Origin of the sequence: Shewanella sp. MF05960 (genome assembly GCF_050849305.1) — a bacterium.
In the GTDB taxonomy this organism is placed as follows: Bacteria; Pseudomonadota; Gammaproteobacteria; order Enterobacterales; family Shewanellaceae; genus Shewanella.
On the sequence record NZ_JBOZPS010000009.1, the window covers coordinates 57,672 to 115,342 of the forward strand.

Genomic DNA, 57,671 nt, shown 5'->3' on the forward strand with positions numbered 1-57,671 from the left:
ACTTGCCTGGTGGACATCATGTAATTGAGCAAAATGTGGAATATTGGGTTGTATGGTGTTTAATTTTTCAAGGCATATGACTAATGCATCATAAATATCGTCGGCATGGCGTTGTTGATTAAAGTAGCATGCTAGTTGCCCTGAACGGATCATAAAGACTTCAGTGTTGAGGTGCTGGCTCATTTGCACAATCAATTTTTGCATTAATGCGCGTGATTCAGTTAAGCCAAGCTGTATATCAAGGTTATTCAGCTCACCGATATTAATCATTGCCAATGTTTGAGGTTCAGCTGGGTCTATTGTGTCTAACTTTTCAATAAATGCTCGATATCCTGCTATTTGTGACATCGGCTCAATATGATTCATCACCTTAGCATCAAGATATAAGGTATTTTTATGGGCCAATTTTCGCCAAATAAAAATCACCATAATCACAGCAATACTTAATCCAAATGCCAATAAGATGATAATGAATTGATGATGTTTGTTTTTTGCGGTTTGCAGCTCAAGTTTATTACTGACCAGCGTTAATTCAAATTTTAACTTTTGCTCAGTGAGTTCAGAGTAGCCTTTTTCGTCTTTTGGGTCATCGTCATGGTTATTGGTTAATGTAATGATATTTTCAACGGTATCGATAGCGGCATTGAGGTCATTGGTTTTGCGGTATGCATTTGATAAATAACCAAGCGTTTCAATTTCAATGTCTGTTTGTTTGAGTTTTTTTGCCAGTTCAAGTGTTTTTTTAGCGTGGTCGATTGTTTCTGTCCAATTACCTTGCTGTGAATTGATTTGGGTGAATAACAACTCATTGTGGACTAAATAATGGTCGGTTTTTAGCGATCTAAAAATATCATTTGCACGTTGTAGTGCATTGAGCGCGGCTGGAATATTATTGAGTTTTGAGTAAATGCCACCAATATTATGAAAGTTAATCCCGACGGCAATAACATTACCGACACGCTCGTTAACTTGTTGTGCATTTAAATAATAATCGACTGCTTTACTCCATTTCTCTTGGCCTTCATACACCATTGCGATGACATTGAGCGTTTCGGCAAGGTAGGTTTCAAAGCCGAGTTGTTGCTGGATTTCAGCGGCTTCATGGGCATATTTTAAAGCATCTTCCCATTGTTCTAAATCTCGATAGGTACGCGCTAGATTGATCATTGCTTGCGATTTTAACATAGGGTAATTAACCCCATTAGCTAATCTAAATGCTTCGCTAAAATGCTGTAGTGATTTTGCCTTGTCGCCATTACGATTGTAATATTTACCCAGTGCGGTTTCTGCTTCTGCAATAAAGTAGTCATTGTGAAGCTGGTAAGCAATTTCTCGATAGCGATTATAATGTGATAGTGACGGAGTGGCTTGTAGCAACATCATATTTAATCCACCTAAATGTTCGTGGAGAATATATTTAAACAATGTTGCTTGTAGGCTCATGTCTGTGTTGACTTTGTTTAATGCATCCATGTATTGAGCAACAATCGGTTGATATTCTTTATTTTCGCGTGCTCTTAACCTCGCTTTTAGCATAATGACCATTGCTTCATCGAAGGCGTTAGATGCAATTGAGTCTAGTTGCCCAATTAATATTTTGGCATCGTCGTATTTAGTCGGCGAGCTCAAATTGGTTTCAAGATTGACTCTAGCTAAGACTTCTAAATCTCGCTGTAACTCAACCGGATCAAACCCTAACTCGTTGGCAATTTGAGAAAACTCTTCTTTATTGGTGAACTGTAACGGAAACTCAGTCGATTTTGAGAGTTTAATTAACAGCTTATTGGGGTTTTCTTTGAATTCAATTTCTTGTTGTTCAAGATCTTTTGCGTCCGCGACTGAGCAGAGAAATAGGGAAATGAATAAGGCAAGGTGAGCGAGTCGCAGCATAGCAGTTAAACCCTTTTGTGTGTTGCTTAAAATAACGCTGGGCAGACGAGAATGGCGAGTAACCCCCATCCATATTTACCGACTTAATCATACATTTTGTAATGAGTCGTAAATGGCCACTTTGTAAATTAGCGTAGATTGTTATAATTGTTCATAATTTAAAATAAAAATAAATAGAATCATACCAGAAGGAACCTAGAGTGAAACCTACTAATCTTGCATTTTTAACCACAAGCGCGTTTTTGTCGATGTGCTTTACAACGTCGGCTTTGGCAGATGTTGATTACCATATTGATATTAACCAACCCATACACCATTTAGCGCAAGTTAGCGTTTCTTTTCCTAAAACCGAATCTGCACAATTAATTGTCAATTTACCCGTGTGGCGCACAGGCCGTTATCAAGTATTGCCGGTAGCTGATGGGGTAAGATTATTTGAAGCCACCGACAGCAAGGGTAAGGTATTACCTTGGCAGCGTACGGCAAGCGGTGAGTGGACCATTAGCTTAGCTCAGCCTACAGCGGTAAAAGTGAGCTATCAGTTACACGCCAATGAATTAGGCGACCGTTTGCGCCATATCGATGAAAGCCATGCTTATTTAGATGCCTGTGGCGTATTTATGTATAGCCCTGAATTTCGTCAGCAACCAATCACGGTTGATATGAAAGTGCCTAAGGGCTGGAAGAGCTTTTCTGGCATGGATAAAGGCCGTAGTTCACATTCATTCAAAGCCGCTAATTATGATGTGCTCGCTGACTCACCGATTGAAACGGGCATTAACCAGTCATTTAGTTTTGCCGCTGATGGTCGTGAATATGAGGTAGTCTTTTGGGGCGAGGGCAATTACGACACTGAGCAAATTGTGACAGATTTACGTAAAATCAGTGGCCAGGCGTCAATGATTTGGGATGATTACCCGTTTGAGCGTTATGTGTATATGGTGCATGCCACAAGCGGAGCCCGTGGTGCTACCGAACATCTTAATTCTACTGTGATTCAGTTGCCGCGCTTTAATTTTCGTGAACGTGAAGATTATTTGCGTTTTATTAGCACGGCATCTCACGAGTTTATTCATACCTGGAATGTGAAATCATATCGTCCGCAAGGTTTGGTACCTTATGATTATCAGTCCGAAAACATGACTAATTTACTTTGGGTTGCTGAAGGTTCAACCAGTTACTTCCAAAATCAATTATTACTGCGAGCAGGTGTGATAACCGCAAAAGAGTTTTTTGACGATTTAAGTTTGCGAATTGTGCTTAATGAGCATAACCCGGGTCGTGACACTCAATCTGTTGCTGAGGCGAGTTTAGGTCAGTGGAGTAGCACTTGGGGAGATTATGCGATTAATCACAGCGTGAATATCTATTCTGAGGGCTATCTTGCCTCCATGGCGTTGGATTTTAGTGTTATCCAGGACAGTGAGTTAGCGCATTCATATCGCGATGTGCATAAAGCGTTATACCAGCATTTTAAAATCCCTATGGGTTATAACGTCGCAGACGTGCAAAATATTCTCACCACGTTAACGGGTAAAGATTATCAACCATGGTGGCAGAAGTTTGTTAACCAACCGTTTAGCTTAGAGTTTGATACGTTATTAGCCCAAGCCGGTTTAGTGACAACCTATGGCGATAAGCCAAAAACTCAAGTTAATACCGGCATTGGCTTATCTGGTCTGCACGGCGATTTGGTATTAGCCACAGTGGCGAAAAACAGCCCAGCGTGGAAAGCAGGTCTGACGGCGGGTGATGAGTTACTTGCGGTTAATGACTTAAAAGTGACTGCCGACGCATTTGCTAAACGATTTGATGACTTTAAACCGGGTGATAAGGTTAAATTAACGGTATTTAGTAACGATCGTTTAAAAGAGGTCAGCATGGTTTTAGGGGAGCAACCTAAAGGCGAGTTAAGTATACAAGCGCTTGAATCTGTTACCGCAGAACAAAAAGCATTCTTTAAAGCATGGCTTGGCATTGACTGGCCATTTGATGCCGACGGTGAATGGATTAAGACTGACGACGAGGCATAGCCCTTATTGTTAACAACAAAAAGCCCTGAAATATCAGGGCTTTTTTATTGATCAAGATTTAGTTTATACCATTCCGCATTAATAATTCTCGCTGAGAGATCACTTACTAACGCGGAATGGTATTACTTAAGCTGGTGGCGCGGTTTCAGTAAAAAACGGTTCTCGCTCTATTGCTGCTAAAAACAGTTTCATTCTAGGATAACGGTCGATATTAATCTGTTGACGAAATACTGCCCAACTTAAAAAGCACGCTAGTCTAATCTGAACATCATCAAAAGGGCCATGAAGTGGCCATTTATGTTGTTCTAATTCAGTGAGAATTGACTCAACTCGCTGTGCTTGTCTGAGCGTATAATCAAAGCGTTCAATATCGACACCGTCTCTCGCCAAAAAAAACAAATTAATGGTGCTGTCGAGTGCCGTGTTGATCATGCAATATTGATCAAATTGAGTGGCACTTTCAATAAATGGTGTCGCTGATTTATTGCGAATGTAACGTAATATGGCACTCGAATCGGTGAGTGTTAACTCGCCATCTTGCAAAAACGGAACGCGCTTTGTGGGCGACAATGTCGCACTCGCCGCTTGATCCGTTTCAATAAATTCGTAATCAAGTGTCGTCTCTAACAGTGCAATTCGACAATGACGAACAAAAGGCGAGGTAAAACTGCCGTAAAGTTTCATATTATGTCCTTAGTATTATACGCTTTGCTCGAGTGGGCCGAAGGCTTGATTAAGCGCATTGATAAAGGCGACTAATTCACTGCCCATTAAGGCAAAGTCAGCATCAAGACGTGCTATTGGATCTTCTGTGCCGACTTCATCATTACCTGCTCTAAACTCTTCTGAAAACTTAATGCGTTTTACGCTCGCATCAGATTGCATTAAAAAGGCAATAGATTGGCCAAAATGTAGTGCTAATTTATGAACCTGTTTGCCCGTTGCAATATGAGCCAGTACTTCATCTTCTTGCAGTACCTGTTGTTTAAAGCGAACAATTCCACCTTCATCAGAATCAGACTTCAATTCAGCTTCATCTTGCATCTCAAAAGGAGCAGGCGCTTCGCCAGCTTGCAGCCACTGCGTTAGCGTTGCTTCAATTGGCGTTGCAAAACTTAATGGGATCACCGGTAAACTGCCAACCGCTTTACGTAATAATGCCAGTAACTCTTCTGCTTTTGTGGCGCTTGAGCTGTCCACTAAAATCATTTCTAGTTCAGGCATGATCAATGCGTGAGTTTGGCTACGACGTGAAAATGCACGGGGTAATAAGGTGGTGGTGATCTCGTCTTTTATGGTGTCTTTTTCTTTTTTAGTGACTTTACGGTTTTCTTGATCTTCTATTTCAGCCACTTTTTCATCTAGCGCTTCTTTAATCACCTGACCGGGTAGGATCTTTTCTTCTTTGGTTACACAGATCAAATGACGGTTTTCTGCACTATGGACTAATGCATTGCCTTTTTTACCCAATGCATTTGAAAATCCAAACTTACTGATGTCTTGGCTAGAGCAAGGAGAGAAGGTGAAATCGGCTAGGGCCGTTTCTAATGTTTCGGTATCAGTCGTAAACGGTTTGTTGAAACGATACAAGGTGAGATTTTTAAACCACATAGAATGCTCTCATTAATTAACAGGAAAAATCAGATAACGCAGTTTACGGGATAGATGCAAAGCGGTAAACCTACAAAAAAATGCCCTTTGTACGATAGCGAATAGAGTTGGAATGATAATTCATCAAATTGTCACATTTCTCTTATCGGCCTTGAAACCACTGTTGTAGCTATGTTTGAGGATTTGCTAGTGGGTTTAACCCCGCGAATATCAGCAATTAATGAACCAGTGAAATATTTTTGAAACATTCACAAGGCAGAATTCCGCTCGTTCCGATACAACTAACCCAGAATAACCATGACGAAATATGCGTCAAAAGGATGAAATGATGAACGTTTTTTGTAAAACTCTATTAGCTTCTGCAATGGCCGCCTCTGTAGTTTCAAGTGCATATGCAGCAGACCCTCTAACAGTGTATGGCAAATTAAATGTTACAGCACAGTCAAATGATGTTGCAGACGAAACTGAAACAACTATTCAAAGTAATGCATCACGTTTTGGTGTAACCGGTGATTTTGAGTTAAGCAATTCATTAGAAGCTTTCTACACAATCGAATACGAAGTCAACACGGGTGATGACGACAAAGAAAACTTTTTAGCACGCAACCAGTTTGTCGGCTTAAAAGGTAACTTTGGTGCGGTATCTGTAGGTCGTAACGACACTATTCTGAAAGTCTCTCAAGGTAAAGTGGATCAGTTCAATGACCTTTCTGGCGATGTGAAAACCTTATTTAAAGGTGAAAACCGCATGGCTCAAACGGCCACTTACTACACGCCAATGTTTGGTGATTTCCAAGTGGGTGTGACTTATGTCGCTTCTGGCGACTCAGACCAAGTGGTCGGTGATAACACTACCGGCGAAGATGGCGTGAGCATGGCATTGATGTATGGCGACTCTGGTTTAAAGACGTCTGCTATTTATGCGGCAATAGCATATGATTCAAAAGTAAAAGGTTATGACACTGCACGCGCTACTGTACAAGGTAAAGTGGCTGGTGTGGTGATTGGTGGTATGTACCAGCAACAAGAAGCCATAGACAGTGATGTTACCGATAATGGTTTCTTACTGAGCGCGGCGTATGATATTAATGATGTAACGCTTAAAGCGCAGTTTGCTGACATGGAAAATAAAGGTGATTCATGGTCGGTTGGTGCAGATTATAAATTAGGTAAGCCGACTAAACTGTTTGCTTTTTATACCGACAATTCGTTTGATTCAAACGATCAAGATGACAGCTATGTGGGTGTCGGTATTGAACATAAGTTCTAAGCTAAATTGCATACAATAAAAAAGGGCTTCGGCCCTTTTTTCGTTACTGTGTGTTAACCGCAATTAAGTTTTTATGACAAAAAACGGTTTTTAATGGCAATATCGACATCAGGGTCATGAAAGTGTAACAAAAGTGTCCAATAATACCCTTGTGGCAAATTAATGTAGAAACCCAATATGACAGCTAGGATATTAATAGTAGAAGATGAATCAGCAATTCGTGAGATGCTGACATTTGTGATGGATCAACATGGTTTTACGACGGCTGCAGCTGAAGATTTCGATTCAGCAATTGAGTTGCTTCAAGAGCCTTATCCAGATTTAATTTTGTTGGATTGGATGTTCCCTGGTGGCAGCGGTATTCAATTAGCAAAACGCTTAAAGCAAGATGAATTTACGCGCCAAATCCCCATTATTATGCTGACCGCTCGCGGTGAAGAGGAAGATAAAGTCAAAGGCCTGGAAGTGGGTGCAGATGACTATATTACCAAACCTTTTTCGCCTAAAGAGTTGGTTGCCAGAATAAAAGCCGTATTACGTAGAAGTGCGCCAACGCGTTTAGAAGAAACCATAGACGTGCAAGGGCTGCAGCTTGACCCTGTGAGTCATCGAGTTACGGTCGGTGACGATGTGCTTGATATGGGACCAACAGAGTTTAGGTTGTTGCATTTCTTCATGACACATCCTGAGCGAGTTTACAGCCGTGAACAATTGCTCGATAACGTCTGGGGAACCAACGTGTATGTAGAAGACCGTACTGTTGATGTACACATTCGCCGACTGCGTAAAGCTGTAGAGCAAGGTGGACATGACAAGTTGATTCAAACTGTTCGTGGTGCTGGTTATCGTTTTTCAACCAGAATGTAATGCGTATGCAGCAAATGAAGCACTGTGATAATCCACAGCGCTTCTTTGTTTGCTGTCTAGCCACAATGGTCTATTTAGGCTATCTTGTGGTTCCTCGTTAATCCTAATAATCAGTAACGACACTAAAAAATTGAAAGTGTTGGCTGCGTTACTTTAGCCATTAGGTTACCTATGCTTAACTCGTATTCTGGATTTCGATTATTTTCTCGTTTAGCCCTGCTACTGATACTGTTTATCTGTGTTGGTGCTTTTGTTGATCAGATAGCGTTGGTCACATTATTGGGGACCATAGGTTTACTCGTATGGCATTATCGGCAAATTACCCGACTTAACTTTTGGTTATGGAAAGATAAAAAATTAACCCCGCCCCAAGGGCAAGGAAGTTGGGAAGGGGTATTTAATGGTATATATCGACTTCAAGGTAAAAATCGTCGTCGCGTTGGGCAATTAGCAACATTACTTGCTCGTTTTCGTCAAGGCGCAGAAGCACTACCTGATGCCACAGTCGTGCTCGATGCAGAACATAATATTTTGTGGTGTAACAAACTTGCGCAATTAGTCTTAGGCTTTGTCTGGCCGCAAGACAGTGGCCAGCGAATTGATAACCTTATACGCCATCCTGATTTCTCCGCCTATCTTAGAAAAGCCGAATTTAAAGAACCACTTGAAATACCTTCGCCAGTGTCTGATAAACGTTTACTTGAAATCCGTTTAATGAGTTATGGTGATAGGCAGTTGCTGCTGATGGCTCGCGATATCACCCGTATTCACCAACTTGAAGGTATGCGTAAAGACTTTGTTGCTAACGTGTCGCATGAGCTAAAAACCCCGCTTACGGTTTTGCAAGGCTATTTAGAGATAATGCAAGGAATGGAAGAGGATAATTCTCCAAACCAAAAGCCGTTATCGCTGATGCAACAACAAACCTCTCGGATGCAATCGATGGTTGAACAGCTATTAGCCTTGTCGCGGATTGAAGATGCTACTGACATCGACTTATCAAAAACGGTCAACATGAAAGTGATGATGGACGTGCTTCGAGAAGAAGCAAAAGCGCTTGCTGGCGACGAATATACCTTAGAGTTTCATTGCGAGGCAGGATTAAACACCCACGGTAATGAAATCCAACTTCGCAGCGCCTGTTCAAATCTTATCTCCAACGCGATTCGTTATACCGCGCCGGGAGGCATAATCTCTGTCACCTGGAGAAGTGTTGCTACTGGGGGATTATTTTCGGTCAAAGACACGGGTGAGGGCATCGCTCCACAGCATATTAATCGCTTAACTGAGCGCTTTTATCGCGTTGATAATGCACGCTCAAGTAAAACCGGTGGAACAGGTTTAGGACTCGCCATCGCAAAGCATGCATTGAGCCATCACCACAGTGAGCTTAATGTCACCAGCGAATACGGCAAAGGCAGTACATTTAGCTTTATTATTCCGACACACTTATTAGAAAGACACTAAATAATCGCGTTACCTCAAATCTAAAAAGCAGCATTTATGTTGCTTTTTTTATTGTCGAAAAATGGGCATATCATTGTCATAAAACCACATTGCAGGTAACGAAATCAGCTTAATGGATAGCATTAAGGCGGTGCGATTAACAATGAGTGGCTTAGCAGACTTGATTGGTCGCAGTTTAAGTTGTTGATATACATAAACAGTTGGCAGGATTTGACAAATAAAACAGTTTTAAGACGGATGTCATACAACTGTCACATCAAAGTCATAGACTTGTCATCAATGAGGTCGATACTGACTACGTTTTAAAAACCTAGTACGCTTAATTCTGGAGCAATACAATGAAACTGAACAAACTTGTCGGCGCAATTACCCTTACAGCCGCTGGTGTATTCTCAGCAGCATCTATGGCTGCTATTGACCCAACGTTACCTGTATATGAAAAAACGAGTGGCGTATCTGGTAACTTGTCTTCTGTCGGTTCTGATACTTTAGCGAATATGATGACGTTATGGGCTGAAGAGTTTAAACATATTTATCCAAACGTAAACATCCAAATTCAAGCTGCTGGTTCTTCTACTGCGCCACCAGCACTGACTGAAGGGACTTCACAGTTCGGCCCAATGAGCCGTAAGATGAAGCCTAATGAAGTTGAAGCTTTTGAAAAGCATTATGGTTATCAACCAACAGCGGTACGTGTAGCCATTGACGCCTTAGCGGTATTCGTACATAAAGATAACCCAATCACGGGATTAAGCATTGAGCAAATCGACAGTATTTTTTCGTCAACACACAAGTGTGGCGGTAAAGAGATTAATCGTTGGGGTGATGCCGGTTTAGAAGGTAATTGGAGCGCGAAAGACGTTCAGCTTTATGGTCGTAACTCAGTGTCTGGTACTTATGGTTACTTCAAAGAAAAAGCCTTATGTAAAGGCGATTTCCGTCCAAACGTGAACGAGCAACCGGGTTCTGCTTCTGTAGTACAGTCTGTATCACAGTCGCTAAATGCAATTGGTTATTCAGGTATTGGTTATAAAACGGCGGGCGTTAAAGCCGTGGCAATATCAAAGAAAGGCGATAAGTTTATCGAAGCGACAGCTGCCAATGCTGCCAACGGTACTTACCCATTATCACGTTACTTATATGTTTATGTGAATAAGCATCCAAATAAAGACCTTTCGCCAATGGATCGTGAATTCTTACGCTTTGTATTGTCTAAGCAAGGTCAGCAAATTGTTGAGAAAGATGGCTATGTTCCTGTTCCAACGGCAGTAGTGACTAAAGATTTAGAAAAAGTGGGTATCAAGCTTTAATCGCTTAACCCTCCAAGACTAAAAGGCCTCATTTGAGGCCTTTTTTGTTTTTATGAATCTGAAAAGCTCAAAAAAATGACAAAAAAAAGCAACCTGACTAAGAGGTTGCTGCTATTGCTAAGGGCAATACTGTTGATAGCGTAAAACAACTATCTAATTAGGAGAATGATGATGAACAAAAAAACGCTACTAGCTACAAAAAATAAGTAATGCAAATTCGGTTCATATAATCAGACTGGGTTATTTCAATTTAGTTCCGCATTTTTTTAAAAAAGATTATTTATTTTTGAGCTGAAGTTATAAAAATTAAATATGCTACCTGAGTAATCTGACTATTTACTTAAAATGCTATGATATTGTCATGATCTAAAATGATAACGAAAGCGCAGAGGTTTATGTGACAACAGTGTTGAAAAGTACCGAAACAACCTTCGATGTAAACAAGGATTACCATTCAAGTGCGAATACAGATGCTTTATGCGTGCATCATCTTGATATTGCACTTAACGTGGATTTTGTTGCGCAGCAACTAAGCGGAACGGTAACGTTATTTTTTAATCGTAAACTGGCTCAATCGGTACTGATCATTGATGGTCGTGATTTATTGATTGATATGGTCACCGACTTAAATGGCCAGCCATTAACCTATGAATGTGAAGACGTTAATCCGATTTTAGGACAGCGATGGTTGATTGATGTCGGTTTACTGATCACACAAGTGGTTGTGCATTATCATACCTCTCCTAAGGCGCAAGGGCTGCAATGGCTCAATGCAGAACAAACCTTAGGCAAGCAGTTACCTTATTTGTTTAGTCAGTCACAACCTATCAATGCACGCAGCTGGCTGCCTTTACAAGATAGCCCTAAAGCGAGAGTGACGTTTAATGCCACAGTCAAAGTCCCTTTAGGGCTTCGCGCGGTAATGAGCGCTAATAATAATCCCGTCATGCCAGAAGATGGCATATTTACCTTTAGCATGGATAAGCCCATTCCCACTCATTTATTAGCCATAGCCGTAGGCGACTTAGCGTTTAAAGCTACAGGTCTTCGAAGTGGTATTTATACCGAACCAGGCATGCTTGAGGCTGCGGCGAATGAATTTGAAGATACTGAGTCGATGATTCAGGTGGCAGAATCGTTGCTTGGACCTTATGCATGGGGGCGCTACGACATGATAGTGCTGCCGCCAAGCTTTCCCTTTGGTGGTATGGAAAACCCGATGCTGGCATTTATGACCCCCACATTGATTGCTGGCGATAAAAGTTTAGTTTCAACGGTTGCTCATGAATTAGCTCATTCCTGGACTGGCAATTTAGTCAGTAATGCGACTTGGCGTGATTTATGGCTCAACGAAGGTTTTACCACTTATTTTACTAATCGAATTGTTGAAGCCGTGTATGGCACCGAGCAAGCCCAATTAGAGTGGGTCATTGAGTTTGGTCGCTTACAAGAAGAAATTCAATCAATGCCTTTAGTCGATCAAACATTGCCAGCCAATGTGCAATATCGCGATCCTAATTTGGCATTTAATCGTTTTACTTATGACAAAGCATCGATGTTTGTACATGAACTTGAATCTCGATTAGGGCGTGCCGCGTTTGATGCGTTTTTACTTCAGTACGTTAATCACTTTGCTTTTAGTGCCATTACGACAGAAACCTTCGTTGACTATGCGAAACAAACCATACTCGTTGATCATGACGATAAGTTATCTGTAGATGAATTAAACGAGTGGGTTTATGGACAGGGATTACCTGCTTGGTTTGAGGAGCCGACATCTACGAGCTTTGACAAGGTTGACTTCGCGATAGCGCAATTCATTAGCGGCACTGCTGCAAGTGATTTGTGCGTAACACAATGGCGTGTTCATCACTGGCAATATTTTTTAAGTAAATTACCGTTAATGGTTAGCCAGGCGATGCTATTGGATTTAGATGAGGTATTTAAATTTACCGGGCATCACAATGCTGAAATCGCCTGTGATTGGTATCGGGTCGCGATTCGCAATCTATTTGATCCAGTATTGCCCGCATTAACGGAGTATTTGTGCCAAATAGGCAGAGGTAAATTTGTGAGACCGTTATTCATTGAACTCCAGATTGCGGGTTATCACCAAGAGCTTAATGATATTTATGCCAGAGCTCGACTTGGCTATCACCCTTCATTACAAGTGCAATTAGATACCCTACTGCAGGTTGAACCTTCTCACGAAAAGACATAAAAAAATGGCAGCCTATTGGCTGCCAAAATAAATCTTTGCGGGTTGTCATTAACAGTGCGCTAGCGTGTTAATACTGCCCAATGGGGATGATGATGAACAATAAACATTAAAACCTGTAGCAATAACTCAATCCTAACCGAGGCTGAGGTGAGTAGGATAAACCACTTTGTCGTGTTTGATTTAACCTCGGGGGAGAAGGCTAAATCCTGACACTGCAACTCACATCAACCACATCTTATTCGTTACATATAATCAGACTGGGCGTTATTAAAAAAGTTCACAGAAATAATGAAATTGTTTAAATTTATTTTATAGGCATTATTTAGCACCACTTTAACCAACAAAAAATGATTATCTTAAGGCAAATTCCAAGCAAAAAAATGGCAACCAATAAGGTTGCCTAAGTCGTTCTTTGTGAGGTGTCATTAACGGTGCGCTAGCGTGTTAATGCTCCCCAAATAGGGATGATGATGAACAATGAACATAAATCTGTAGCAGTAACTCAATCCTAACTGAGGCTGAGGTGAGTAGGGTAAACCACTTTGCTGTGTTTGATTTAACCCCGGGGGAGAAGGCTAAATTCAGACACTGCAACTCACATCAACTACATCTTATTCGTTACATATAATCAGACTGGACGTTATTAAAAAAGTTCACAGAAATAATCAAATTGTTTAAATTTATTTTATAGGCATTATTTAACACCACTTTAATCCAATGAAAGCTAACATCTGGAAAGAAATAGCAGGCAAAAAAATGGCAACCAATAAGGTTGCCTAAGTCGTTCTTTGTGGGGGGGCATTAACGGTGCGCTAGCGTGTTAATGCTCCCCAAATAGGGATGATGATGAACAATGAACATAAATCTGTAGCAGTAACTCAATCCTAACTGAGGCTGAGGTGAGTAGGGTAAACCACTTTGCTGTGTTTGATTTAACGCCGGGGGAGAAGGCTAAATCCTGACACTGCAACTCACATCAACCACATCTTATTCGTTACATATAATCAGACTGGGCGTTATTAAAAAAGTTCACAGAAATAATGAAATTGTTTAAATTTATTTTACAGGCATTATTTAGCACCACTTTAATCCAATGAAAGCTAACATCTGGAAAGAAATAGCAGGCAAAAAAATGGCAACCAATAAGGTTGCCTAAGTCGTTCTTTGTGGGGTGTCATTAACGGTGCGCTAGCGTGTTAATGCTCCCCCAATAGGGATGATGATGAACAATGAACATAAATCTGTTGTGGCAAGTCAGTTCAAAGCGTTGATGTTCACTTTGGTACAAACCAGAAAAGTTGGAGGTGGACATTTTCTCGTTTGCGCTCTACTTGCTACTTATATTCAGACTGAGCGAACGATACAAAGTTCATTAAATTTTGCAGTTTTACTAAATATTTAATTTTTTATAATTAAAATAGATACTTAGTTTGATATGGTCCGCGGGTTGTCGATCCTGTGGCAAGATAGACTCCAGTGTCAGGATAGTTGTCGGTAATACTTAGACGAAGCAAACCTTAGACGAAGCAAACCTGTAAAGTATAAGTGCAGCCTCATTTTCACTGATTGGTTGTACGGTGAGACGGATTCCTGTGAATAGGCGAGGCAAATGATGTGACTTACTTTACTCAATTTATTTTATAAAGTGAGTTTTATTGCCCTTGGCAAGCTTGTTGAACGTCAGACATAAAAAAAGGCAATCAACTGATTGCCTATCGATCGATTTTTCGATCAAGGGGACCGCGCTAGAAGTCCCAGGGAGATGATGAACAATAGATGAAAAAAATAAATCTAACTGTTACTTATTTTGAGTAGCAAAGAGATAAAAAGTTCAAAAATGAGTGTATATTTTACGCTAAAAAAAACGATATTTTTGATACTTGATAATAATCATATGTTTAGATGAATATTTATTTGTCCATTATTGTGCTTTCTTACAATGTAAACAATATTGGCGATGTCATGCTCAATGGTTAAGTGCACAGTGGTTAAGTAGACTGTGGTTAAGTGCTCAGTGGTTAAGTCGGTAATGGTTAAGAGTTCAGTGTTTAAGCTAAAAGCTTTTCAATGACTTCTTTTAGCTCTTCAGGTTTGGTCGTAGGAGCATAACGGTTAACGACATTGCCATTTTTATCAACTAAAAATTTAGTAAAATTCCATTTGATAGACTCGCTACCAAGCAAACCTTTTGCTGACTTTTTAAGCTGTTGATACAGTGGGTGAGCGTTAGCACCATTGACTTCAACTTTACTGAACAATGGGAATGACACTCCAAAGTTAAGTTCGCAGAACTGGCTTATTTCTTCTTCATTACCTTGTTCTTGCTTGCCAAACTGGTTGCATGGAAAACCTAAAATCACTAAACCTTTATCTTTATATTCTTGATTTAATGCTTCAAGTGATTGGTATTGTGGAGTAAACCCACATTTGCTCGCGGTATTAACGATCAGTAATACTTTATCTTTAAAGGTCTCCATGACGATATCATTGCCTTTAATGTCTTTTACGGTGATAGGGTAAATAGTGCTGCTCATCAGGGAACTCCAAATTGTCAAAAATTAACTATAATATATAGCCTATTCGTTAGCAATTAAATTGCGCGCAATCCAATATATCTATTTGCTTATCAATGACAATTTCAATATAGTTTGCGCTTATTTAACAAGTAGAATTAGGGGCGTGCTTATGAGTGATTTAAAGAACGAACTTAACTCTGAAGATGAAATCGAAACGAGCTCATCCCCTCAGGCTGATGTTAGCCAAGTCGTGCTTCAATTAACCGAAGCCGAAGGGGACGAGCAAGCCGAAGTGTTCAGTGAAATCTTGATTGATGCTGAACCCGGTACCATTGCATTATTACTCGAATCGTTACCGCTTGATGAACGTTATGAACGTTGGCAGCAAGTTGACGTAGAAGAACGTGTCGATGTCCTTAACTTAATGCGTGCAGATCCTCGTTTAGGCATTTTAAAGAAAATGCCAGATGAGGAGCTTGATTTACTCTTTTCGCAATTAAGTCCTGAAGATCTCATTGAATGGAGTGACTCGCTTCCCGACAACATCACTGATCGTGCATTGGCACAGATGGGTGAGCGTCAGCGTAAGCATTATGAGCTTTATAACCAATATACTGAAAATGAAATTGGTCGTTATGCCGATCACCAAATGTTGGCATTAAGTCCTGCATCAACGGTTGCCCAAGGTCAGCGTTTTTTTAGACGTATCGACTTAGACTGTAATGATCATTTATTTTTAGTTGATGTGAACGATAAATATCTTGGTACAGTTCGTCGCTACGATGTATTCAAAACGGTGGATACCGATACCACGCTGCAATCGTTGAAGTGGGACGATAGTCGTGTAATTTCTGCTGATTCATCGTTAATTGAGGCTGCTGAAGCGATTGAGCATAGTCGTGAACTTGAACTGCCAGTGGTCGATGAAGACGGTATATTGATTGGTCGTATGACCTTGCGAACCGCAACGGCTTTAGTGCGTGAGCATTATGAAGCGCAGTTAATGGCAACGGCAGGTATGGATGAGCATGACGATTTGTTCGCACCGATTTTTGTTGGTGCTAAACGCCGTGCTGTATGGCTAGGAATTAACTTACTGACTGCATTTTTAGCTTCTGCCACCATTGGAATGTTTGAAAATGTATTATCCCAGGTGGTTGCGTTAGCAGTATTAATGCCAATTGTCGCCTCTATGGGCGGTATTGCCGGGAGTCAGTCATTAACACTGATGATCCGTGGTATGGCAATGGGACAGATAACAGCCGGTAACGTCATGTCGTTAATGAAAAACGAACTTGGTATTGGCGCGTTAAATGGTACGTTATGGGCTATTGTCATCGGCATCATTGCCGGCTGGTGGTTTGATGATAATGTCATGGGGATTGTTATTGCCTGTGCGATTTTGATCAACATGGCGGTCGCGGCTATCGCGGGAGTCATGGTACCCATGATTTTGCAGCGCTTTAACCAAGATGCGGCATTATCGGGGTCTGTTATTTTAACGACAGTGACCGATGTAGTAGGATTTTTTACCTTTTTAGGTTTAGCTTCAATACTGTACCTGTAAAAAGGAAAATTACCGTATCAATATCGCTCAACGTTAATCGTATTATGAAGATGGTCTTGAATATTCAAGGCCATTTTTTGGCAACAAAAAAGCAAGTTGCAGGCAACTTGCTTTTTAAACTTGATGAGAAAATCCTGTTAAACTACTTCCACTTAGCAGGTGCGAACTCCATTTCAGCATTATCGTCAAAGTAACGACGTTTGGTATCACGACGACGTTGTTTTACCTTTTTCGATTTCGGTTTTCCCTTGATGTTATCGCCCCATGGCGCATCATCTTCATCAAATTCAAATGAGTGTGACATTTTCAACATTCCAGATAACTGTACCGCTGTTGGTACAGCCCCTTTTTACCTAAAGTTAATAATAAGCTAAAGCGAAATATTTCATTCTTGACGGTAAAAATTATTGCACGTAAAGATGACAACAAAATGACAGTGTAATTTTTACTTTAGTGTCTCAATCTTTGTTGAGTGAGCGCGCATAAAGACATTGGGCTAATTGTTGCTGCCAGGTTTTTGATTTTAAGATTGACTGCGAACGTGAGGTGTCTAACACACTGAAAGTAGGGCGCTTAACGCGAGAGTTATATTGTTCAGATGTCACAGGTGTTAATGTAATGGTTGCGGGGATTAACCCTAATGCTTCGGCTTGTGACTGTATCTCTTTAGCAAACTCATACCAAGTACACATGCCTGCATCACTCCAATGGTAAATTGGGAGCCATTGCTTTTGTAAACACAGTTTCCATAAAAAGTGAGCAAGATCATCAACCATCGTCGGGCTACCTGTTTGGTCATTTACCACATTAATATTGGAAATAAGACCTTGGGTTAACATTGCGCTATGGTGTGCTTGCGACATAAGTTTCAACATCGTGGTGACAAAGTTTTTGCCGCTATGATGATAGAGCCAAGAAGTGCGAACAATGCAAAACTGACTCGATTGCTGTTGTAAAATAATGTTTTCGGCAAGTAATTTTGATTGACCATATACATTAATGGCAGATGGCGTTTGGTGAACGGTATAAGGAAGTGATGACAGTCCATCAAATACATAATCTGTAGATAATTGGATGAACCTAATACCATATTGACGAGCCGCTTTAGCCATAAACCTAACGGCATCAACATTAGTTTGCATGACTTGCGTGGCGTTTGATTCAGCACGTTCTACATCAGTATAGGCTGCGCAATTGATAATAATGTCTGGCTGATAACGGGCTAACGCTTCATTAATGAGTTGAGGTTGAGTGATATTAACTTGCTGATGAGTTAATTGAATCAGCTCAAAATATCCCGGTTGGGTGCGTTTTAACGCTTTAGCCAACTGACCTGTTTGGCCAAATGTAAGTATTCTCATTAGCTATTAGCCAAATACCATTGCACGGTGTTACGTAAACCATCCTCAAAAGATTGTTTCGGTGTCCAGTTGAGTTCAGTTGTTATTTTACTCGCATCGATAGCATAACGTTGATCATGTCCTAATCTATCCTCTACATGACGGATTAATAGCTCGAATCCGTTATTGGTAGCGAGATGATGCTCAGGCATTAAGATACTCAAATGTTTGCAAATTGACTGAACAACTTGAAGGTTAGTGTGTTCATTATTGCCACCAATAGTGTAGGTCTCACCGATACGCCCTCGGGTTAATACTGCTAATAGCGCGTCGACATGGTCTTCAACATGCAACCAATCACGGATTTGTTGACCATGACCGTAAATCGGTATGTGTTCACCTAATATTGCACGATTAATGGTTAACGGGATCAGTTTTTCTGGGTGTTGATACGGCCCATAATTATTTGAACAATAACTGATTAACGTAGGGAGTCCATATGTTCTATGCCAAGCTTTTACGAGGTGATCGCTCGACGCTTTACTCGCAGAATAAGGCGAGCTTGGTGCATAAGCACTTTGTTCATTAAAGTAACCGGTTTGAGGTAAGTCGCCAAAGACTTCGTCTGTGGAAATATGATGAAATCGAAAACGTTTTGCTTTATGTGATGGTAAATCATTAAAAAAGGTTCGACTCGCTTCGAGCAAGTTGAACGTGCCAACAATATTCGTTTTGATAAAGGATGCTGGGCCTGCTATTGACCTATCAACATGACTTTCAGCCGCTAAATGCATTACGACATCGGGTTGATATCGTTCAAACACGGATTGAACTAACTTATCATCGCAGATGTCACCTTTAATAAAATGATATCGTTGGCTATCTTTGATTAAAGATAAGCTCAGAGGATTGGCTGCATAGGTGAGTTTATCGAGATTGATAACACTGTGCGGTGTTTGGGCCATGATATGGCGTACCAACGCCGAACCAATAAAACCACTTCCTCCTGAAATGAGTATTTTTAATGCGTGTCCGTTTTGTTCTGTCATTACGTTAAGCACCAAATGCAATAATGTGAGGGTTTATTTCAGGGTTATCTTTATTGGACATAATGGGAGCAATATGAGTCTTTATTGGCCATTGAATATTCAGTGTTGGGTCATTCCATGCCATGGTGTGCTCGTCATCCGCTCGGTAATATTCTGAACATTTATAGATAATGTCAGCGACCTCTGATAATACGTAAAAGCCATGTGCAAACCCCGCAGGGATCCACATTTGATAACCATTTTCATCTGAGAGTTGTTGACCTATCCATTTGCCATAGGTGGACGATCCTAGTCTTAAATCTACCGCAACATCGAATATGCAGCCGCTCGATACTCGGATTAACTTACCTTGAGGGAAACGTTGTTGAAAATGAAGCCCTCTTAATACATTGTTCATTGAGCGAGACTGATTTTCTTGTACTAATTGAGGAATTTTCAGATTTCTTTGAGTGAAGGCATCATCAAACACATTTTGACGTAATGTCTCCATAAAAAATCCACGTTCATCGACGAACTTTTGTGGGTTAAACAAGAAGACTTCATCAAGCTCGGTATTAATGCATTTCATTGGGAAAATTCTTATTGAGTAATGACAGTAAATACTGGCCATAGCCACTTTTGATGAGTTGGTTCGCAAGTAAAGTTAATTGTTGTTGATCGATTAACCCCATTGAAAAAGCCACTTCCTCTGGGCAAGAAATTTTTAATCCCTGTCGCTTTTCAATTGCAGCGATATATTGAGTTGCTTCAGCCATCGCATCAGGTGTACCTGTATCTAACCATGCTGTGCCACGGCCTAAAATACTCACATTAAGGTCGTTATTGTCTAAATATTGCTGAATAACATCGACAATCTCAAGTTCACCTCTTTGTGATGGCAATACCTTTTTAGCGTATTGACATGCTTTATGATCAAAAAAGTATAATCCAGGCATGGCGAAATTTGATTTTGGTATTGCGGGCTTTTCTGTAATGGATATGACTTTGCTTTGTTGATCAAACTCAATAACCCCATAGGCTTGCGGATTAGCAACATGATAACCAAATATGGCTGCGCCAGTCATGTTATTCGCTGCTTGTAATGTTGCTTGCAGCTGATGACCATAAAAAAGGTTATCCCCTAAAATCAGAGCGCTAGGACTACCATCAAGAAAAGGTTCAGCAAGAATGAGTGCTTGAGCTAAGCCTTCTGGTTTAGCTTGAATGGTATAATCAATACTGATGCCCCATTGATGACCATTTTTTAAGAGTGATTTAAAAAGAGGTAAATCTGTTTCAGTACAAATAACCAAAATTTCAGTGATACCTGCTTGCATTAAGGTGCAAAGAGGATAATAAATCATCGGCTTGTCGTATATGGGTAATAACTGTTTACAGACAACTTGTGTGATGGGATAAAGTCGTGTGCCTGAACCACCCGCTAATAAAATACCTTTTCTCATTTAACTGTCTTCAAGTGTCTAATCTGATAATTTTAACACAGCTAAACTCAATAAAGCATGGCACATTCGTGCAATAAACCTGTGTTCGGGGTAATTAACTGCCGATGAGGTGATCTAAGCCTTTTATTTTATCAACCCGATAGCGTTCTGAATCTGGCCCAGTAATTCTTTTATGTTCTACGTCCAGTAGATAGAGATGCTCTGGCAATACCTGATAAATATGGCCACGGTCTAATATGATAATGTTACCCGTTTTATCCCACTCAAATGTACCGCGACCTTGGAATGGATAAGGGTCACTGCCTAATCTTACAGTATGTATAATGTAATAATTGGGGGGAAGCAGTTCGATGGTGGTATCCATGCCGTCACAGCTAGGGCAAGGAAAAACGCCATGATAAACCCCTTGCCATTGGATTGTATTCATACTGCTGTTTGCTAAATCGTCAACGGTGGGAGTTTGTTGACCACATCCAAACAATACTAAGCTAAGTATTAACCATGCATTTTTCATCTAAAGTCCTTTTAGACATTGTATTGACGCGTTGCTATTACTGTCGGGATGAATTTTTAATGATTTTAGTTAACAACGCACCAGTGTTCTATTGTGTATCGTTCCGAGATAGGTTGTTTTAATATCCCTTAATCCTGAACTAGGCGAATAAACTACACTTTTTATACCATAGTTTTTAATTTTACAGCCTTATACTTTAGTTGTGATTTCAAAAAACTGTTTTATCTCATCAATTTGATCCATAGCATCTTGATACCCTAAATCGATTAACGTGGTTGTGTAGCTTTTTTCGAATAATAAATAAGACACAATACTCGAGTCTGATTGCCGATTAATCCCAAAAAACTTTAACAGCGTCCTAATGGCGAATGGCATGTCATCATAAAAACGCGCCGCTATTCGACTGAGATCTTGACTTGGCTTTATCACTAATGTGTCAATATGCCGAAGATTCAATACCTCTTTGTCTTGTGGCGATATCATCGCTAATGTGTTGTTAACTCGCTGTAAGCGTTCTAAATCACTGTTGAGTGTATCGGAGAAAATCGTATCTAATAAATGGCCGGCGATAGTGGCTGTTTTGGGGTGGTATTCAAACTCGATAGGAAAATGTTTGTGCGGGCTGTCTAGATTAATCACAAATATTTTATTGGCGCCTAGATGGATTGGGCTTGAAAGAGGGGATAATTGGTGTACCGAGCCATCGCCATAATAAGCCTGATTAAGTTTAATTGATGGGAATACCATAGGAATGGCTGAACTTGCCAATAAATGTTCCGTATTCAATAAACTGCGTAATCCTATCCGCCTTGCTCGTTGCCAATCTTCAATGTTGTCGTTACCTTGATAAAAACTGTACGAGCGCGAGTTGTTATAGCAAGAGGCATCGACACTAATCGCTGTTAGCGCTTTATTACTTATATTTCGGTCTATGCGTTTAAAGTCGATAAGATTATTGAGGAGTTCACGCAGTGGTTGGTTATCTAATAAACTGCCGGCGTCAGTGTTAACTTTGTCGTCTTGTAACCCTTTAATGGCCATTCGCCCTAAATGCCGGAGCACTTGTGCAACACTGGTGCGATAGACTTGTTTTGTTTCAAAGTGACGCCAAACCCAGTCGAGTTTTTTGACCGCAAGATGAAAGCAAGATGCATGCGTGGCTAAAGAGATGGCGTTAATGGCGCCAGCAGAGGTACCGCAAATAATATCAAATGGCACATGATGATTACGCGGATAAAATTGCACTAACGCTTTAAGCACACCAATTTGATATGCCGCTCTAGCGCCACCGCCACCTAAAACTATCGCTGTAGAGACTGCCAATCGATATCCTTAATAGAGTAATAAGAGAAGATATTAGTATGAATTCTTTTGTTATTACATACCAGCAAGCAAAGTACAATACGGTATTCCATCGAAAGTTTATATCAAGCCCAATAAAAAAACGCACTAAAAAGTGCGTTTTTTTGAGTTTGATAATGAGGCTAGCGGCGATTAACCTTTAGCAGCATTTGTCAAAAATTCAACAATTTGGTCGAATGGAATATCTTGTTTCTCACCGGTGCGACGGTTTTTGTATTCAAATACACCCGCATCGATATTGCGATCACCAATTACGACAACATGAGGTAAGCCTATTAATTCCATATCAGCAAACATCACGCCTGGACGTTCCTTACGGTCATCCATTAATACTTCAACACCCGCGTCTGCTAGGTCTTGGTAAAGTTTTTCTGCAATGTCAGCTACGCGATGAGACTTATGCATGTTCATCGGTAAGATACCCACGGTGAACGGGGCAAGGGCTTCTGGCCAAATGATGCCGCGGTCATCGTAATTTTGCTCAATGGCAGCAGCGACTATACGGCTTACGCCAACGCCGTAACAACCCATCAATAACACCTGTGCCTTACCATTTTCATCTAACACTGTGGCATTCATGGCTTTAGAGTAGTTAGTACCAAGCTGGAAAATATGGCCCACTTCAATACCACGAGCCATCGCATAAGTGCCAAGGCCATCTGGTGTCGGTTCACCTTCAACAACATTGCGGATATCGGCAACCGTTGCGAGCGGTAAGTCACGCTCCCAGTTAATACCAAAATAATGCTTATCTTCTGCATTAGCGCCAGCAGCAAAGTCGCTCATGATGGTGACACTATGGTCAATAATAATTGGCATCGTTAACCCAACAGGTCCGATAGAACCTGGGCCTGCGCCAACGGCATCACGAATTTCAGCTTCTGATGCGAACTCAAATGGTGAAGCAACTAACTCAAGTTTGTCCGCTTTGATTTCGTTCAGTTCGTGATCGCCACGAATAACCAATGCGACTAACGGTGCTTCTTCTGTTGCACCTTTAACGATTAATGTTTTGACTGTCTTGGTAATAGCTAAACTGAATTGTTCAACAAGCTCAGCGATAGTTTTAGCATTAGGCGTATCCACTAATGTCATTGCTTGAGTTGGTTCTGGACGAGCTTCAGTTGGGAGTGGCGATTCAGCCTTTTCAATATTAGCCGCGTAATCGCTACCCGTTGAGTAAGCAATTAAGTCTTCGCCGCTGTTTGCAAGCACATGGAACTCATGGGACATGCTGCCACCGATAGAGCCTGTGTCAGCTAATACTGGACGGAACTCTAAGCCCATGCGGGTAAGGATATTGCAATATGCGGTATGCATTGCATGGTACGTGCTGTCCATGGTTTCTTGATCTAAATGGAAAGAATAAGCATCTTTCATTAAGAACTCACGAGCACGCATCACACCAAAACGTGGACGAACTTCATCACGGAATTTAGTTTGTACTTGATAAAGCGTCAGCGGTAATTGTTTATATGAACTGAGTTCTTTGCGCACTAAGTCAGTGATCACTTCTTCGTGTGTTGGCCCCAGTACGAAATCACGGTTGTGACGGTCTTGAAAGCGCAGTAATTCTGGGCCAAACTTTTCCCAGCGACCGGTTTCAACCCATAAGTCAGCTGGTTGAACTAGCGGCATTAAGATTTCAATGGCACCTGTTTTGTTCATTTCTTCACGAACAATGGCTTCTACTTTACGCAAAACACGTAAACCAGAGGGTAACCAGCTGTAAAGACCTGATGCGTTACGACGGATCATACCGGCGCGAAGCATTAACTGATGACTAATCACCTCTGCATTAGCAGGGGTTTCTTTTTGTGTTGAAAGCAGGTACTTACTAACTCGCATTACCGATGTCCAAAATAGTAGCTATGAATGATCGTCATTTTAGCACCTGCATCAATGATGTCACCTGCTAATTCGACTCAAAATAAGGCTTTATGGTGCTTTATGAGTATTAGGTGATTATTTATCTCGCCTATCACCAATCACTCGAGCGGGATTGCCGGCCACAATGGCGTAGTCTGCTACATTTTTTGTGACAATACTGCCCATACCTATTACGGCATGATGACCAATGGTTACACCATCGACAATGCCTGCTTGGGCACCAATCCAAACATCTTCGCCGATAATCACACCTTTAGAGTTTGCGGGTTGTTGATATATTGGAGTATCAGGAGACATGCCATGATTGAATGCATAAACAGTGACATTATTGGCAATACGCGTTTGATGACCTATTTTAATGCCATTTCGCCCGCCATCTAAGCTACAACCATGATTAATCGCTACTTCATTACCTAGGACTATTGGCCCGTGCATGAACACATCTGCTGCAATCATGCATCGATTACCAATGGTGATATCACGACCAGGCTCAGCAAAAAGTTGTGCCTGTGGTGCGATAAAACAATGTTCACCGATATGAACGGTTTCGAGTTGACTCAGTTGCTGTTGAATTTCATCTTGCCAGGGCTTGGCCCACAACAAGTGTTTAGGTTTTAATGAAAAATACAGCCAAGGCATCCAAGATAAACGCTTTTTGTGCTGAGTTTGATAGTCAATCTCTGCCATGACGTTAATCCTTAAGCAGTTCAACTTGAGTCGGTTTCAGCTCTAACACTTCAATTCCATGAGGTGTGATATGCCAAAAAATATCTAAATCATATAAAGCCACTTGGTATAACTTAGGGTCGTCTTTAGCTTTTTTGTAGGCAGGGCGAGGATCTTGAGACAACACACCTTCAATGAGCTCATGTAAGCCCTGGTATTGCTCTTGCGCTGCATAGTGCGCAATTTGTGTCGTTGCAATATCGGTATAGCTGACCGGTATCAGTAACGGTGCGTCCTGGGCTATCCCGCCTTTGGCATCTAAAATGGCATCAGAAAAAGGGATGTAGGGCTTAATGTCAATAATGGGGGTGCCGTCTAATAAGTCCATGCCAGAGATAGCCAAACACACTTTGCCCTTGCGAGTGACGATGCCGTGAAGCTTTACCACAGATTGCCCTATGCCATTAGGTCTAAATGTAGAGCGTGTAGCAAATACGCCTAGTTTTTCATTACCGCCAAGGCGAGGAGGGCGTACTGTGGTTTTCCAGCCTTGAGCTAAATTCTCATGAAAGCAAAACAATAACCACAAATGAGAATATTGCTCTATTCCTCGAACCGCATCGACATGATTAAACGCGGGTTCAAACTCAATGTACCCTGTCGCATTAACTAAACCGGGTTGACGTGGAATTCCAAACTTTTGTTTATATGGCGTCCGGCAAATAGCAACAGCATTGATTTGGTTGCTAAAAGAAGCATTGGTTTGAGATTTATCTTTATGAGTGCGTTCGGCATCTTGGGTCATGCAATACCTGAAATAAGCTGATGTAGGAGTAAAGTCCATAAATAACATGATGAGTAATATTGTGATAAATCATGTCATCTATGGTCTAGCGGCTAGGTGATATTACCCTGTCGTGGGTTATTTAACGTCAGCTGTTTTGATTGCCTGGCCAACACAAAGCGCGCGACTGTAGCAGCTATTATCAGGTTCGTTGATCACAAAGCAGCTTTTAACCACAAAACCATTGGCTCCTAAGTCAGCCGCCGCTCGTCTTGCGTTACTGCGTGCATCAGAAATCTGTGGTGGAGTATCTTTGGCGGTTTCTTGGCAAGCTTCGCCTTCAACTAAACCTAATACTTCAAAATGACCTTTAGGTTGAACTTCACCGTCATATAAAACTACATCACCCACTTTAAAATATTCGTTAATAGCCTTACCGTCTAAATTACTTTTGAATACATAATCACTTGCACAGGCAGTCAATAAAAGTGCGAAGCCCGAAAAAAACAATGCGTGTTTAACAGAAAAATTCATAGCCGTAGCCTTTAATGAAAGAGTAGGAATCAACTACTAAGTTTACCTTGTCTTCTGGTGATGATAAAGCTGTCAAATAAAAAGGGCTTACCTAAGTAAGCCCTTTTTATGGTTAATCAATAAATAGCTTATTGAAAAACTTATTCCATACCAGGAATTAAGAATTCTTTGATATCTTTACCGCTTTCAATTTGTGTTTTGAACACGGTTGGCATACGGCCTTGACCAGTCCATTGAACTAATTCACCGTCAACAGTGATTTGATATTTTGCTGGACGTGGAGCGCGTTTCGCTTTTGCCGCTTTAGGTGCAGAAGTCACATCACCTAAGTCTTCAATTGATAAACCGCTGTTTTCAATTTGCGCTAAAATTTCAGCAATGCGTGCATTACGTTCTGCATTGGCTTCAAGTTCTAATTTCTCTTCATCTTCGCGGTCAGCAATAATTTTTTCTAACTTAACTGCAGTGTCACGTAAATCATCAAGAGACAATTCTTTTACTGCTGCTTTAAAACGACGACCGTGGGTTAAAATATCTAGAAAGTCACTCATGTTGTTTAGTTTCCTAATGATTTATTATTAAAAATAAAATGTTTAAAAGACAAATTGTTCAACTTACAAGGTAAATTTCAGTATCGCATATGGTTTATTTAGGCCGTTTTTATTAATATTGACGAGATTAAATCCCACAACGTTACCGATACACTGTTTAATAATACTGAATATTAGCGTAATAATAGAAACTATTCGTTATAGGATCAAATTAAATTACCTTTAATGTCTAATATTTTTTATTTAATCTTAATTGTTAACCCTCTATTGTTTAAATGTTGTTTAGTTTGGTTGCCAGCTTGAAGGTAAATAAATCTAAACAAGCGTTTGACTTTTGTTGACGTTAACGTTAACAGGACGTAAAGTAATCCCATCTTGCATTGGCAAACGCCAGTGTGTTGTCCACATACATTGAAGGTGTAGTAAGGAAAACCTATGAAAATATTGGTGCCTGTTAAACGCGTAGTCGATGCCAATGTGAAAGTCAGGGTAAAAGCTGACAACACAAATGTTGATACGACCAACCTTAAAATGGCGTTAAACCCATTTTGCGAAATTGCAGTAGAAGAAGCCGTTCGTTTAAAAGAAGCTGGCATTGCCACTGAAGTGATTGTGGTAAGTGTAGGAGCCAAAGTGGTTCAAGAGCAGTTAAGAACGGCAATGGCACTGGGCGCAGACAGAGCGATTCATATTGAAACTGATGAAGAGCTGGTGCCATTATCAATTGCTAAGCTGTTAAAAGCGGTACAAGAAAAAGAACAAGCTCAATTGATCATATTTGGTAAGCAGTCTATCGATGGCGACAACAACCAAACCGGTCAAATGCTTGCTGCATTAACGGACATGCCTCAAGCAACATTTGCGTCTGAAGTTAAGCTTGATGGCGACATGGTTACAGTAACCCGTGAAATTGATGGCGGCTTACAAACCTTAAAAATGCCTTTGCCCGCTATTGTCACCGTTGACCTTCGTTTAAATGAACCTCGTTATGCTTCATTGCCTAACATCATGAAAGCTAAACGTAAGCCATTAGAAACCTTATCGGTTGCTGATTTGGGTGTTAGCCTCAAAGCTCATCAAACTGTCATTAAAGTGACCCCGCCGGTGGACCGTAAAGCCGGAATTATGGTGTCTTCAGTTGAAGAGTTAGTCGAAAAGTTAAAAAACGAAGCGAAGGTGATCTAACATGGCCATTTTAGTATTAGCGGAACACGATAACGTCAGTTTAAAATCAGATACGGCAAAAGTAGTGAGTGCTGCAGCTGCCATTGGTGGTGATATTCATGTGCTTGTTGCTGGCGCAGATTGTGGCGCAGCGGTTACTGCAGCACAAAGCCTTGCTGGTGTGAGTAAAGTATTGGTTGCAGACAGCGTTGAATATAGCGCGCAACTGGCAGAAAACGTATCGAAACTCGTGGTTGAACTTGCTGCGGATTACGAACATGTTTTAGCTGCGGCAACCAGTATCGGTAAAGATACTTTACCTCGCGTTGCGGCGCTGTTAGATGTGGCACAAATTTCTGAAGTGATAGAAGTGGTTAGTAGTGACACGTTTGTCCGTCCAATTTATGCCGGTAATGCATTGGCGACAGTACAAAGTTTAGATGCTAAGAAGGTCATGACAGTGCGTTCAAGTGCGTTTGATGCCGTTGCTGCTACTGGCAGTGCTGATACCGTCAACGTAAGCCAAGTGATTGCCGCTCGGACTGAATTTGTATCGCAAGCCCTAACAGAATCTGCTCGTCCAGAGCTAGGTAATGCTGGCATTATCGTTTCTGGCGGTCGTGGTATGGGCAGTGGCGAAAACTTTGGTATTCTTGAACAACTTGCCGATAAGTTAGGCGCTGCTGTTGGTGCATCACGTGCCGCAGTCGATGCTGGTTTTGTTCCTAACGATTTACAGGTAGGTCAAACGGGTAAAATTGTGGCACCTGACTTGTACATTGCTGTTGGTATTTCTGGCGCGATTCAACATCTTGCCGGTATGAAAGATTCAAAAGTGATTGTGGCCATTAACAAAGATCCTGAAGCACCGATATTCCAGGTGGCTGACTATGGTCTAGTGGCTGACTTATTTGAGGCTGTGCCTGCATTAAACAATTTAGTTTAATCAGGGCAGTTTGCTCCAGTTAGAGTCACTTATCGCTTGGATAGTGTGCTTTCGATAATAAAAGGTTTCTACTTAATCGGTAGAAACCTTTTTTATTGACCGTTTTATGCTGCCATGGAGTTGGTATTAATAAAGAATGCCCCATCAGCTTTTGTTCTGCGGTCTCGCTATTTAAAAGGGGACAACCGTGACGCCATAGCGACGCCTTAATCTAAAACCGCTTGACGTATTCTGAGTGGTCACTTATTTAATGCGGATTGGTATTGCTTGCTGTTTTTGTACCCAGTTCACTAGTGTGCATTTGATTTAAAAACGTTAAACTAATGATGTTAGATTGTAGGAAAAGTTAACGTTATTGTTGCTTATGCTGCAGTTTAGCGCTTATTGCTGGCGCACAATGTGCCATTTATGATTGTATGTCGGCGCTATTTGTAATGTGTGTTTTTACAATCAGCAAAAGTAGAGGTGCATTGCATAAGAGTCATGTTGAATTGGGTGATGCCAATAATTCAGCATAAAAGGATGCAATGCCGAAATAAATGAGTTGATCGCCCTCATTTGTTGGTGCCGTTCTCGAAAGGGGCTGCACTGTCATAGTGTTTTTATCGACATGATAAAAAAATGATATTCATATTAAATGGGTATGACTGTGGAGTGCTACTAGTAACGTTAACGCATATACTTTCTGTGTATGTTTAACCTTATTTCTAGTTTTTCCTTATTCGTATTCAACGAAGAAATAATTAAATTATGATAATAAGTTATGCCGATTCGGCACTGTCAGTTTTGCCTCCACTTGTGGCAATTACCTTGGCTATTTTTACCCGTAAAGTGCTGCTGTCATTAGGGGTAGGTATTCTCTTAGGTGCGCTATTGCTAACCGATTTTTCCATGATTGGCAGTGGTGAATATCTTGCCAATACCGTCAGTCAGTTAGTGTGGAAAGACGCAGCCCTAAATAGTTGGAATGTGTATATCCTTGGTTTCTTAATTGTATTGGGGATGATCACAGCATTAATCACGGTAAGTGGTTCAGCGAGGGCGTTTGCTGATTGGGCTAAACGGCACATTCGTAATAAGCGTGACGCCAAGTTAATGACCATGTTTTTGGGCTGCGTGGTGTTTATTGACGATTACTTTAACAGCTTGGTGGTCGGTTCTATTTCACGTCCTATTACTGACCGTTATCATATTTCGCGCGCTAAACTGGCCTATATTCTTGATTCTACTGCCGCGCCTGTTTGTGTGATTTCACCGGTCTCAAGCTGGGGCGCATACATTATTGCACTCATTGGCGGTATTTTAACGGCGCACGGTTTTGCAGATGCGGGTCATTTAAGTGTTTTTGTGCAAATGATCCCAATGAACTTTTATGCGGTATTCTCGTTGCTATTATTGCTATGCGTTGCCGCTTTTAGTCTAGATGTTGGCCCGATGCGCCAGCATGAGCTTAATGCGCTTCGTGGTAACTTATTTGACGAAACTAAAGGCCAGCCTCCTGGCGCGGCAACGGATTTACCTGAAGCCGATACCGGTAAAGTGATTGGCCTATTTTTACCGATTGCTATCTTAGTGTTTGCGACCGTGTATTTTATGGTATCAAGTGGCGCAGACTCACTCGCCGCAAGCGAGTTACCCTTTAGCGTATTAGGTGCATTTGAAAATACCGATGTCAGTTCATCACTATTCTTTGGCTCACTTGTTGGCTTTATTGCTACCGTAGGACTTGCCATTCAGCAGAAAGTCGAATGGTCGATGTTAGTCAAAGGCATGACAGTGGGCGCACGCTCAATGTTGCCGGCTATTTATATCTTACTGTTTGCATGGACGATTGCGAGTGTGATTGGTCAGCTTGAAACTGGTAAATACATGGCAAGTTTAGCCACTGACAATATTCCATTTGCCTTACTTCCAGCAGTGTTATTCTTGTTAGCGGGTATTACTGCATTTTCGACGGGTACAAGTTGGGGTACGTTTGGCATTATGTTGCCTATTGCCGCAGACATGGCAATGGGAAGTGACAGTACCATGATGTTGCCAATGTTGGCTGCGGTGTTGTCTGGCGCGGTATTTGGCGATCATTGCTCACCGATATCGGATACCACTATATTGTCATCGACAGGCGCCAGTTGCCATCATATTGACCATGTGGTGACTCAATTACCTTACGCACTCATCACTGCGTTTATTAGCTTAGTCGGTTATACCGTTTTAGGTTTTACGGGCTCATTGGTGGCAGGTTTAATTAGTTGTAGTGTGTTGTTTGTTATTAGCATCGTGATATTGCATTTTTGGGCAAAAAAATAATCGTTAGTCTTAAGATTAATCGATAAATACAGCCTGTGTTGCTGTCGTTAAAAATGCCGTACTCATAACGAATACGGCATTTTTGTTTGTCGTTGTCATGTTAAAACAGTTACTATATGCAACATAAACAGACCAACTATTAGGACGCATAATTTTGGCGCAACTGTACTTTTATTATTCGGCAATGAATGCCGGTAAATCGACTTCATTACTACAGTCTTCTTATAATTACCGCGAGCGCGGGATGCATACTTTAGTGATGACGGCATCGATAGACAATCGTTATGGTGTTGGTAAAGTATCATCACGTATTGGTATCGAAACAGATGCGCAGGTATTTGGTAGTACTGATAATTTAATAGAGTTAATTTCGACGTCTCATAATGAACAAAAAATTCATTGCGTATTGATTGATGAAAGCCAGTTTTTGAGTAAAGAACAGGTGAGGCAGATTACCCATGTGGTCGATAACATGGATATTCCTGTATTGTGCTACGGTCTTCGTAATGACTTCCAAGGAGAATTATTTCCTGGTAGCCAATATTTATTAGCCTGGGCCGACAAATTAGTTGAGCTTAAAACGATTTGTCATTGTGGCCGTAAAGCTAACATGGTGGTGCGTCTTGATCACGACGGTAAACCAATGCGTGAAGGCGAGCAAGTTGCCATTGGCGGTAACGAGAGTTACGAGTCGGTTTGTCGCAAGCATTTTCGTGAGTTTTTGTGGGATTAAATTAAACCTAACTTGACCGAATAAAAAAGCCGCTTCAAGTTAATTGATGCGGCTTTTTTATTCGGTCACTATTTATTAAAATCGGCTTAGGCGAATATTAAAAATCGGCTTCTGCGAAATCAACAATATCAGCACTGCTTGATTCAATTTGTTTACGTAAACTGCGGGTTTGGCTACCCCAATAGCTCATAAAGAATTGTGCCGTTTTAAGTTTAGCTTGGTAAAAGCTAGCCTCTTCCGTACCCGCTTCTAATGCGGCTAATGATGTTGCTGCAATGCGAGTCCACATCCACGCTAGCGCTGCAATACCAAACAACTGCATATAAGCCATTGATGCCGCGCCAATTAAATCAGGGTTCTTGCTGGCTGACTGCACAATAAAGCCGGTGGCTTTTTCAAGATCGCCTGCCGCATCCATTAACCCTGCAAGATAAGGTTTCATTGCATCATTAGTGGCATGTTGCTGCACGAGCTCTTTGACCATGCCAGACCATAGCGTTAATGCCGCGCCTTTGTCTGCCAATAATTTACGACCGACTAAATCAAGCGCCTGTACACCGTTAGTGCCTTCATAAATCATCGCGATACGGATATCTCGGACAAACTGTTCCATGCCCCATTCATTAATATAGCCATGGCCGCCATAAACTTGCTGGGCATCAACACAAGCTTTAAAGCCTTGATCGGTGACAAACCCTTTAACAATGGGAGTGAATAGTGCGGCAAGGGCCGAGGCTTGTTTTGCTTGTGCAGGATCGGTATGACGCTCAGCTTGGTCCAGCCATAATGCTTGTTGGCCCATTAACGCGCGTGTACCTTCATTGAACGACTTTTGTGATAACAGCATGCGGCGAACATCACCGTGTACGAGTAATGAATCAGCAGCTTGCTCAGGCTGCTTAACACCGCTTAATGCTCGGCCTTGAATACGCTCTTTGGCATAAACAAGAGCATTTTGGTACGCAATATCTGATACGCCTAAACCTTGAATCCCCACGCCTAAACGTGCCTGGTTCATCATGGTAAACATGGCTTTTAGACCTTGATGTGGCGCGCCAACTAGCTCACCGATTGCGCCGTCAAAATGCATCACACACGTTGAATTACCGTGAATGCCCATTTTATGTTCTAAACCGGTAGCACTTAATGTGTTTGCTGCGCCTAGGCTGCCATCTGCATTGACTAAAAATTTAGGCACTGCAAACAACGAAATGCCTTTAACGCCCTCTGGCGCATCGGGTAGGCGAGCTAATACTAAATGAATAATATTGTCTGCAAGATCGTGATCGCCCGATGAAATAAAGATTTTCTCACCGCTAATGGCAAATAACTCATCACCCGCAGGAACCGCTTTAGTGCGTAATAATGCTAAATCTGTACCGGCATGAGACTCGGTTAAGTTCATGGTGCCAGTCCATTCGCCGCTGACCAATTTGGCTAAGTACTTTTGTTTCAGCGCATCGCTACCGTGCACATGAATCGCCGAATAAGCGCCATGGGTTAACCCTGGATACATAGCAAAGGCCATATTCGTCGCGGTTTTCATTTCAGTAGCAAAGGTGCCAATCACTTCAGGTAAGCCCTGACCGCCAAATTCAGGATCGCAAGTTAACGTCGCCCAACCATCCTCTACATATTGTTTGTAAGCTTGCTTAAACCCTTTTGGTGTAATGACCTTGCCGTCAACCAGTTTACAGCCTTCTAAGTCACCGCTGGCATTGAGTGGCAGCATAATGTCGGTGGTAAAGTCGGCAACACCTTGCAAAATCGCATCAGTGAGATCCGCATCTATTTCATCAAAACCGCGTAAATCAGTTTGTTGATAGATATTCAGCAATTCAGACAATATGAATTGATAATCACGCAGAGGAGCTTGGTAAATAGGCATAAGATCATTCCTTGGTTATGGTGAACGCAATGTTGCCAGCAACTAACTTGTTAATTGTTACTGGTCCAATCAGATGGTGTCAGTGTATATAACATACCCAATTTCGAGTAAAAACTCAGTATTATTTTTACGTAAGCGTAAACTTATTTGTTGGGTGTTGACGTCACGATTTGTTGACTGTGAATATTAATACCCATATTCATCTGTAAAAGATCATATGTTAGCGAATACAAAATGGCTTAAGTCGGGTCTATTGATGTAATCAATAAATAACTTGAATACGACATAAAGTCAGTGTGCAAGTTAACGCATAACACAGGGCGAGATATGAAGGTATTTGGGTCAATATTGGGGATGTTAATCTTGTTAATGTTGCCGTTGCATGTTACTCATGCCGCGGCGCAGCTTAATGAGTCGGTTGCCGCTAACTTTACGTTATCGACCGCCGATGGCGAGCACGTCAGTTTGAGTGACTATGCTGGCAAGCCTGTCGTCATTCACTTTTGGGCCACTTGGTGCCCTTATTGTAAAAAATTACAGCCCGGTTTAGAAAAACTTCGACTTAAATATCAACATACCGATTTACAGATGATAGGCATCAGTTTTAACGAAGATGCTGATGCAAATCCAGCCCAAAGTTTGCTTGACCGTGGTGTCGGGATGATAACGTTAGTCAAGGGCGATAAAGTGACCGAGCTATACGAGGTCAAAGGTACGCCCACTACAGTGTTTATCGATCGTAGTGGCCATATTGTATGGATTACGCATACCGCCGATCCAAACGATGTGAATTTAGACAAAGCACTGCAATATATACTGCAATAACGGCGCGGTTTATTTGGCTTTTCGACGTAACGTCAATTTTAACATTAGCGGTCCAATAAGGGTCGTTAAGGCAATCACCATTACTAAAATCGCGAATTCTTTAGCGTGAATGACCCCTAGCTGTCGGCCCATTTCAGCAAACACTAACCCGACTTCACCACGGGGAACCATCGCCGAGCCGACAATACACCGTTCTCGCCAATCGGAACTCGCAGTTAGACCTGCAACAAACTTGGCTGCGACTGCAATTAATGTTAATCCAAGTAACAACAGTATTCCCATTAAGCTCAAATCAAGCTGACTAAGATCAAGGCTAATCCCTACGTATACAAAAAAGACCGGGCTAAATAATTGCACCAATGGTTTGGCAGACTCTTCGAGTTTATGAGTAAAAGCAAATGGGTTTTTAAGATACCGATTAAAGGGGGAGGTGAATTGTCTTGATAAACCCATACCTACGGCAAAGCCGCCCAAAATGGCAGGTGTGCCAAACCAATGGGCTAACCAAGCGAAGAGACAAATTAATGCCATAACGACCATGACTTCATACCCCGGAATACTGGCTTTAAGATGCAACCAGCGGGTTAAATAAATGATGGTTCTCACTAACGGTGGGCTAAGAATAATAAACGCTGCAATCATTGCAAATAGCACTAGAGTTGAGCCAATAGCAAACTCGCCTGATGAGGCAAAGTTAAACAATACGCTTAATAAAATCACCCCAACGATATCGTCGATAACCGCCGCGCCAAGAATAATATGCCCTGCCTGACTTTGAGTTTGATTATTTAAGCTTAATACCCGCATTGAAATACCAATGCTGGTGGCTGTGAGGGCGCAACCAAAAAATAATGCGGTAAAAGGAGGAATAGAAAGCCAATACATGCTGGCAATACCACAAGCCAATAACGGCATCGCAATGCCGAGTAGCGCGACACGCATTGCTTTGTGGCCAGAATTAGCCAGATGTTTGATTGAGGTTTCGCAGCCGATATCAAATAACAGCAATATCACACCTAACTCGGCAATGATGGCTAAAGTGCTGTGTGGGGTAACCCAATTGAGCAGTGACGGGCCAATAATGATCCCAGCGGTGACTTCTCCCACCACGCTAGGAAACCCAAATAGTGCACTCAACTCACCAAATAAGCGGCCGCCAACTAGAATGAGAAAAAGTGCCATTACAAAGCTGTCTATTGCCATCTCATTTTCCTTAAGTTGGGCAATATGTATTTGATAGTTTTGGTCTAACAAAGTTGATGTTGATCAATTTTTACACCGATACTTATGCACAAACTTACGCTATTAGCTAAGCTAAAGATAGTTACTAGCTCACGTTTATTGAGAATGTTTTTTGTCTATGTAGCCGCTATTTTTACTTGGCTTTTGATTCAGTGATTGAACAATTGAGCCGGTCAGATTTTGATTAGATGATGAGCAGACTTTTATTGAGATAGCACCGCAGCGATATCAGTATCTGCCAATGTGTTTAGGATGCAAATGAATCATTAACACGTCCCATAAAGGAGATTTAAATGAACAAAATGTTTGTGATTGCTCAAATGGAAAGCGCGCACACAGATGCTGTTGCGCATGGGTTGGCGTTAGCGAAACAATTAAATAAACAAGCCGAAGTGTTTGCTTATACTTATGCTTATTTAAGTGGTGCCGACCGTGACAACCCAAGGTTGGCCGGAGTGGCTCAAAAAGCCTTGATGACTCAACGAGAAAAACAATTACAAACCCATTTAGATACGCTTGATGCTGAAGATGTGCCATTACATGTGATTTGGAGTAAATACCTTTTTGAACATGCTTGCAGCCATGCTCAGCGTCATGGTTTTGATTTAATGGTTAAAGCAGTTCACCATGCCGACCATTATTTACCTACCGACTGGCAGCTTATTCGCCATACAACAATGCCTTTATTATTGCTCACCAACAATCCACTCAATAATGGACAAACGACCTTAATCTCAATCGACTTAGGCACCAGTAACCCTGCGAAACAACGCCTTAATGATGCCGTGATTGCCCATGGAAAACAGTTTGCTAAAGCGACGGGGACAACGCTACATGTCGCTTACGTACTCAGAATTCCGCAAATTGTGCGCGATATGGATTTGCTTGATATTAATGCATTGGTGAAAAAAGCGTATGCCGAGCATAAACAAAAAATTGCCGAGATAGGCGTTGATGCCGATTGCATGCACATTATTACCGGTGAGCCAGAATTGTGTTTATTTGAATTAGCCTGCCGCTTAAAAAGCCAATATTTTGTAGTAGGAGCAAGGCAGCGCCAAGGGTTGTTAGGACGAATTATTGGCAATACAGCAGAAGAGATTTTAAGTCGTATGCGCAGCAATGTATTGGTTATCCCAACCGAAGAATAATGCAAATACCATTGCGCATTAATAAATGACCACTCAGAATGCGTCCAGCGGTTTTTGATTAAGGCGTCGCTATGTAGTAATGGTTGTTCCCTTTCAAATAGCGAGAACGCAGAGCAAAAGCCGCTGGGGCATTCCTTTCAGGCGAGTTTTAAAAGGGCTTACACTGCGTTGCATGACTTCGAAAGAGAACAACTATTCATTCAGTCATACGCCTTGTTTAAGCCCTTTTAAATTCTCGCTGAGAGAGCATTTACTAACGCGCAATGGTATAAAAACCGATAACAAAAAGCCCGGTAAAAACCGGGCTTATTGCAAATAACACTTAAATCTTAAAACATCATTTCAGGCACATGATCTGGTACCACGAGCTTACCCGCAGTTTTTGTGACAATTTCTTCAACAGACACGCCTGGTGCGCGCTCTAAAAGATGGAATGCACCGTCTTTAATTTCCATAAAGGCTAAATCGGTAATGACGCGTTTAATGCAACCGTAGCCCGTTAATGGCAATTCACATGTAGACAATAATTTTGAATTACCGTGCTTGTCGGCGTGCATCATGGTGACAATAATATTATCAGCACCAGCGACTAAATCCATTGCGCCGCCCATGCCTTTAATCAGCTTGCCTGGGATCATCCATGAGGCGATAGAGCCATTAACATCCACTTCAAATGCGCCTAATACCGTTAAGTCAACGTGACCGCCACGGATCATTGCAAAGCTTTCTGCTGATGAAAAGAATGACGCCCCAGCAACTGCGGTGACTGTTTGTTTTCCTGCGTTGATAAGGTCGGCATCAATGTTTTCTTCAGTTGGAAACTCGCCCATGCCGAGTAAACCATTTTCAGATTGCAGCATTACTTGCATGCCTTGCGGAATATAGTTAGCCACAAGGGTCGGGATCCCAATACCTAAATTAACGTAAAAGCCGTCTTGTAATTCTTTTGCTACGCGCTGGGCGAGTTGTTCTCTGGTCAGTGCCATGGTGTTGTCTCCCTTATTTCGCAGCTTTGACGGTACGTTGCTCAATCCGTTTTTCAAAGCTGGCTTTGATTACGCGGTCAACATAAATACCGGGTGTATGGATGTGGTCTGGATCGAGCTCGCCTGGTTCAACAATCTCTTCCGCTTCGACGACGGTAATTTTGCCTGCGGTAGCCATCATTGGATTAAAGTTAGCGGCGGTTTTACGAAACACTAAATTACCCATAGTGTCGGCTTTCCACGCGCGAACTAAGGCGAAATCTGCCGTTAATGATTCTTCTAATACGTAATGACGGCCTTTAATTTCGCGAGTTTCTTTGCCGTCAGCTATTGGTGTGCCGTAACCTGTGGCGGTGAAAAATGCCGGAATACCCGCGCCGCCAGCACGAATTTTCTCAGCCAATGTGCCTTGTGGCGTGAGTATCACATTAAGCTCACCAGACAACATTTGTTGTTCAAAAGTGGCATTTTCGCCAACATAAGAGGCTATCATGGTTGAAATTTGATGTTGTTTAAGCAATAAACCTAAACCAAAATCATCAACCCCAGCATTGTTTGAAATGGCGGTTAAGCCTTTTACACCCAATTTAACCATGTGGTTAATTAAGCCTTCTGGAATACCACACAAACCAAACCCGCCGACCATAATAGTCATGTCGTCATTAAGTCCTGCTAGTGCTTCGTCATAGCTGTGGACGACTTTATTGAATCCTGCCATCTTGTTGTCCTTATTGTTATGTTCACAACGGTGAGTATTTTTCTGCTAACCAGTGTGAGTATATGTGATTATGTTCTGATTGCATTTGCCACTTTAGACCCATTAGCACGCCCTAATGCGCGGCTAATGTTGTCGCCCGCCAGCGCAAGCTTAGCGAGATCAATGCCGGTATCGATCCCCATGCCATGGAGCATGTAGACTAAATCTTCAGTGGCTAAATTGCCCGATGCGCCTTTTGCGTATGGACAACCACCAAGGCCGGCAACCGAGGCATCAAACACGCTGACACCGGTTTCAAGGCAGGCAAGTATGTTGGCTAACGCTTGACCATAGGTGTCATGAAAGTGCAGAGCTAATTTGTCAATTGGCATCACTTTGGTGACCGCTTCTACCATTTGTCGCGCTTTAGTGGGCGTACCCACGCCAATAGTGTCGCCTAATGAGATTTCGTAACAACCCATTTGGTAAAGGATCTCAGAGACTCTCGCGACTTCACTAACTGCAATGTCGCCCTCGTATGGGCAACCCAGCACACAAGATACATAACCACGAACCCGGATGTTGTGCTTTTGTGCTGCTTCGATAAGTGGTGCAAAGCGCGCAATTGACTCATCGATAGAGCAATTGATATTTTTCTGACTAAAACTTTCTGATGCAGCGCCAAAAATAGCCACTTCATCCGCACCTGCAGCAAGGGCTAATTCAAACCCTTTTAGATTAGGTGTTAATGCACTGTAAACCACACCTGGTTTACGCTTTATTTGACGCAATACATCATTTGAGTCTGCCATTTGTGGCACCCATTTAGGTGACACAAAACTGCCTGCTTCAATACGTTTAACACCGGCATCGGCAAGTTGTGTGATTAGCGTGAGTTTGTCTGCAGTGGTCACTGGCACTTCGTTTTGTAAACCGTCACGCGCGCCGACCTCAAAAATGCTCACTTTAGTCGGTAACATTTATGCTTCCTCGACGTTAGCTTCAGAGGCTAATGGTTCTACATTCAATAATTGTGCGCCATCGCTAACAAGCTCACCGCTTTGGAAATAAAACTCACTGACCACGCCATCAAATGGCGCCTCGATGGTGTATTCCATTTTCATCGCTTCCATCACTAATAAGCCTTGGCCTGCTTTAACTTGCTCGCCAACTTCTACTAAGTGCGTCACAACCGTGCCATTCATTGGTGCTTTAAGCTTATCTGCATGGTTTACCACTTCCTCGACCACTTGAGCCAAAATGGCTTTAAAGTGATAACTGCCAGAAGGTAAAAATAACGTAAAGTCATCGCCTTGATGGCTCACAGGGATTTTGCTTTTATGACCGTTTATTTCTGCAAGCAGTAAATCGGCTTTTAGCTCTCCCGCTAAGCTCAACACTTGGTCGTGTAAACACAAATGATATTGCTCACCAACGGCGGTCAGTAGCAAATCATGTTGTTGAACATCGCTAGCAGCGTCTGTTAATAACGACACATGATGTACGCTTGAACTGTTGAGTCTAAAACCGCTCACCAAACCCCAAGGTGAATACGGGTCGGCGCTATTTATGGCCAACGCTTTTGCCGCTTGTTTGCGTGACAGCACTTGAAAAAGTCCTGCTAGTGCTAACGCGGTATCTGCTTCAATAGCCGCGTCACCAATTAAGGTGTCGCCATAACGCTCAATAAAGTCAGTACAGAAGTCTGCCGCAGCAAAGGCTGGGTGCTCTGCAATGTTGGCTAAAAATTCGATATTATGTTTAAGGCCGCTGATTTGGTATGACTCAAGCGCATGCACTAAACGTTGCAGCGCGCGCGGGCGTGACTCGTCCCATACAATCAACTTGGCGATCATCGGGTCGTAAAAGTTACTGATGACATCGTTTTCACGAATACCGGAATCAATCCGTACATGGCGGTTTTGTTCTGGTTCACGTAAAAAGTTGAGCTTGCCGCTGGCAGGTAAAAATTCGTTTTGCGGATCTTCTGCGTAAATACGGACTTCAAATGAATGCCCATGTATACGCACTTCATCCTGGCGCAGCGGTAATTGACCACCACTGGCGACAACGAGCTGCCATTTTACTAAGTCTTGGCCGGTCACCATTTCGGTAACCGGATGCTCTACTTGCAAACGGGTGTTCATTTCCATGAAATAAAAGCTGTTGTCGGTATCGAGTAAAAACTCAACGGTGCCCGCGCCGACATAATCAATGGCTTTAGCTGCAGCCACTGCAGCATTACCCATTTGCGCACGAAGCTCATCAGACAAACCTGGAGCAGGCGCTTCTTCAACCACTTTTTGATGGCGACGTTGAATAGAGCAATCACGGTCTGATAAATAAATGGCATTGCCTTGAGTGTCAGCAAACACTTGCACTTCAACATGACGAGGTTGACGTAAGTAGCGCTCCATTAACAGTTTGTCATTACCAAATGACGAGCGGGCTTCACGGCGTGCAGATTTTATGGCTTCAAGAATTTCACCGTCGTTTTCAACGATGCGCATTCCTTTACCACCGCCGCCGTAGGCCGCTTTAATCAGTAACGGGAAGCCAATAGCTTTTGCTTCGGCGATTAAGGTGGTATCGGTTTGATCATCGCCATGATAACCCGGCACTAAGGGCACATTGGCTTTTGACATGATGTCTTTGGCGGCACTTTTGCTGCCCATGGCATCAATGGCATCGCTACCTGGGCCAACAAAAGCAATACCGTTTTGCTCGCATTTACGGGCGAATTCGGCATTTTCTGATAAAAAACCGTAACCAGGATGAATCGCTTCTGCACCTGACTTTTTGGCTATCTCAATAATTAAATCAGCTTTTAAATATGAGTCGGCAGGCGCACTGCCACCTAAGTAAAACGATTCATCTGCCATGGCCACATGGCGGGCATCTTTGTCGGCATCGGAATAAAGGGCAATGGTGCGAACACCCATGGTTTGCGCGGTTTTAATAATACGGCAAGCAATTTCACCACGGTTAGCAATCAGTAATTTGGTAAACATTATTAGGCTCCTAGTGGATCAGATTTAGCGGCTTGCCATGTAGGCGTGCGTTTTTCAAAGAAAGCATTAAGGCCTTCTTGACCTTCATCTGATACACGAATACGAGCAATTTGCTCGCTGGTAAAATTGAGCGTAGCGTCGTCAATCACGCCGTTTTCTAAATGCGATACGAGATTTTTTGCCCATGCCATACCCTGAGGGCTATTGGCATTAAATGCGGCGATAAAAGGGGACGCCGCAGCATCTAAGTCATCGTTAACTTCGTGAATAACTTGATGTGTTAAAGCAACATCAGCACTAAAGCGTTCAGCGGTCAGCATAAAGCGGCGTGATTGGCGATTACCCATAGCACGAACCACATACGGGCTAATTACCGCAGGGATAAGACCCAATTTCACTTCGCTTAAGCAAAAACTGGCGCGAGTGTTAGCAATGGCAATATCGCAGCAACAAATTAAGCCCAATGCACCACCAAAGGCTGCACCTTGTACCAAGGCAATGGTCGGTTTTGGGAATTTGTCGAGTACATGCATTAACTTGGCAAGCTCGTGGGCATCCGTCAGGTTTTGCTCAAAGTCCATCTGTGCTTGTTTGCGCATCCAATTAAGGTCGGCGCCAGCACTGAAATTTTTGCCATTTGCACGCAATATCAACATATTGCATTGACTGTCTTTGGCAAAGTGTTCGATAGCCTGGATCATCTCGCTGATCATCACTTCATCAAAGGCATTATGCACTTCAACTCGGTTTAAAATGAGCTCTGCCACCCCTTGTTCTAGGCGGCATTCAATGAACTTATATTGGTTTGATAACATTATTTATTACTCCTTATTAGCAGAATTAACCGCACAATTACATGCGGAACACCCCAAAGCGGGTGTCTTCAATAGGAGCATTTAATGCTGCTGATAAGGCTAAGCCGACCACGTCACGCGTTTGTGCTGGATCAATAATGCCATCATCCCAAAGTCGCGCACTGGCATGATACGGATGACCTTCTTTTTCGTATTGATCAACAATGGGTTTACGGAAGGCTTGCTCATCTTCTGCCGACCATTCAACCCCTTTGCGGGCTAAACCATCACGGCGCACTGTGGCTAATACGCCAGCAGCTTGTTCGCCACCCATAACCGAAATACGCGCGTTTGGCCACATCCACATCATGGTCGGTTCAAATGCGCGTCCACACATACCGTAGTTACCCGCGCCATAACTGCCACCGATAATCACGGTAAATTTAGGCACATTAGCACAAGACACTGCAGTCACCATTTTGGCGCCATGTTTGGCAATGCCTTCGTGTTCGTACTTTTTACCCACCATAAAGCCGGTAATATTTTGCAGGAATAACAGCGGGATTTTACGTTGGCAACACAGTTCTATGAAGTGAGCGCCTTTTTGCGCTGACTCAGAAAACAAAATGCCGTTATTGGCGACAATACCAACTGGGTAACCGTGAATACGCGCAAAACCACATACTAGGGTTGCGCCGTAGTTGGCTTTAAATTCGTCAAAGTCAGAGTCATCAACCACGCGGGCAATCACTTCTTTTACATCAAACGGCTTTTTAAGATCGGTACCGACAATGCCGTACAATTCATGGATGTCGAATTGTGGTGGTTTGACTGGACTTAATAAGCTTTTGATTTCTTTTTGATGATTAAGACGCAGTACTGCACGGCGAGCAAGCTCAAGCGCGTGGTCGTCATTTTGTGCTAAATGATCGGCAACACCGGATATTTTGGTGTGAACTTCTGCACCGCCAAGTTCTTCTGCACTGACTTCTTCACCTGTCGCGGCTTTCACTAAAGGAGGACCAGCTAAAAAGATGGTGCCTTGATCTTTAACAATAATAGACTCATCGGCCATTGCAGGCACATAAGCACCGCCTGCGGTACATAAGCCCATCACCACGGCAATTTGTGGAATGCCTTTGGCTGACATTTGCGCTTGGTTATAGAAAATTCGGCCGAAATGATCGCGGTCTGGAAACACTTCATCTTGGCGGGGTAAATTCGCGCCGCCTGAATCGACTAGGTAGATACACGGTAAGTGGCAACGGCTAGCAATATCTTGCGCACGCAAATGCTTTTTAACCGTAATAGGGTAGTAAGTGCCGCCTTTTACGGTGGCATCGTTAGCGATAATCATGCACTCAACACCGCTGACGCGGCCAATACCTGCAATGACGCCAGCGGCTGGAACTTCTTCGTCATAAACTTCGTAAGCTGCAAATTGCGATATTTCTAAGAAAGGTGAACCAGGGTCGAGTAGTTTTTCAACCCGCTGGCGTGGCAATAATTTACCACGAGATAAATGGCGTTCTAATGCCACAGGGCCGCCACCTTGTTCGATTTTTTTTAGTTTTTGTTGAAGATCATCGACCAATAACGCCATGCTGTCTGACTTGGCTTTAAATTCGTCACTGCGAGGATTGATACGGCTGCTCAGTTGCGTCATTTCTATATCCTTAATGAAGCAAAAAATAGGGGGGCTTGATTAAGGCGACATGACACGCTTGATATGCCGCCTTTGTACTGAAATGTTGGTTACTTTGACTCGTTAAACAATTCGCGACCAATTAACATGCGGCGAATTTCTGAGGTGCCGGCACCAATTTCGTAAAGCTTAGCATCACGTAATAAACGGCCTGTGGCGTATTCGTTGACATAGCCATTACCGCCCAGTAATTGAATCGCATCTAAAGCCATTTTAGTGGCCAGTTCTGCACTGTATAAAATCGCGCCAGCGGCATCTTTGCGAGTGGTTTCACCACGGTCACAAGATTTAGCCACACTGTAAACATATGAGCGTGCAGCATTCATACCTGTGTACATATCGGCTAACTTGCCTTGCACTAGTTGAAATTGACCAATGGATTGACCAAACTGTTCACGTTCATGAACGTAAGGCACCACGATGTCCATACAGGCAGACATAATGCCTAATGGACCGCCAGATAAGACGACGCGTTCATAATCAAGGCCGCTCATTAACACTTTTACGCCATTGTTTAGGCCGCCTAAGATGTTTTCTTCTGGTACTTCACAGTCTTCAAATACTAATTCACAAGTGTTCGATCCGCGCATACCTAGCTTGTCGAGTTTTTGCGCCTGGCTAAATCCTTTCGATCCACGCTCAACGATAAATGCGGTAATGCCATGAGCACCTTTTTCTATGTCGGTTTTGGCGTAAATCACATAAGTGTGGGCATCAGGGCCGTTAGTGATCCACATTTTATTGCCGTTAAGGATGTAACGATCGCCTTCTTTGCGTGCGTTTAGCTTCATTGACACTACATCCGAACCCGCGTTGGGTTCGCTCATGGCAAGGGCACCAATGTGTTCGCCACTGACTAGCTTTGGTAAGTATTTAGCTTTTTGCGCATCATTACCGTTACGGTTAATTTGGTTGACACATAAGTTTGAGTGAGCACCATAACTTAACCCAATAGAGGCTGATGCGCGGGAGATTTCTTCCATTGCGACAACGTGAGCAAGATAGCCCATGTTGGCCCCGCCATATTGCTCATCAACAGTGACACCTAATAAACCCATATCGCCAAGTACTGGCCACAATTGATTAGGAAAGGCATTGTCGATATCGACTTGGGCAGCCATAGGGGCAATTTCGTTAGCGGCAAAACCACGCACTGCATCACGTAACATATCTACATCTTCACCTAAACCGAAATTTAAACTGGTATATAAATCGCTCATTTGTATGTGTCCTGTTGAATTTTATTATCGTCTGGCAAAATATTGGCTGCCAACGCGTTATGGATGCGTTTTTGGCAGTGGGTTAAATGTTGGCCGAATTGAGTCAGCCATTTGTTATTGTTTGATTATTTGTTTTTCTTAGCTGAATTATCTTCTAATGCCGCTTTACATTGCTGTTCAGCTGAATTGAGCTCCATTAACACGACTTTAATGTCGTCCATTTGCTGCTGTAGAGACGATTTTTTCTCGTTAACCAAATCAAGCATAGTTTGTAGTTGAGTTGAGCTGCTTTTATCGGCGTCGTAAAGTTCAAATAAACGTCGTGTTTCTGCTAACGAAAATCCAAGGCGTTTGCCGCGTAAAATAAGTTTTAAACGAACTCGGTCTTTCAGGCTATAAATTCGGGTTTGCCCGCGACGCTTAGGTTTAATCAAGCCTTGGTCTTCGTAAAAACGAATACTGCGGGTGGTGATATCAAATTCTTTTGATAAGTCACTGATTGAATATGTTGATTGAGGAATGTGGGTTGTGCTCATCATGTCACCAAAAGTGTTTCTTTTGATGCAAGATATATGAAGTTTACGTAAAGGTAAAGTTTGCGGGGTGTTTTTTGGCTGTTTGTGGCGTTCAATAGTGTTAAATTTGCTTGCCAGTTACGAACGTATTATACATTAAGTATCTGTTATATTGTGGTTTTTATCTCGGGGTGAAGTTTGCTGTTGAATGTTAAACACTTGATTGAAACTAAAGGTTTTTTCAAGGATTGACTTGGCTATTATCCCTTTGTCTAATAGGGCTATTTAATGAATTCTGCTCATAATCATTACAATACAAGCTAATTAATGGAGAGCAATATGGCTGATTTAGGACTATCAATGCACGCACAATCGATAGCCGAGCCCGATGTCTTTTGGCAACAAGCTGCAGAGGCTATTAGTTGGGACGTCGCACCCAAGACAGTGTTAGACGACAGTAACAAGCCTTTTTATCGCTGGTTTGCTGATGGCAAAATGAATACCTGTTTTAATGCCGTTGACCGCCATGTACTTGCTGGCCGAGGTGAACAAACAGCGATTCATTATATTAGCCCTGTTACCCAAAACGAATATTCTATTAGCTATGACTCTGTATTAGCTCAAGTTAAACGCCTTGCAGGATTAATGACATCATTGGGTGTGACCAAGGGCGATCGCGTTGTCATTTACATGCCTATGGTGCCAGAAACCGCTTATGCCATGCTGGCGTGTGCGCGAATAGGTGCGATTCACTCTGTGGTGTTTGGTGGTTTTGCCGCCAATGAATTATCGACTCGTATTAACGATGCTAAACCGACATTAATTTTATCTGCCTCGTGCGGTATTGAGCCTTCAGGCGTAGTGCCTTATAAGCCTTTATTAGATGACGCTTTGTCTCAAGCAAAGCATAAAGTAGAACATTGCATTATTTTAAATCGAACTGAATATCAGGCTGAGCTACACGCACCCCGTGATGTCGATTGGTATGAAGCATTAATAGATGCGCCAGATGCCGATTGTGTTGCCCTTGATGCTACAGACCCTCTGTACGTGCTCTATACCTCGGGAACAACAGGGCAACCTAAAGGCGTTGTTCGTGATAATGGTGGTCATGCTGTTGCCTTAGCATGGTCAATGAAGCACATCTATGATGTTGGTGTCGGTGATGTGTTTTGGGCTGCATCGGATGTGGGTTGGGTGGTAGGGCATTCATATATTGTTTATGGGCCATTGCTGGTGGGTGCGACGACCATAATGTACGAAGGGAAGCCTATTGGTACTCCCGATGCCGGTGCTTTTTGGCGTATTATCGAACAAAAGCAAGTGCGAAGCTTTTTTACCGCGCCGACGGCTATTCGTGCAATTAAGCGAGAAGATCCAGACGGTGAATTTATTAAACAGTTTGACTTATCTTGCCTGAAGCAGATGTACTTAGCTGGCGAGCGCTGCGATCCTGAAACTTTAAATTGGAGTCAGCAACATTTGGGCAAACCTGTTGTTGACCATTGGTGGCAAACAGAAACTGGCTGGCCAGTTGCCGCCAACTTAATGGGTACCGATCCCATTGAGATTAAAGCGGGATCACCCGCTAGAGCGGTTCCTGGGTATCAAGTAGAAATTCTTGATGCAATGGGAGAACAAGTGGCCACTAACGAAAGCGGAAATGTTGTGATTAAACAGCCCCTACCACCGGGTACGCTCACGACATTATGGCAAAATGATAAACGTTATATTGACAGTTACTTGTCGATGTACCCAGGTTATTACTTAACTGGAGATGCGGGTTATATTGATGAAGATGGCTATTTATACATTATGAGCCGTATTGATGATATTATTAATGTTGCCGGACACCGTTTATCAACGGGTCGTTTTGAAGAAGTATTGTGTCAACATCCTGCCGTTGCTGAGGCAGCGGTAATTGGCGTGCAAGATAAGCTTAAAGGCCAAGTGCCTCTGGGTTTAGTGGTGCTTAAAAATGGCGTGACGTTATCCGATGATATGCTTTATAAAGAGTTGCTTGCATTAGTACGTCATGAAATTGGCCCCGTCGCGTCGTTTAGATTAGTCAGTGCAGTACAAAAGCTGCCTAAAACGCGTTCGGGTAAAATTTTGCGAGCGACCATGCGTAAGATTGCTGATAACCAAGAATACACCATGCCAGCCACGATTGAAGATCCGCAAACCTTGGATATTGTTCGCAATGCGCTGACAAAAATGGGCTATGCCAATGCGTTAACGTCTGAGTTAACCAAGGTATAAATCATTTTGTAACACAAAAAAGCCATTTTTCACGCTAAAAGTAAAACCATAAAAGCCGAGTGTTTTTATGGTTTTTTCTATTGTGACAAGATGTTACCTTCAATTAAACAGATTGGGCTTACTTTGTAAAAAACAGCGTTTCCGCGTTTTGTGACTGGTAATTTAGTTACAAGAATCGCTATAATTGCCACCCAAATGGATTCGCACTACGCGATTAATCTCTGTGACCTGTGGAAACATACACTATGAATAACCACACCCAACAATCTCACGTCGGCGTTATTGGCCTTGGTGTGATGGGCAAGAACCTTGCACTAAACATCGCGGATAACGGCTATCATGTTGCTGTTTTTGATTTAGATACCCAAAAAGTCAATGCCGCAATCTCACAAGAAGAAAGTGAACGAAAAGCGGGCGTCGCGGTACGTATGCAAGCCTGTAATAATCTTTCAGAAATGCTCGAAAATCTGGTTGAACCACGCGTTATCGTCTTATCTGTTCCAGCTGGCGCGCCAGTTGATGGTGTCTGTAAATCATTAATTGAAGCGGGTATTGAAGCGAAAGATATTGTAATTGATACGGGTAACAGTTTATGGACTGATACTGTTGCGCGTGAAGCGCAGTATAAAGGTCAGTTTACCTTTTTTAGTTCAGCTGTTTCTGGTGGTGAAGTTGGCGCACGTTTTGGGCCTTCATTAATGCCAAGTGGTGATGAAAATGCCTGGCGTTATGTTGAGCCCATTTGGAAAGCCATTGCCGCTAAAGTGGATCCTGAAACGGGTTTGCCTATTGAGCGTTTTGAGCCTGGTAATCCGGTCACTGAAGGTGAGCCTTGCACCACCTATATCGGCCCTGCGGGCTCAGGCCATTACGTTAAAATGGTTCATAACGGCATTGAATATGCGGATATGCAGCTTATTTGTGAAGCTTATCAATTACTCAGTGACGGCTTAGGCATGTCAGCTCATGAGATTGGTGATGTGTTTAATACCTGGAATAAAGGTATTCTTAACAGTTATCTGATGGGAATTAGCGCTGAAGTTTTACAACAAGATGACCCCTTAACCGGTAAGCCGTTAGTTGAAATGATTTTAGATAAAGCAGGCCAAAAAGGCACTGGTTTATGGACCGCGGTAAGCAGTTTACAAATTGGTTGCCCCGCACCAACGATTGCAGAAGCTGTTTATGCTCGTGCTGTTAGCACCCAGAAAACCTTGCGCATGCAGTTAAGTTCCAAGTTAGCCGGCCCTGCACCTGTGGCATTTAATGATGCCGAAAAAGCAGAGTTTATTGCTAACCTTGAAGATGCTTTATATTGCGCTAAAGTGTGTTGCTATGCCCAAGGCTTCCAGCTGATGGCAATGGCAGCAAAAGAGCAAAGTTGGACGTTAGATTTTGCTGAAATTGCTAAGATTTGGCGTGCGGGTTGTATTATTAGAGCGACCTTCTTACAGTCAATCACACAGGCTTATCAAGAAGATGCAAACCTTGCTAACTTGTTGATGGCTGACACTTTTAGCCAAACATTGTCGCAAAAACACCTTAATTGGCGTAAAACTGTTGCAGCATCGGTTATGCAGGGTATTCCTGCACCGTGTATTAGTTCTGCAATTGCTTATTATGACAGTTACCGCTGCGAGACATTACCGGCAAACTTGTTACAAGGTCAGCGTGACTTTTTTGGATCGCACACGTTTGAGCGTACCGATAAGCCAGCAGGTGAGAAATACCATTTAGATTGGAGCGCCAAACAGCGCACATTAGCTAAAGTGTAGGCTGGTTGAGCAATAAAAAAGGCGTCTCATTGTATGAGGCGCCTTTTTTCTTTCTGCTGTTTATGGTGTTTGTTAATAACTGGCCCTAGGGTTAACGCTATCAACGTAAAGAAAAGAATAAACCCACACTAAACAGTACACTGAATATCATCGTTAGCTTGGCTGTTTGCCCAAGTATTGGATTAAGTGCTTCACCCGAGTTGTTATGGAACTCTCGGCTTAAATTGCGGGCAATGACTAAGGACACGCCAGCCAGTAATACCGGTAAACCATCGAGTGAGCCTAATAAAAAACCCGCAATAATGATCCCAAAGGGTAAGTATACAAAGCTTTGATATAAAACCTTTGCTTGTGCTTCGCCAATGCGCACTGCAAGGGTATTTTTACCCGCTTTGGTGTCGGTTGTAATATCTCGGGTGTTATTCACCAGCATGATAGCAGCATTAAAAAAGCCGATAGCACAGCCGAGTAACCAAGATGTCATCGTGGTTGTGCCTGCTTGTAAATAATAACTTCCTACAACAGCGACTAGACCAAAAAAGACAAATGCGGCTATTTCACCTAATCCGTGAGAAGCTAGCGGGTAAGGGCCACCACTGTAACAAAGTGCACCCAAAATAGAGGCCGCAGCTAAGATAGCAATCGGCCAGCCGCCATGTACAATTAATAGAGAACCAACAATTAATGCCGTTAACAAGCAGCCTATCATGGCATTTCGGACATGATGTGGCGCTATCATGCCGCTTTGGGTGACACGAACAGGCCCAATACGCTCTTCGGTATCGATGCCATTTTTAAAGTCGAAGTAATCGTTGGCTAAATTAACCGATATTTGCAGTAAAACAGCGCATAACATTGAGGTAAATGCGATGAGTAAGCTAAATTGACTCAAGCCAATAGCGAGCATATTTCCCACGAGTAATGGACCAATAGCGGCGGGTAATGTGCGTGGGCGAATAGCCATAAACCATGATTGCATAGAACTAGATTGCATAATATTGTGATACACAGAGTCGATTAGCCTTGTCTAATATCATATCAAATATTCAATTAGGGTGCTGATATGAATCTTTGCGTTATATCACTATTTTACCAATTGCTTTCAGATGACGTTTATTCAACTGTTTAACAACAAATAAGCTAGAAAACGTAAGCTTAACTAAGGTAACCTTAACGCGTTAATTTTTGTTGTATAGAAGGTATTATGAGTCAGGTATTAAACGATTTATTGTCATTATTATCACTAGAAAAACTTGAAGATGGTTTGTTTCGCGGCCAAAGCCAAGATTTAGGGTTTGGCCATGTTTTTGGTGGCCAGGTGATGGGGCAAGCGTTAAGTGCGGCAAAACAGACTGTTAGCGCAGACCGACATGTACATTCTTTACATTCTTACTTTTTGCGCGCAGGCGATGAAAAGCAACCTATCGTTTATGACGTTGAGAATATGCGCGACGGTGGCAGTTTTAGTGCTCGCCGGGTTAAAGCAATCCAAAAAGGTCGGCCAATATTTTACATGATCTGTTCGTTTCAAAAGTATGAAGAAGGTTTTGAGCATCAAGCTCAAATGCCTGATGTTCCCGGCCCAGAAGGATTGTTGAACCAGCAAGAGCTGGCCATGACCATGCGTGATAAAGTGCCGAAACAAATGCTTGAAAAGTTTATGGCGGATTCACCCATTGAAATGCGCCTTGTGAACCCGATTAACCCGCTAGCACCTGGTACGAATGAGCCTAAACGTTATGTGTGGTTACGGGCAAATGGACAAGTGCCGAGTAATCATAATATTCAAGAATATCTGTTGGCGTATGCATCAGACTTTAATTTTTTAGTGACCGCGGCTCAGCCTCACAGTGTGTCAGTGTTAACACCTGGAATGCGCTTAGCGACAATCGATCATGCTATGTGGTTCCATCGGCCATTTAATATGGGGGAGTGGTTGCTCTATAGCATTGAAAGCCCTAATGCGGGCGGCGGACGAGGCTTTGTGACAGGCCAGTTTTTTGATAGACAAGGGCGTCTTGTTGCTTCGGCCACACAAGAAGGTTTGTTAAGAATGACGACTAAGCAAAATGACGAGTAAGGACACTGTTATGCTGAAATTAATTCCATGGCTTAAGTTGAGCATTTTTGCGCTACTGAGTGTGATGCTGAGCGCGTGTGTGACGGTAGAGCCTCCTAAACCTGTAATCGTGAATGGCTATGCTGGTTATTTAGAAAAAATTGCCTTGCCACAAGGTTGTAAAATTAATATCGCGATAATTGATTTTAATCGCCCTGGGGTGATTATTTCTCAGAAAAACTTTGATGTGGCCAGAGCGCCAGTGCCGTTTAAATTTATTTTGCCTGCTGAACTCATCAGTAGCGGCGTAGATTATGGCGTGGTGGCGATGATTACTTACAATGGAAAAGCCATTTTTCAAACCTATGATAAGTATCGTGTGATCAATAACGATAAGTACACCACCGAAGTATTGATGAAGCGCGTTAAATAACATATTAAATTACCGACTTCACAAACTTACCTATCCGTCATTGATCTCTATCTGTGACGGGTAATAATCTGTTTTCTCTCCTAATGTGCTGTTTAGGTTGCTTATGACAGAGTTAGCGCCAACTTATCGTTCACATGCACAAACCCGCTTAATTTGGGCATTGTGTATTGCTTCTGTAGTGATTTACATTAATTTGTACACAGTGCAGGGCATGCTGCCATCTATTGCAGAGCATTTTGACGTGTCTGGCGCCAAGGCGACATTAGTGTTGTCAGTAACCAGTTTTACACTTGCCTTTTCGTTATTGTTTTATGCTGTGTTGTCTGATCGGATAGGCCGCTTAGCACCTATCGTGGTGAGCTTGTGGCTACTCGCTGCCTCGAATATATTATTAATTTTTGCTGAAACATTCGATGAATTAGTGTGGGTGCGTTTACTGCAAGGTGTGTTGTTGGCCGCGGTCCCTGCGATTTCGATGGCGTATTTCAAAGAGCAATTAGCCCCTAATTTTATGCTAAAAGCGGCAGCTGTTTACATTATGGCCAATAGCATGGGCGGCATTGTCGGGCGGATTTTTGGTGGCCTAATGGCGCAAAATTTATCGTGGCAATCGTCTATGGGCTTGGTGTTTTTGGTGACATTGATGGGGGTGGCATTGGTAACATATTTATTGCCGCGTAAAGAAATAAAGCCTCCAGTGGTAAAGCAAAAAGTCTCTTTGATGCATAAAATAAAGCAAGACATAGATGGCTTTATGTTTCATCTGTCAGACTCTCAGATGCGGCTTGCTTATGCCATTGGTGGCTTAGCATTTATGATGATGGTGAATCAATTTAGCTTTATTCAGCTGCACATCATGGCCGAACCCTATGGGTTAAGTCGCTTTAATGCGACCTTGATTTTTTTATGTTATTCAAGTGGCACCTTTGCATCTTACTTATCTGCAAAATGGATTATGCGCTATGGCTCGATGCCATTATTTAGAGTGGCGTTATGTTTGATGGTCGCGGGTACATTGTTGACTCTGGTTGATACGTTGGCTGCAATTGTGGTGGGCTTTTTGATCAGTGCTTGCGGATTTTTCTTAACTCATAGTTGTTGTAATTCGTTTGTGGCAATCCGTGCAACCAGCCATCGAGCGAAGGCAACATCGCTATATTTATGTTGCTACTACCTTGGTGCATCTCTGGGAGGGCCTTATTTAATGCTATTTTGGCATGAAGCTGAATGGAATGGAGTGGTTGTCGGATCGATGAGTCTTTTAGCACTGCTTCTAGTGGCAATCTGGCGTTTAGGGATACATCAACAACAGGTTATTGATGTATCCAAAGCCAGTTAACTCTCGATAAATTGTTTACGGTCAAGATCAAACTTACGCATTTTGTCATATAAGGTTTTACGCGGTAATTCGAGCTGTTCCATCGTTAATTTTATACTGCCTTTATTATGGCTAAGGGCTTCTTCTATCAAGAGGCGCTCAAAAAACTCAACTCGTTGCTGTAATGACATACTGGTGTGCATTGTGGTGTGACTATCTAAATTGCCTGCAAAAGCAGCCTCAGCACCCAAAAGTACATAACGTTCAGCTAGGTTGCGTAGCTCGCGAACATTTCCCGGCCAGTCATGCGAAGTCAGCACCATGGTTTGTTGTGGTGTTAAGGCGATTAACGCTTTGTGGTATCGCGCGGATGCAATGCGAGCAAAATGTAAAAACAATAACGGAATGTCTTCTAGGCGCTCTCGCAGTGGCGGGATAACAATAGTGACAAGGTTAAGACGATAGAGTAAATCTTGTCTAAATTGCCCTTGTTCACATAACTGTTGCAGGTTTAACTTTGTGGCGGCAATGACGCGAATGTCTAAATCGATTGGTGTGTTAGAGCCTAATCGTTCGACTTTACGGTCTTCCAATACCCTGAGCAATTTAACCTGCAAAGACATCGGCGTGCTTTCAATTTCATCTAAAAATAACGTGCCGCCATTAGCATATTCAAATTTCCCAATACGACGTTTATCGATACCGGTAAATGCCCCTGATTCGGCGCCAAAGAGTTCACTTTCTATTAGGTTTTCTGGGATCGCACCGCAATTAATGGCAACAAAGTTGGCTTTGTTTCTGTAGCTATGGTCATGTAAATAACGAGCAACCAATTCTTTGCCTGCACCGGTTTCCCCCTCGAGCATGATGTCAGCTGGTGTGTCGAGCACCTGGTCGATGAGGTGACGCATTTTCATTACGCCTGGGCTTCTGCCTAAAATGCGTGGCCCTGGAGCGATATGAGATTCAAGCTCTCGTTTTAATTTACGGTTTTCTAAGGTTAACGATCGCTTGTCTAATGCGCGCTTGGTGACATCAAGAATATGTTCATTGTTAAAGGGTTTTTCAATAAAGTCGTAGGCGCCTTTTTTTAATGCATCAACCGCCATAGCAATGTCGCCAAAGCCAGTTAACAATACAACAGGAAGGTCATTATCTTGCTTTTTTAGTTGTTGAAGCAGGCTTAAACCATCGAGTTGCGGCATATTAACGTCTGAGATAACAATACCGGCCCAGTTTGGCGTAATGTAGCGCGCGATGGTTTGTGGGTCGGTAATGGCAAGTGCACTGATGTTTTCAAGTTTAAATAACTGTTGTAATACGGTACCGATATGGGGTTCATCATCAACAATAATGACCTGGTAGTCGTTGATGTCTTGTATTTGGGTCACGTTTACACTTCCTCACGTAAATAAAGCGGTAAGATAATATGAAAAATTGCACCGCCTTGTTGTGCATTTTCGACCGTGATTGAACCTTGCATTGATTCAATGATTCGCTGAGAAATTGACAAGCCTAACCCAAGCCCTTGGCGCTCACTGGTGGTGTAGTAAGGTTCAAAAATTTTACTCATTTGGCTTTCTCTCACACCAGGACCGCTGTCTTGAATGCTAATGTTCACTTTGGTGTCGCAGTACACCTCAATGTGTAAATGCTTGTCTTTAGATTGCTGCATGGCAACAATAGCATTACTCATTAAGTTAACTAACACTTGTTGTAATCTGACACTGTCGCCCCATATTTGGCATTTACCTTTCAACAGTGTTAACGATAACTTAATACCTTGTTTGTCCATTTCTGGTTGTACAATCGTAATAGCTTGTTCAATTGATTGACTGATCTCAGTGGCATTGTCTTTACCTTGAGACTTGCGAGTAAAGCTTTTAAATTGACCAATGATATCGGCTAACCTGTCAGTCAGTTCTATCATTATTTTGATATTACTGCTGGCATCATCAATCATATTACGGCCAATAAACGTTTGGGTGTTTTGCGCATAACTTCTCAATGCTGCCAGCGGTTGATTTAGCTCGTGGTTAATACTGGCCGACAAACTGCCAATGACAGTGAGTTTAGCGGCTTGTATGAGTTCATCTTGTGTGTCTTTTAGTTGAGTATTGGCTTGTTCTAATTCAAGCGTTCGCTCTTTGACACGCTGCTCTAGTTGATTCTGTGCTTGGCGCATTCTGAGAAGGTTTTTTCTGCGCTCTAAACTGTAAATAACAAATAAGGCAAACAACAAGTACAGGGTAGCCCCAAGCAGCATAATAGGAGGCAATGATTCATATAACGGCTTCATTGGCGCTAATATGTGTACATTCCAATTGGCGTTTGGCATCAATTGATGGCGTTCTAAGTATTTTTCTTTTCCTTCATAGGAAGATATTTGGTAGACCTGCGTGGTATTGGATTCACCTAATGCAAAATCAGGCATAAAGCTCAGTTCACCAATAGGGCGATTAGCATAGCGTTTTGACGAGTTTAGTGCGAAACGTTTAGCTTGTGATAATGGCGTTAGAGAATTAAAGCGCCATCCGCTGACACTAGACAAAAACACGATATTGTCAGGGTCGCTGATCATAAATTCATATTGGCTCGCAATAGCAATGCCGCTGCTTTGTTGCTCAATCAAACTAATATCGACTTTGACGACAATAACGCCTAATACCACGCCCTTGTGATAAACCGGGTTAGCAAAATAAAACCCGCGTTTGTTCGATGATGTTCCTACAGCGTAATAGCGGCCTGACTTGCCTGAAATAGCCTCTATAAAGTAAGGCCTGAAAGAATAATCGTGATTAACAAACGAGTTTGGTTGCTCCCAATTACTCGCCGCAATGGCAACACCTAATGCATCGGTTAAATAAATATCAGACGATTCTGTGACTAATTGCAGCTCAGATAAGTAGGCATTGAGTTTGTCTATCGTTTTAGGATTTTGTTGGTCAAGTAGGCCTTGCTCTAAAATGGGGTTTTTGGCTAAAACGGCTGGAATGTTCTCGTAATGTGCCAACGCATTATCGATAAAGATAACCAATTCATTTATTTGTTTTTCGGACTGTTGCGCAATGTTTTTTGTGCCTTGATCGAGCAAATACCAATGAGTGATTTTAAGGGTCAATAATAACCCAATGATCAACAAGATGCTCATCAGTACATTACGCTTTTTGATAGTCGAGAATGAAAACATGCAAATTCCCAAGTGGCGATTCAGATTATTATAAATGGGGTTAAATAAAAACGAGCCTTAGTGACCTAAGGCTCGTCTATGATACGACAATTATCAAGTTAGTAGCCGTTTAATTTGTCGATGTATTCAGGTAAAAATAGTGAAATTTGTGGAATGTAAGTAATTAATATCAAGAACCCAAGGAGTAAAACTAACCATGGCAAACATGACTGAATAACCCACCCCATACTTTTGCCCGTTATCCCTGCGGTGACAAACAGGTTGAGCCCCACCGGCGGTGTCAGCATACCTATCTCCATGTTAACCACCATGATGATCCCTAAATGGATCGGGTCAATGCCTAACTGAGTTGCAATGGGGAACAAAATTGGGGCCATGATGAGCAAAATAGCAGATGGCTCCATAAAATTACCCGCAGCCAACAGCAATAAGTTAACAATGATTAAAAAGCCCCATGCGGGTAAACCAAGGCCGACAATGGCTTCAGCAATAATGTGTGGGATACGTTCTGTTGTCAGAACATGAGCGAACAACATGGCGTTGGCAATAATAAACAACAACATAAT

At 42.3% G+C, this 57,671-nt stretch carries 48 protein-coding genes and 1 riboswitch (2 of these 49 cut by a window edge); of the genes, 18 read left to right on the forward strand and 30 right to left on the reverse strand.

Annotated features, from left to right (window positions below; translation table 11 throughout):
* A protein-coding gene (locus ACROAE_RS10915; protein ID WP_432401635.1) for a tetratricopeptide repeat protein crosses the window boundary here: on the reverse strand, window positions 1-1,890 show its 5' portion. The gene continues 267 nt to the left of window position 1, outside the view; the window shows 1,890 of its 2,157 coding nt (coding positions 1-1,890); it begins with the start codon at window positions 1,888-1,890; its stop codon lies off the left edge, out of view.
* A 200-nt stretch (window positions 1,891-2,090) separates the two neighbouring features.
* Between ACROAE_RS10915 and ACROAE_RS10920 the strand changes: the two genes are divergently transcribed.
* Entirely contained in the window at window positions 2,091-3,923 is a 1,833-nt protein-coding gene (locus tag ACROAE_RS10920; RefSeq protein ID WP_432401637.1) for a M61 family metallopeptidase, read from the forward strand.
* A 126-nt stretch (window positions 3,924-4,049) separates the two neighbouring features.
* Here ACROAE_RS10920 and ACROAE_RS10925 read toward each other — a convergent pair whose 3' ends face one another.
* On the reverse strand, window positions 4,050-4,607 hold the full coding sequence (locus ACROAE_RS10925; protein ID WP_432401639.1) for a glutathione S-transferase family protein: 558 nt from the start codon (window positions 4,605-4,607) through the stop codon (window positions 4,050-4,052).
* Between the two features lie 15 nt (window positions 4,608-4,622).
* Window positions 4,623-5,534 carry a recombination-associated protein RdgC gene (rdgC, locus tag ACROAE_RS10930; protein ID WP_432401641.1) on the reverse strand — a complete coding sequence of 304 codons (912 nt, stop codon included), beginning with the start codon at window positions 5,532-5,534 and terminating at the stop codon, window positions 4,623-4,625.
* A gap of 325 nt (window positions 5,535-5,859) precedes the next feature.
* On the opposite strand from rdgC, the gene ACROAE_RS10935 reads away from it, so the two are divergent.
* From ACROAE_RS10935 to ACROAE_RS10955, 5 genes are all read left to right on the forward strand, one after another.
* Window positions 5,860-6,804 carry a porin gene (locus ACROAE_RS10935; protein WP_432401643.1) on the forward strand — a complete coding sequence of 315 codons (945 nt, stop codon included), beginning with the start codon at window positions 5,860-5,862 and terminating at the stop codon, window positions 6,802-6,804.
* Between the two features lie 177 nt (window positions 6,805-6,981).
* Window positions 6,982-7,671 carry a phosphate regulon transcriptional regulator PhoB gene (phoB, locus tag ACROAE_RS10940; protein WP_432401645.1) on the forward strand — a complete coding sequence of 230 codons (690 nt, stop codon included), beginning with the start codon at window positions 6,982-6,984 and terminating at the stop codon, window positions 7,669-7,671.
* Window positions 7,672-7,842: 171 nt separating this feature from the next.
* Window positions 7,843-9,138: a phosphate regulon sensor histidine kinase PhoR gene (phoR, locus tag ACROAE_RS10945; protein WP_432401647.1), complete on the forward strand. Its 1,296-nt coding sequence runs from the start codon at window positions 7,843-7,845 to the stop codon at window positions 9,136-9,138.
* A gap of 338 nt (window positions 9,139-9,476) precedes the next feature.
* The gene (locus tag ACROAE_RS10950) at window positions 9,477-10,448 is read left to right on the forward strand and encodes a PstS family phosphate ABC transporter substrate-binding protein (protein WP_432401649.1); all 972 of its coding nucleotides are present in this window, start codon (window positions 9,477-9,479) and stop codon (window positions 10,446-10,448) included.
* Window positions 10,449-10,845: 397 nt separating this feature from the next.
* On the forward strand, window positions 10,846-12,669 hold the full coding sequence (locus tag ACROAE_RS10955; RefSeq protein ID WP_432401652.1) for a M1 family metallopeptidase: 1,824 nt from the start codon (window positions 10,846-10,848) through the stop codon (window positions 12,667-12,669).
* 2,048 nt (window positions 12,670-14,717) lie between these two features.
* Here the strand turns inward: ACROAE_RS10955 and ACROAE_RS10960 are convergent.
* Window positions 14,718-15,203: a glutathione peroxidase gene (locus ACROAE_RS10960; RefSeq protein WP_432401654.1), complete on the reverse strand. Its 486-nt coding sequence runs from the start codon at window positions 15,201-15,203 to the stop codon at window positions 14,718-14,720.
* Window positions 15,204-15,354: 151 nt separating this feature from the next.
* Here ACROAE_RS10960 and ACROAE_RS10965 point away from each other — a divergent pair, with 151 nt between their 5' ends.
* Window positions 15,355-16,752 (forward strand): magnesium transporter, encoded by a 1,398-nt coding sequence (locus ACROAE_RS10965; RefSeq protein ID WP_432401657.1) that lies wholly within the window; start codon window positions 15,355-15,357, stop codon window positions 16,750-16,752.
* 142 nt (window positions 16,753-16,894) lie between these two features.
* On the opposite strand, the gene ACROAE_RS10970 is transcribed toward ACROAE_RS10965, so the two are convergent.
* From ACROAE_RS10970 to ACROAE_RS11025, 12 genes are all read right to left on the reverse strand, one after another.
* On the reverse strand, window positions 16,895-17,056 hold the full coding sequence (locus tag ACROAE_RS10970; protein ID WP_041413129.1) for a hypothetical protein: 162 nt from the start codon (window positions 17,054-17,056) through the stop codon (window positions 16,895-16,897).
* Window positions 17,057-17,210: 154 nt separating this feature from the next.
* Window positions 17,211-18,113 carry a dTDP-4-dehydrorhamnose reductase gene (rfbD, locus tag ACROAE_RS10975; RefSeq protein ID WP_432401659.1) on the reverse strand — a complete coding sequence of 301 codons (903 nt, stop codon included), beginning with the start codon at window positions 18,111-18,113 and terminating at the stop codon, window positions 17,211-17,213.
* Window positions 18,113-19,141 (reverse strand): dTDP-glucose 4,6-dehydratase, encoded by a 1,029-nt coding sequence (rfbB, locus tag ACROAE_RS10980; protein WP_432401661.1) that lies wholly within the window; start codon window positions 19,139-19,141, stop codon window positions 18,113-18,115. The genes rfbD and rfbB overlap by 1 nt, the downstream gene beginning before the upstream one ends.
* A 4-nt stretch (window positions 19,142-19,145) precedes the next feature.
* Window positions 19,146-19,709: a dTDP-4-dehydrorhamnose 3,5-epimerase gene (rfbC, locus tag ACROAE_RS10985; RefSeq protein WP_432401663.1), complete on the reverse strand. Its 564-nt coding sequence runs from the start codon at window positions 19,707-19,709 to the stop codon at window positions 19,146-19,148.
* A complete protein-coding gene (gene rfbA / locus ACROAE_RS10990; RefSeq protein ID WP_432401665.1) occupies window positions 19,696-20,583 on the reverse strand; it encodes a glucose-1-phosphate thymidylyltransferase RfbA in 888 nt (295 codons plus the stop codon). Before rfbA ends, rfbC begins: the two co-directional genes overlap by 14 nt.
* A gap of 94 nt (window positions 20,584-20,677) precedes the next feature.
* Window positions 20,678-21,097: a copper resistance protein NlpE gene (locus tag ACROAE_RS10995; RefSeq protein ID WP_432401667.1), complete on the reverse strand. Its 420-nt coding sequence runs from the start codon at window positions 21,095-21,097 to the stop codon at window positions 20,678-20,680.
* Window positions 21,098-21,286: 189 nt separating this feature from the next.
* Window positions 21,287-22,420 (reverse strand): patatin-like phospholipase family protein, encoded by a 1,134-nt coding sequence (locus ACROAE_RS11000; protein WP_432401669.1) that lies wholly within the window; start codon window positions 22,418-22,420, stop codon window positions 21,287-21,289.
* Between the two features lie 171 nt (window positions 22,421-22,591).
* Window positions 22,592-24,307 carry a proline--tRNA ligase gene (locus tag ACROAE_RS11005; RefSeq protein WP_432401671.1) on the reverse strand — a complete coding sequence of 572 codons (1,716 nt, stop codon included), beginning with the start codon at window positions 24,305-24,307 and terminating at the stop codon, window positions 22,592-22,594.
* A gap of 117 nt (window positions 24,308-24,424) precedes the next feature.
* The gene (locus tag ACROAE_RS11010) at window positions 24,425-25,036 is read right to left on the reverse strand and encodes an acyltransferase (RefSeq protein ID WP_432401673.1); all 612 of its coding nucleotides are present in this window, start codon (window positions 25,034-25,036) and stop codon (window positions 24,425-24,427) included.
* Between the two features lie 4 nt (window positions 25,037-25,040).
* Window positions 25,041-25,820 (reverse strand): tRNA (N6-threonylcarbamoyladenosine(37)-N6)-methyltransferase TrmO, encoded by a 780-nt coding sequence (gene tsaA, locus ACROAE_RS11015; protein ID WP_432401675.1) that lies wholly within the window; start codon window positions 25,818-25,820, stop codon window positions 25,041-25,043.
* Between the two features lie 117 nt (window positions 25,821-25,937).
* Entirely contained in the window at window positions 25,938-26,333 is a 396-nt protein-coding gene (rcsF, locus tag ACROAE_RS11020) for an Rcs stress response system protein RcsF (RefSeq protein WP_432401677.1), read from the reverse strand.
* 140 nt (window positions 26,334-26,473) lie between these two features.
* Entirely contained in the window at window positions 26,474-26,884 is a 411-nt protein-coding gene (locus ACROAE_RS11025) for an H-NS family nucleoid-associated regulatory protein (RefSeq protein WP_432401679.1), read from the reverse strand.
* A gap of 435 nt (window positions 26,885-27,319) precedes the next feature.
* Between ACROAE_RS11025 and ACROAE_RS11030 the strand changes: the two genes are divergently transcribed.
* The 4 genes from ACROAE_RS11030 to ACROAE_RS11045 all read left to right on the forward strand — a co-directional run bounded on the left by ACROAE_RS11030 (window position 27,320) and on the right by ACROAE_RS11045 (window position 32,034).
* The gene (locus ACROAE_RS11030; protein ID WP_432401681.1) at window positions 27,320-28,069 is read left to right on the forward strand and encodes an electron transfer flavoprotein subunit beta/FixA family protein; all 750 of its coding nucleotides are present in this window, start codon (window positions 27,320-27,322) and stop codon (window positions 28,067-28,069) included.
* Window position 28,070: 1 nt separating this feature from the next.
* Window positions 28,071-28,994, forward strand: a complete 924-nt coding sequence (locus tag ACROAE_RS11035) for an electron transfer flavoprotein subunit alpha/FixB family protein (RefSeq protein WP_432401683.1) — start codon at window positions 28,071-28,073, stop codon at window positions 28,992-28,994.
* 452 nt (window positions 28,995-29,446) lie between these two features.
* A riboswitch (Lysine riboswitch) is annotated at window positions 29,447-29,662 on the forward strand.
* Window positions 29,663-29,744: 82 nt separating this feature from the next.
* Window positions 29,745-31,301, forward strand: a complete 1,557-nt coding sequence (locus ACROAE_RS11040) for a Na+/H+ antiporter NhaC family protein (RefSeq protein ID WP_432401685.1) — start codon at window positions 29,745-29,747, stop codon at window positions 31,299-31,301.
* 154 nt (window positions 31,302-31,455) lie between these two features.
* A complete protein-coding gene (locus tag ACROAE_RS11045; protein WP_059744363.1) occupies window positions 31,456-32,034 on the forward strand; it encodes a thymidine kinase in 579 nt (192 codons plus the stop codon).
* 97 nt (window positions 32,035-32,131) lie between these two features.
* On the opposite strand, the gene ACROAE_RS11050 is transcribed toward ACROAE_RS11045, so the two are convergent.
* On the reverse strand, window positions 32,132-33,922 hold the full coding sequence (locus ACROAE_RS11050; protein ID WP_432401687.1) for an acyl-CoA dehydrogenase C-terminal domain-containing protein: 1,791 nt from the start codon (window positions 33,920-33,922) through the stop codon (window positions 32,132-32,134).
* A gap of 327 nt (window positions 33,923-34,249) precedes the next feature.
* Between ACROAE_RS11050 and ACROAE_RS11055 the strand changes: the two genes are divergently transcribed.
* On the forward strand, window positions 34,250-34,747 hold the full coding sequence (locus ACROAE_RS11055; protein ID WP_432401689.1) for a TlpA family protein disulfide reductase: 498 nt from the start codon (window positions 34,250-34,252) through the stop codon (window positions 34,745-34,747).
* A 9-nt stretch (window positions 34,748-34,756) separates the two neighbouring features.
* On the opposite strand, the gene ACROAE_RS11060 is transcribed toward ACROAE_RS11055, so the two are convergent.
* Window positions 34,757-35,950 (reverse strand): cation:proton antiporter, encoded by a 1,194-nt coding sequence (locus tag ACROAE_RS11060; RefSeq protein ID WP_432401691.1) that lies wholly within the window; start codon window positions 35,948-35,950, stop codon window positions 34,757-34,759.
* A 332-nt stretch (window positions 35,951-36,282) separates the two neighbouring features.
* Here ACROAE_RS11060 and ACROAE_RS11065 point away from each other — a divergent pair, with 332 nt between their 5' ends.
* On the forward strand, window positions 36,283-37,140 hold the full coding sequence (locus ACROAE_RS11065; protein ID WP_432401693.1) for a universal stress protein: 858 nt from the start codon (window positions 36,283-36,285) through the stop codon (window positions 37,138-37,140).
* Window positions 37,141-37,469: 329 nt separating this feature from the next.
* Here the strand turns inward: ACROAE_RS11065 and ACROAE_RS11070 are convergent, their stop codons facing one another.
* From ACROAE_RS11070 to ACROAE_RS11105, 8 genes are all read right to left on the reverse strand, one after another.
* The gene (locus tag ACROAE_RS11070) at window positions 37,470-38,126 is read right to left on the reverse strand and encodes a 3-oxoacid CoA-transferase subunit B (RefSeq protein WP_432401695.1); all 657 of its coding nucleotides are present in this window, start codon (window positions 38,124-38,126) and stop codon (window positions 37,470-37,472) included.
* A gap of 13 nt (window positions 38,127-38,139) precedes the next feature.
* Window positions 38,140-38,844 (reverse strand): CoA transferase subunit A, encoded by a 705-nt coding sequence (locus tag ACROAE_RS11075; RefSeq protein WP_188922645.1) that lies wholly within the window; start codon window positions 38,842-38,844, stop codon window positions 38,140-38,142.
* 68 nt (window positions 38,845-38,912) lie between these two features.
* Window positions 38,913-39,803, reverse strand: coding sequence for a hydroxymethylglutaryl-CoA lyase (locus tag ACROAE_RS11080; RefSeq protein WP_432401697.1), 891 nt, complete (start codon window positions 39,801-39,803; stop codon window positions 38,913-38,915).
* Window positions 39,804-41,834 (reverse strand): acetyl/propionyl/methylcrotonyl-CoA carboxylase subunit alpha, encoded by a 2,031-nt coding sequence (locus tag ACROAE_RS11085; protein ID WP_432401699.1) that lies wholly within the window; start codon window positions 41,832-41,834, stop codon window positions 39,804-39,806.
* A gap of 2 nt (window positions 41,835-41,836) precedes the next feature.
* Complete coding sequence (locus tag ACROAE_RS11090) at window positions 41,837-42,649, reverse strand: enoyl-CoA hydratase-related protein (protein WP_432401701.1); 813 nt, start codon at window positions 42,647-42,649, stop codon at window positions 41,837-41,839.
* Between the two features lie 37 nt (window positions 42,650-42,686).
* Window positions 42,687-44,294, reverse strand: coding sequence for a carboxyl transferase domain-containing protein (locus ACROAE_RS11095; protein WP_432401703.1), 1,608 nt, complete (start codon window positions 44,292-44,294; stop codon window positions 42,687-42,689).
* An 89-nt stretch (window positions 44,295-44,383) separates the two neighbouring features.
* The gene (locus ACROAE_RS11100) at window positions 44,384-45,553 is read right to left on the reverse strand and encodes an isovaleryl-CoA dehydrogenase (protein WP_432401705.1); all 1,170 of its coding nucleotides are present in this window, start codon (window positions 45,551-45,553) and stop codon (window positions 44,384-44,386) included.
* A 125-nt stretch (window positions 45,554-45,678) separates the two neighbouring features.
* The gene (locus ACROAE_RS11105) at window positions 45,679-46,089 is read right to left on the reverse strand and encodes a MerR family transcriptional regulator (RefSeq protein ID WP_432401869.1); all 411 of its coding nucleotides are present in this window, start codon (window positions 46,087-46,089) and stop codon (window positions 45,679-45,681) included.
* 318 nt (window positions 46,090-46,407) lie between these two features.
* Between ACROAE_RS11105 and ACROAE_RS11110 the strand changes: the two genes are divergently transcribed.
* Window positions 46,408-48,330, forward strand: a complete 1,923-nt coding sequence (locus tag ACROAE_RS11110) for a propionyl-CoA synthetase (RefSeq protein ID WP_432401707.1) — start codon at window positions 46,408-46,410, stop codon at window positions 48,328-48,330.
* A gap of 245 nt (window positions 48,331-48,575) precedes the next feature.
* Window positions 48,576-50,105: an NADP-dependent phosphogluconate dehydrogenase gene (gene gndA / locus ACROAE_RS11115; protein WP_432401709.1), complete on the forward strand. Its 1,530-nt coding sequence runs from the start codon at window positions 48,576-48,578 to the stop codon at window positions 50,103-50,105.
* A 100-nt stretch (window positions 50,106-50,205) separates the two neighbouring features.
* Here gndA and ACROAE_RS11120 read toward each other — a convergent pair whose 3' ends face one another.
* Window positions 50,206-51,099, reverse strand: coding sequence for a 1,4-dihydroxy-2-naphthoate polyprenyltransferase (locus ACROAE_RS11120; RefSeq protein ID WP_432401711.1), 894 nt, complete (start codon window positions 51,097-51,099; stop codon window positions 50,206-50,208).
* A gap of 210 nt (window positions 51,100-51,309) precedes the next feature.
* On the opposite strand from ACROAE_RS11120, the gene tesB reads away from it, so the two are divergent.
* The 3 genes from tesB to ACROAE_RS11135 all read left to right on the forward strand — a co-directional run bounded on the left by tesB (window position 51,310) and on the right by ACROAE_RS11135 (window position 53,936).
* Window positions 51,310-52,185 (forward strand): acyl-CoA thioesterase II, encoded by an 876-nt coding sequence (gene tesB / locus ACROAE_RS11125; RefSeq protein ID WP_432401713.1) that lies wholly within the window; start codon window positions 51,310-51,312, stop codon window positions 52,183-52,185.
* A 10-nt stretch (window positions 52,186-52,195) separates the two neighbouring features.
* Complete coding sequence (locus ACROAE_RS11130; protein WP_432401715.1) at window positions 52,196-52,597, forward strand: YbaY family lipoprotein; 402 nt, start codon at window positions 52,196-52,198, stop codon at window positions 52,595-52,597.
* A 103-nt stretch (window positions 52,598-52,700) separates the two neighbouring features.
* On the forward strand, window positions 52,701-53,936 hold the full coding sequence (locus tag ACROAE_RS11135) for an MFS transporter (protein WP_432401717.1): 1,236 nt from the start codon (window positions 52,701-52,703) through the stop codon (window positions 53,934-53,936).
* Here the strand turns inward: ACROAE_RS11135 and ACROAE_RS11140 are convergent.
* The 3 genes from ACROAE_RS11140 to ACROAE_RS11150 form a co-directional block, all read right to left on the reverse strand.
* The gene (locus tag ACROAE_RS11140) at window positions 53,933-55,306 is read right to left on the reverse strand and encodes a sigma-54-dependent transcriptional regulator (RefSeq protein ID WP_432401719.1); all 1,374 of its coding nucleotides are present in this window, start codon (window positions 55,304-55,306) and stop codon (window positions 53,933-53,935) included. The genes ACROAE_RS11135 and ACROAE_RS11140 overlap by 4 nt on opposite strands.
* 2 nt (window positions 55,307-55,308) lie before the next feature.
* On the reverse strand, window positions 55,309-57,105 hold the full coding sequence (locus ACROAE_RS11145; protein WP_432401721.1) for a sensor histidine kinase: 1,797 nt from the start codon (window positions 57,103-57,105) through the stop codon (window positions 55,309-55,311).
* 98 nt (window positions 57,106-57,203) lie between these two features.
* Window positions 57,204-57,671: the 3' portion of a TRAP transporter large permease gene (locus tag ACROAE_RS11150; protein ID WP_432401723.1), read on the reverse strand. Its footprint extends 930 nt past the window's final position; 468 of the gene's 1,398 nt are visible here — the last part of the coding sequence; its start codon lies beyond the right edge, outside the window; its stop codon occupies window positions 57,204-57,206.

What these genes read in the sequence shown, in the direction of transcription:
- ACROAE_RS11070 (WP_432401695.1), bottom strand. Translation starts at nt 38,126, where the DNA reads ATGGCACTGACCAGAGAACAACTCGCCCAGCGCGTAGCAAAAGAATTA.
- ACROAE_RS11030 (WP_432401681.1), top strand. Translation starts at nt 27,320, where the DNA reads ATGAAAATATTGGTGCCTGTTAAACGCGTAGTCGATGCCAATGTGAAA.
- ACROAE_RS11050 (WP_432401687.1), bottom strand. Translation starts at nt 33,922, where the DNA reads ATGCCTATTTACCAAGCTCCTCTGCGTGATTATCAATTCATATTGTCT.
- ACROAE_RS11075 (WP_188922645.1), bottom strand. Translation starts at nt 38,844, where the DNA reads ATGGCAGGATTCAATAAAGTCGTCCACAGCTATGACGAAGCACTAGCA.
- rfbD (WP_432401659.1), bottom strand. Translation starts at nt 18,113, where the DNA reads ATGAGAATACTTACATTTGGCCAAACAGGTCAGTTGGCTAAAGCGTTA.
- ACROAE_RS10970 (WP_041413129.1), bottom strand. Translation starts at nt 17,056, where the DNA reads ATGTCACACTCATTTGAATTTGATGAAGATGATGCGCCATGGGGCGAT.
- rfbC (WP_432401663.1), bottom strand. Translation starts at nt 19,709, where the DNA reads ATGAAATGCATTAATACCGAGCTTGATGAAGTCTTCTTGTTTAACCCA.
- ACROAE_RS11080 (WP_432401697.1), bottom strand. Translation starts at nt 39,803, where the DNA reads ATGTTACCGACTAAAGTGAGCATTTTTGAGGTCGGCGCGCGTGACGGT.
- tesB (WP_432401713.1), top strand. Translation starts at nt 51,310, where the DNA reads ATGAGTCAGGTATTAAACGATTTATTGTCATTATTATCACTAGAAAAA.
- ACROAE_RS11100 (WP_432401705.1), bottom strand. Translation starts at nt 45,553, where the DNA reads ATGAGCGATTTATATACCAGTTTAAATTTCGGTTTAGGTGAAGATGTA.
- ACROAE_RS11035 (WP_432401683.1), top strand. Translation starts at nt 28,071, where the DNA reads ATGGCCATTTTAGTATTAGCGGAACACGATAACGTCAGTTTAAAATCA.
- ACROAE_RS11105 (WP_432401869.1), bottom strand. Translation starts at nt 46,089, where the DNA reads ATGAGCACAACCCACATTCCTCAATCAACATATTCAATCAGTGACTTA.
- ACROAE_RS10935 (WP_432401643.1), top strand. Translation starts at nt 5,860, where the DNA reads ATGATGAACGTTTTTTGTAAAACTCTATTAGCTTCTGCAATGGCCGCC.
- ACROAE_RS11025 (WP_432401679.1), bottom strand. Translation starts at nt 26,884, where the DNA reads ATGAGTGACTTTCTAGATATTTTAACCCACGGTCGTCGTTTTAAAGCA.
- ACROAE_RS11085 (WP_432401699.1), bottom strand. Translation starts at nt 41,834, where the DNA reads ATGTTTACCAAATTACTGATTGCTAACCGTGGTGAAATTGCTTGCCGT.
- ACROAE_RS11055 (WP_432401689.1), top strand. Translation starts at nt 34,250, where the DNA reads ATGAAGGTATTTGGGTCAATATTGGGGATGTTAATCTTGTTAATGTTG.
- ACROAE_RS10965 (WP_432401657.1), top strand. Translation starts at nt 15,355, where the DNA reads ATGAGTGATTTAAAGAACGAACTTAACTCTGAAGATGAAATCGAAACG.
- ACROAE_RS11135 (WP_432401717.1), top strand. Translation starts at nt 52,701, where the DNA reads ATGACAGAGTTAGCGCCAACTTATCGTTCACATGCACAAACCCGCTTA.
- ACROAE_RS11060 (WP_432401691.1), bottom strand. Translation starts at nt 35,950, where the DNA reads ATGGCAATAGACAGCTTTGTAATGGCACTTTTTCTCATTCTAGTTGGC.
- ACROAE_RS11040 (WP_432401685.1), top strand. Translation starts at nt 29,745, where the DNA reads ATGATAATAAGTTATGCCGATTCGGCACTGTCAGTTTTGCCTCCACTT.
- ACROAE_RS11095 (WP_432401703.1), bottom strand. Translation starts at nt 44,294, where the DNA reads ATGACGCAACTGAGCAGCCGTATCAATCCTCGCAGTGACGAATTTAAA.
- ACROAE_RS11110 (WP_432401707.1), top strand. Translation starts at nt 46,408, where the DNA reads ATGGCTGATTTAGGACTATCAATGCACGCACAATCGATAGCCGAGCCC.
- tsaA (WP_432401675.1), bottom strand. Translation starts at nt 25,820, where the DNA reads ATGACCCAAGATGCCGAACGCACTCATAAAGATAAATCTCAAACCAAT.
- ACROAE_RS11145 (WP_432401721.1), bottom strand. Translation starts at nt 57,105, where the DNA reads ATGTTTTCATTCTCGACTATCAAAAAGCGTAATGTACTGATGAGCATC.
- ACROAE_RS10960 (WP_432401654.1), bottom strand. Translation starts at nt 15,203, where the DNA reads ATGAGCAGCACTATTTACCCTATCACCGTAAAAGACATTAAAGGCAAT.
- ACROAE_RS10995 (WP_432401667.1), bottom strand. Translation starts at nt 21,097, where the DNA reads ATGAAAAATGCATGGTTAATACTTAGCTTAGTATTGTTTGGATGTGGT.
- phoB (WP_432401645.1), top strand. Translation starts at nt 6,982, where the DNA reads ATGACAGCTAGGATATTAATAGTAGAAGATGAATCAGCAATTCGTGAG.
- ACROAE_RS11005 (WP_432401671.1), bottom strand. Translation starts at nt 24,307, where the DNA reads ATGCGAGTTAGTAAGTACCTGCTTTCAACACAAAAAGAAACCCCTGCT.
- rcsF (WP_432401677.1), bottom strand. Translation starts at nt 26,333, where the DNA reads ATGAATTTTTCTGTTAAACACGCATTGTTTTTTTCGGGCTTCGCACTT.
- ACROAE_RS11090 (WP_432401701.1), bottom strand. Translation starts at nt 42,649, where the DNA reads ATGTTATCAAACCAATATAAGTTCATTGAATGCCGCCTAGAACAAGGG.
- gndA (WP_432401709.1), top strand. Translation starts at nt 48,576, where the DNA reads ATGAATAACCACACCCAACAATCTCACGTCGGCGTTATTGGCCTTGGT.
- ACROAE_RS10925 (WP_432401639.1), bottom strand. Translation starts at nt 4,607, where the DNA reads ATGAAACTTTACGGCAGTTTTACCTCGCCTTTTGTTCGTCATTGTCGA.
- rdgC (WP_432401641.1), bottom strand. Translation starts at nt 5,534, where the DNA reads ATGTGGTTTAAAAATCTCACCTTGTATCGTTTCAACAAACCGTTTACG.
- ACROAE_RS11130 (WP_432401715.1), top strand. Translation starts at nt 52,196, where the DNA reads ATGCTGAAATTAATTCCATGGCTTAAGTTGAGCATTTTTGCGCTACTG.
- ACROAE_RS11010 (WP_432401673.1), bottom strand. Translation starts at nt 25,036, where the DNA reads ATGGCAGAGATTGACTATCAAACTCAGCACAAAAAGCGTTTATCTTGG.
- rfbB (WP_432401661.1), bottom strand. Translation starts at nt 19,141, where the DNA reads ATGACAGAACAAAACGGACACGCATTAAAAATACTCATTTCAGGAGGA.
- ACROAE_RS10950 (WP_432401649.1), top strand. Translation starts at nt 9,477, where the DNA reads ATGAAACTGAACAAACTTGTCGGCGCAATTACCCTTACAGCCGCTGGT.
- phoR (WP_432401647.1), top strand. Translation starts at nt 7,843, where the DNA reads ATGCTTAACTCGTATTCTGGATTTCGATTATTTTCTCGTTTAGCCCTG.
- rfbA (WP_432401665.1), bottom strand. Translation starts at nt 20,583, where the DNA reads ATGAGAAAAGGTATTTTATTAGCGGGTGGTTCAGGCACACGACTTTAT.
- ACROAE_RS11120 (WP_432401711.1), bottom strand. Translation starts at nt 51,099, where the DNA reads ATGCAATCTAGTTCTATGCAATCATGGTTTATGGCTATTCGCCCACGC.
- ACROAE_RS11065 (WP_432401693.1), top strand. Translation starts at nt 36,283, where the DNA reads ATGAACAAAATGTTTGTGATTGCTCAAATGGAAAGCGCGCACACAGAT.